Genomic DNA, 55,142 nt, shown 5'->3' with positions numbered 1-55,142 from the left:
TTGACGTCGCCATTCCAATTACGGATAATAAGTTAGTTTTGGTGGGGTACAACGGTATTGGCAAGAGTACAATACTTAATCTTTTTTATTACTTAATTAGTCGGCAATGGCGCAAGATTGTAGAGCAGGATTTCTATAGCATATGTATTGCCATCGAAGATCTGGAGGAAATTGAAGTCCTTAGAACGGACATTCAGGCATATATTGAGATCCAAATGGACAGGCGCAGAATTAGTGGTCGAAGGAGGTACTCCGGTAAAGCCTTTGACCAAATTCTAACGTATATTTCTCAAAACTTTTCAGAAGATTCAAATCGGTGGAAGCACGACCGCACTCATTCAAAAACACGAATTGAAAGATATCGGGTAATCGAAGACATCGCGTCAGAGTTTTCAATGTCCTTGAGTGCTGCTGATGAAGTGTATAGTTACTATGTATCGCGTGCGCAGAAAAACCTTCCACTTTTTGACGAAGCGACTTCCGTAGTTCAAGAACTTGAGGCTGTCATAGACAGCAACTTGGGTGGACGAATTCTTTATCTTCCGACATATCGCAGGATTGAAAGGGATGTTAAGGACGTCTTCCCGGAGTTTGAGGAAGAAATTAGAAGAAAGCTGCAAACGAGAAGGGGGAAGCCAAGCGCTGGCGCACATATCGAACTCGTTGAGTTCGGTATGGATGATGTGGCGGATAAGATAAGACAAAGGCTTGAAAATATTCGTGGTTATGCACTTTCACAGGTAAATAGCCTTACTGGCCGCTACCTACGGGACGTGATTAGAAATGAGGCATCAGAGTTTTCTAGTGAAATAACACAAGTGGATCAATCGACCTTAGATGCGGTTCTGGAGAAAATTGATGATGAGACGCTGACTGAAGAGGATAAAAGATCACTTTATGGAGTAGTTGACAAAATCAATGCAGGCGTAAAGCTTGAGGAGAATGAAAAGTACATTGCTCACTACGTAACGTACCTAGCTGAAGTTGGAAGAAATATCTCCAAATTGGAGCGATCAGTTCAACATTTTGCCAGTGTCTGCAATTCGTATCTTTATGGAAAGAAATTTCTTCTCGATAACAAAGGGTATAAGCTTGTAATAAAAAGAGAATCAGGCAGAGATGTTGATCTTGAGCAGCTTTCTTCTGGCGAGAAACAAATTGTCAGCTTGTTCTCCCATTTGTTATTAGACGATGTATCCACAAACTACATAATTATTGACGAACCGGAGTTGTCACTTTCCGTTGATTGGCAGCAGCGTTTTCTTGAAGATATCGCGAATACGCAGAGTTGCGAATTGATTTTTGCGGTCACGCATTCCCCATTTATTTACGAAAATGCTTTGGATGATTATGCAGTCGATCTTTTTGAGTGTGAGGTTGGGCGCGAATGAGTTATTTGGAGAGAATGAGGGAGCGCCGAAAAACACCTCATGCATCTTGGCACAAGATCAGAACAACAATCGAAACAGACAGGTTCGACTTCTTTGCCGCATTTGAAGGTGAGGAAGATGAGGAGTTCTATTCGAGCTATATATATCGACGGGATAGAAATTTGAGGATTTGCCCTTTGATTTGTGACGGAAAGGGAGGCCTTCTTGCTCTACACGATATAGTACGTGAGAAATACAAGGGGCTGCGTAATGTATTCTTTTTTGTCGACTCGGATCACGATGAATTAATCGGTCAAAGCCTTCCCAGCGAGAACTGTTTTTCGACGGATGGCTATTCTTTTGAAAGCTATGGCCTCTCCGAAGAAGTGGTGGTGAATCTTGTTGAGCGTAATTTCAGCCTGCATCCAACAGACCCAATATTAAAGGATGTTGGTGAGATCGTTTGCGATGCAATGAGGAAATTTTGCCGCCGCGCACGGACAATAATGACATATGTGATTCACTTGAGGCGGATGGACATAGCTGTAAAAGTTGAAAACTTGCATTTCTACAAGTTTTTTGATTTCGGCGACGATAGGATAAAACTAAGGAAATCTTCTCTAAGGTTCATTTCCGAAAATGCAGATGTTAAAGAGGTTGTCTCAATTGGTGACCTTTTAGCGACTGCTCGTGAAGTTCGAGATCTTGAAGACAAATGCATTATTAGAGGGAAGATGGTCGCTCAATTTCTGATAAAGTTTCTCAAGTGTTTTGCTAGAACGCTTCCGAATAAAGAAAAAATTAACGGAAAGAAATGCGCAGTACGTGTCGAGTTGAGCGGGGCAAACTATGCCCAACAGATCTCAAGTGTTGTGCCGGAATCTAAGGGGCTCTCGCAGTTTCTTGACCAAATTATCACTGAAGCCACAGGCGCTCCGCCTGCGTACCTTGTTTGACCATAACTTGGGCTGTCAATTTGAACTTTTGGCCGGTGGTGAAGGACTACATATAGATACCCTTCCGTTAGCGTCAACCAGCTGATTTGCTGCTTAGTATGCCGATCCGTGCAGCGGCTCCCATACGCTAGCCAAGTTCCTTTGACTACCTAGCTGCTTGAAGCACCGTTGAAAGTATTCTGCGAACACTTGTATTCAGTGATCCTAGTCGGTGGATTGGCCGCTTTCAGTGTGACGGATGCAAGATTTCACGTCGGCAGAATCATTTACGCCCGGCTGTGTCTATGACCGCTTCGGGCTGCGACCTGCTGATTGCATACGCAGCATCCAGATGGCTCGGCAATGGCGGGTATGGGCTCAAAGCAGCTATTAGCTGTGCAGCGGCACGCAACGGTCGATCCAGACGTCTACTTTGAAATAAACACTGGAGCAAACTGAGCTTTTTGTGACCTAGCATCTTGAAGTAGTTTCTCCGCTTTTACCTTCCCATAAGCAGCAACAAACGCCTTAGCCGCGTTGTAGTAGGTGGATGCGTTGGTCCCGAAGTCCTTGGGCGAGTTCCAGCCCCGGTAATGAACCGTCGCCCGGTCAGGGACGCCCCAATCCGCCAGCAGCAGGCCAATCGCTTCGCGCAGGTGTTGGCTCCGAAGCGTGACCGGCTGTTCTTGGTTTAGGGTGACTTGCGCGACGCCCGCGCCTTTCGAGACCACCGAGACGTGGACCGGATCACCGGGGATAACTCGAACCTTCTGCGTTGTTCCGTACATATCAGCCGCTCCTTATGTCCAAGTCCGGTCCAAGAAGGCGACGTGGCCGCTGTCCAGCATCCCCCATGAGATGCCATCGAAGACCGTCCGAATTGCAACCGCGTTGGTCTGGAAGAGGCTGCGAACTTCAGCAGGACCGCCCGTAACCGTCACAGCGTCGCTGACGTTGACAGAGCCGGGTGGATCGACGTGATGATCACCAGCAACCGAATGGGTCATCTTCGGGTCTGCCCCTTCGGCGTTGACCATAACCAGCGTTGCAGTCGAAGACTGATCGACCATTGGGACAGGCAGGGCCACGTTCATCGCGTCAGCGTTCACTATGATAATCCGGTTCGTGGCGACGTGGCCGGATGCGATGTAGGGAATGCCAAGAAGAGTGCCATTCCGCATTTCGTCCCGGTACAGGTAAACGCCAGTGTCCCGAACCATCATCAGGGCCAGTTCGGTTTCAAAGCTCATCAACAAGACCGGAGTGCGGGCGCGAGCCTTCACCATCTCGGCAAAGAGCAGCTTAATATCCGCATCCGGGTCTGCACCCGCCGTCAGGGGCGTTACTCCCCTCAGAAGGCCAGCAGGAGACGTCGCTGCATGTGCCGCGTCGGTAGACAGCAGCTTTTCGTCAATCGCCATCATCGTATCGTCAAAGATCAGGCTGCGAATGAGGTTTTCGATATTCTCGACCGACGTTTGCGCCAGTTCCTCAGAATAGCTGCTGATCGCCGCCAGCTTATAGCGCATGAACGACGTCGCTGAGAGTGTGGTGGTAATGTGCGGAATGGTCGAATTCTCGGTGATCCACGCAGCGCGCATTTCACCCCGGTTCGCTTCCCGGCGCACCGGCACGGTCAGCGCGTTATTCGGGCCAAATTCCATCGGCGTCGCGTATCCGCGAGAGATCAGAGCGCCAAGAACGCTGATATGCGCCTGTTCGCCCCAGAAGCCCAGAAGATCGGTATTCACCAGTTCAGCGGCCCAGCCAATATCGGTTGTGGTGCCAACGGCGGTGCCGCTCTTTGCCATGCCGTTTGCGATCTTGCGCACAAGGACATTCTCATCGCCCGGACGTAGCTGGTTGATCACTGTACCAACGCGGGCTTTCTTCGTCCGGCGCAGGTACTCAGCGGTCGCCGCAACGACAAGGCAGTCCGATAGCTGCGGACGCTTGACGATGGCCTTGGGTTGAGCCGGTTTTTTCTCCACCAGTTCGGCGCGGAGAACCGGCTGCTTGGCTTCAAGACGTTCCAGCTTCGCTACGATGGCAGGAAGCGCTTTGCGGGCTTTCTCACCTTCGATCAGATCGGCCTGCATTACGTCCCACGCGGACGCCAGAAACGCGGCTTCCGCCTTCTGGTCAAACCGCCTCTTGGTGCCGTCGCTAACCGTATCAGGCAGGTACATATCACTGGGTCGCTTGTTCATTCTCTTTCTCCAATTCGATCATGTTTGCGCCTGCGAGATCAGACAGGATCAGGGCCAGAACCTCGTCCACGCGGGCATGAATGGCCGAGTTATCGACGGGCTTGCCGTCTCTGCCGTTCAAAACGCCTTCAAGGAGCGCCTGAGAGGCTATGCCGTGTAAGGCTTGGTGAAGGGTTTCGACGTCCATCAGCGGGCCTCCGGTGTCAGGAAGCCGTCGATGGCTTGGCCTAGATCGGCCTCAGCACGGTCCTGCTCGGCGCTCAACGCCTCTTCCAGCGTCTTCACGCGGGCGATGACCTCGTAAACCTTATCTATGATGGTCTTGTTGGCTTGGCTCATATCCCAGATCGTCGCCGGAGTTTTTTTCATATAGGCGATGGCTTCGGCGTTGGGCTTGCCGTCCTTGGCCGATTGAATCGCCTCGGCAGACAGCTTTTTAGGATTAGAAGCGGGCTGCGCCGGGGCCGGATCGGCACGAAACGGGTTACTGAGTTCAATCATCGCTTGTTCCTCTGTTTGGCCGCATTCGCTCGGGCCTGATATTCGCGCCGGATCGGCTTGACTGACGGGTGGTCCTTTTCCCAACCGGCTTTAGGAAGGGCGTCGAGAAAGCGCCCCAGAAGCGCGGTTGCCTTGAGATCGTCCTCCGCTCCGTCGAGACGGTCTTGCGCCTGCTCAGCGGCGCTATTTGCGCGGCCTGCGGCGTCCTTTAGACGAGCGGCTAGGCGCAGACGTCGGCCCATAGGAACGCCGAGACGAATGCACCTAGCCGTGAGCCGGTCCAAGAGGCGGTTTGACAGCGACCCCGTGTTCCCGACGTGCAGGGCGGTAGAGGCGCGAGCAAATTCCCCTCCAACCGTCTGCGTGTGATCTGCCGCCGCTTTGGCCGCGTCCAGACGGCGCTCAAAGTCGTCAGACAGCAGAATTCGTTCAGAACGCGCGTCTTCGTCGCCGTTCTGCTCGTGTTTCGATAATTCAGAGAGGGTTTGCCGCGTGTATCCCGTGCGCTTGGTAACTTTGCGGGCCAGCGTCGGCGCTGTGTTCGGATGTATTCTCATGTGCGGTCCTCTTCGTAGGTGGACCGATGATAGCTGAATACGGGTTTAAAGGCGAATAAGTCTTATTGCCTAACTAATTGAGTTTAATAGCTAAATAACGGTTTTAATTCCCATTATTCGTATTTTTTAGATAGTTAGATCAGATTATTCGGGTATATTTGCTAAAATATTTTTTTTGGTTTAAAGGCTTATTCCGAGAAAACCGGAGGGCGGGGGTTACGGCAGGAGACCCGAAGTTTGCAATCCGCCCCCGTCATTAGAACCTAGGCGGATTGGCGATATGCACTCGGAGTTTCACCGGTCCACCTTTTGAATGCAGTCGAGAAAGCGGCAGAGTCCGCGTAGTCCAGAATGAATGAAATTTCGGAAACGTTGATGCCATCTTTCAAATACGTTTTGGCGAGATCACACCTTAGCTCGTCAACGATTTCCCGGTAACCTATGCCTTCCTCATTCAGCTTTCTCGCAAATGTCCTTTTGCTCATACCAAGACAGGAGGCAATTTCTTCTGCTGGCAGAATTCTTCCCGGTAACCCGTTGGAAAGCAGCGCTTCAATTCTTGATCGGAGACCGGGTTTCTCGTTAGGGACTTGGCTCAACAACTGCTCGCCGAACTTCATCAGGTGCTTTCTTAGGCGGGGTTCGTAGGTTGGAATAGGCAGATCCAGAACAGAGAGGGGCAAAATAACCTCTATGTTCTCGGCGCCAAAGGACAGCGGAAACCCAACAATTCTTTCGAGCTCACGCGGCGAGTGTCTTTCGTGCTTAAATCGAGCCTCCACTGGGTAGAAATCGACCCCAGTGAGCGATCGCATCCGAGAGATTGCTCCAAATACAGCGAACTCGGTGTGCCGGTGAAACTTCGCGAAGGTCGCGTCCTTATAGGACACCACGAAGGAACAATAGTTGCTAGAAATGTTCAGAGTATATGAGAAAGCGGGATCAATTAGAGTTGAAAACCTCGATGTGTTCCGGATCGCTGCCTCAAGGCTCTTTGAGTATTTTGCAATATAGCCCGTTAAAGAGGCAGACTCCTTAAAGGTGAGACCTGCCTTGGCTCCGAAAGTGTTGTCCCGGAGCTCATCGCAGGCTGCTCTTACGAACTCTGCTTCCTTTAAAGCAAGCACCTCTTCGACGTTCGGCGCGATATCATCAATTGACAGCCCGGCTGTATGAAGAACTCGCTCCAAAGATGATTTGCCGTCCGAAATAGAATTGAAGACATCTATCAGATGGCTCAAACGAGAACTGTCAACCTTAGTCATCGCGCGATCATTCCCTTAGAACTGACCAAAACACTCGTCGTCATCGTGGCGGCGAGACTTTGTGTGTTGTGGTTTAATAACAATTTTCGGCATTGTTAACGTTTCAGAGAAAAGCACAGTAAAACAAACGTCTATTGATGCTTTTTCAGCAACAAATAAATCTAATTTGGCAAAAAGTATAAATTCAACGGCAACCTTTAAAAATCAGTGAACTGCTCGCTTGCCTAGGTTGATTGCTAAGAAAAGCATGAACAAGGAAAGGATCGGAAAAATGAAAAAAGTTGTTGTCGCTACGGCCCTGTTGGGCGGCACATTGGTATCGGCTTGCGCGCAATCGCCGTCTGCCATCGCACCAGTAAGCATGGCTGGCGCATACAGTAATGCGTCGTGTTCACAGGCAGCAAATATCTTGCACCAAGAGCAGACACGCCTAGCAGCGCTGTCGAGCAAGCAGGAAGGCGCAGTTGTAGGCGACGCCGTAGGCGTCTTTCTAATCGGTGTCCCGGTATCTAGCCTGTCCGGAGCGGACGTCTCAGGAGACATCGCGGCCACCAAAGGCAAGGTCTTAGCGCTGCAAGCCAAGCTGACTAATTGCTGATGCCATAGTTTCAGATTCAGTCGAAATCGCGCGGCACTTAAGTGCGGGCGTCGCGCTATGCAACAAGTAAGGATCTAATCAATGACATTCGCAGTCATCATCTGGCTCGCCTGTGGCATAGGAACAGCAGTGCTAGCAGCATCGAAAAACCGTGACCCCTTTGGCTGGTTTCTGATCGGTGCAGCGGGTGGCTTCATCGCTCTGATCGTCGCAGCCGGGATCACGGCGCGCTCAGAGACTCGTATGGTGGACTCAAGCCGAGGGTGCGGCGCCCCCATCCGCCACACAAAAACCGGATGCTGCCACTCATGCGGTGACGAACTAAACAAGTACGCAGTGAACGGCGAATGCCGCACCTGCCGGAGCCGCCGCGAATTCAACAAGCGTCACCTGAAATAAAAAGATCTGAAACGTTTTTTGCACAGCTTAAGGGGATCGAACCAATGAAATGCAAAGAATGCGGCACGAAAGTCAGCTTCCTCAAGCAAGTGAGCGGGTACTGCGTTGAGTGCCACCTCGACCAAATCGCAATCCAAAGCAGCGGAGCGCCAAGAGAAGTCCGCCAAATCGAGATCGCAGAGCGCGAAGAACAAAAGCGCGCGGTCCAAAGCAAAGCGGTGCGAATGATCGTTACCACTGAGACGGCGCACAACCTGACGGTCGCAGAACGCCTCGGCATCGTTGCCGGCGAGACCGTCTTGGGCCTCAACGCATTCAAAGACCTCTTCGCAGACACGCGGGGATTGGTCGGGGGCAAGTCGAAGACAATGCAGACCGCGATGAAGGACGCGCGCGAGCAGGCGATGGAAGACCTCAAGGCAGAAGCCGTGGCGCTAGGCGCAGACGCGGTGGTCGGCATCAGCATCGAATACAACGACATCGGCGGTAGCGGAAAAATGATGATGGTCGCGGCGACCGGCACGGCAGTAAAACTGGCCGGAAAAATGGCGGAGGCAGCGTAATGAGGCTGATCGCCACCACCATCGCAGCCGCATTGATCGGCGCCAGCGCAATCGCAGACGTCTCCGAGAAAGACGTGCGCATCTGGAAAGACTACATCAGATGGTCACAGCAAGCCTGCGAGAAGGGCGACAAGGACCAAGCCGCAGACTACCTCAAGAAAGTCTCCAAGGAAGCGAACACGCCAGAGGCGGTCAGCCTGATCGAAGACGAACTGGTCGAGTTGAACGAATGCCACCAAGGAGCAGGGGCCATCCTCCGGGTCGCAGAGATCAAGAAAGACAACCGCACCTTCAAAACTGAACTGGCATTGCGGATCAAAGACGCCTGCTATGACGTGGTAAAGTCAGACCCGCTGCGCGCATACACGGACCAGACCTGCGTCGAAATCTTCAAGGTCCACGGATTGCCGTAGAAACGCACTCTTTCCGGGGACGCATACGGGACGCAAGCCGCCTTTCAACGGGCGGCTTTTTGCGTAACCTATTGGAAAGATTGGCTCCGGCGGTAGGGATCGAACCTACGACCAATTGATTAACAGTCAACTGCTCTACCGCTGAGCTACGCCGGAACTGAGGGGCGTATAACAATCCCATATTTTGCCGTCCAGAGGGGAACTGCATCAAACGGAAAGAAAGTTTCGTTTGGTCACGTCTGCCTTGAAAATTTTGCATCCACCGATAACGTTCCGGGTGTGTAAACTTGAGATTTTCTATAAAGATCAACAAGATGGGCGAGCACGTTGCGCTCGGCCGCTGGCAAAAGCGCGGCTGGCGTGTCGGTGTAGATGCGCTCGGCAAGTTGGCGGGCGGTTCTGGGCTGCTCCTCCAGCGCCGCCAGTATCTGCGCTTCGCGGGACAGCCGGTGAGTGATCAGCCAATCCAACCGTTCAGAAGGGTTGGTGATTTCCGCACCGTGACCCGCGTGAAACACGGCCCAATCCCGCGCACGCAACCTGTGGCACGCCTGCATAAAGTCTGTCAGGTCCCCATCCGGTGGAGAAACCAGCGAGCTGGCCCATCCCATGACATGATCGGCAGTAAAGCAAACATCACCCCAACCCAGCGCGATATGATTGCCCAAGTGACCAGGCGTATGGATGACCTCAAGCTGCCAGTCATCGCCCGCAATAATCTCACCATCTGCCACCTCGATATCCGGGCGGAACGCGGTGTCGATTCCTTCGCCACCTCCGGCCAGACCCTGCCGCGCCAGTTGCGCCATCACTTCGCTGCGTCCGGCCTGCGGTCCGCCAAAGGCCAGAATCGGCGCGCCGGTGCGTGCTGCCAATGGTGCCGCAAGCGGCGAGTGGTCCAGATGGCTGTGCGTGACGATAATATGGCTGATCCGTTGCTCCGGCTGCACCGCATCCAGAATCGCTTCAAGATGAGCATCGCTCAAAGGACCGGGATCAATGACCGCCAAATCACGTTCTCCCAAAAGGTACGTGTTCGTACCGCGATAGGTCATCGGGGACGGATTCGGGGCCAGTATCCGCCGCAGCCCGGGTTGTAAGTCGATCGCCAGACCGGGGGGCGGGTTGAAATCGTCAGGCGCCTGCATTCTGAGCTCTTTCTCTTGGCGGATCAGCCCGTTAGGTTTAGCGCATGTTCAGTCGATGGCTCAAACAATATATGCCGCGCAGCCTGTATGCCCGGGCAGCACTAATTCTGGTTCTTCCGGTTGTCGTGCTGTTGTTGGTGGTTGGAATTGCTTTTTTGCAAAAGCATCTCGAGGACGTCACCGCGCAGATGACCGAAACCGCCACGCGCGAAGTGACCTTGGTCCTTGAAACCATGCAAGAGGCCGAGACCCAGCAGCAGGCGCTGGCAGCGATACGCCCGGATTTGTCGGTGCTTGATATGAAAGCCCGTTTTGTTGATGCCAATCAAGACCCTGAGACGGACAGGCGTCGGTGGTACGATTTTATCGCACCACAGGTCGAATACCATTTGCGAGCGGGGCTGCCCGATCTGGTCGCGGTGGCTTTGCCTTCGGGTGATGAAGCTCGGTTGTATCTTGAAACCGATCTGGGGCTGCTTCAACTGACCATAGATCGCCGCCGCCTGTCGCCCACGGCGCCGCATCAGTTGATTGTGACCATGATGTTCTTTGCCGTTGTGATGACGACGATCTCATTCCTCTATATGCGCAATCAGCTGCGGCCTATTACTCGCCTTTCTGACGCTGCGCAGGCCTTTGGTCGGGGCAGGGTGGTGCCATATACGCCGGGGGGCGCAATAGAAGTGCGCACCGCTGGCAGTGCCTTTCTGGAAATGCGGGCTAGAATCGAGCGACAGATGGAGCAGCGCACGATGATGCTCTCGGGTGTAAGCCACGACCTGAGAACACCGCTGACGCGTCTGAAACTGGGACTTTCCATGTTGCCCGAGGATGAGGCGGCACCGCTGAAACAGGACGTGGACGAAATGCAATTGCTGCTGGATGCGTTCCTTGATTTCTCACGTGGTGTCGCCGAGGGGCCAGCCGAGGCGATCGAACCCGCAGTGTTGTTGCGTCAGATCGTCGAAGACGCGCGCCGGGCAGGTCATCAGGCCGAATTAGTCTCAGTTGAAGGTGACGGCACGGCGATGCTACGCCCCATGGCCATTCGCCGCGCGGTCGAAAATTTGATTGGCAATGCGGTGCGATATGGCAACCGAGCCGAGGTCAGCCTGTCCCTGACGCCCAAAACCATGCGAATTCGGGTCGAGGATGACGGGCCAGGCATTCCGGTAGAGCAGCGCACTGAGGCTGTAAAACCGTTCTCGCGTCTTGATCCCGCACGCAACCAGAATCAGGGCAGTGGCGTTGGTCTTGGGTTGGCGATTGTTGCGGATATTGCCCGCGCACATGGCGGTGTTCTGCGGCTTGGTAAAAGTGACAGGCTGGGCGGTCTTTGCGCAGATATCATTGTTGGGCGATGATTTTGGTAGGACCGGAATTCATGATTTATGTCGCAGCCACAAGCGGCGCGCATAATTTTTCTTTGGTCTAAAGCACCGATCACCCCGTACAACCTTTAGAATGGGAGGAAGTCATGACCAATAGTTTCGACGTGAAATCATCGTGGGTATCGGTAATGGATGAAACAAAAAACCCACTAAAAAAATACTCTCTATCCACAGCGCACATGCTGATGCAGATGTTGGCATGGATGTGGAGCGCAATCTTCTCGCTGATGGTTGGTAGCTATTTTGTTTTCGGTGTAACCGCATTGGGCCATTTGCTGCTGATCGGCGGGTTGTTTGTCACCTTGGCAGTTTTCCAAAAGGCTGAAGCGACAGATCCTGAAGCGTAAAGTTACCTCCTCATATTAGACCGAACGGCTTTACCCGGGGTTTTTTGGTCCAATTCTTGACCCGCTCCGTATCGCCTTCACTACCCCAACTGCCTCCCGCGTTGTTTGTAACGGTTTCCCTCCAAACAACGCGGGTTTTTTGGAGCGGGAATGAGTGGCTACCCTGGTGTTTAACGGGGTGTAACTCCCCCATTAGACTTGAGGCGCATTTCTATCGTAACGTTACAGAACGTCTTTTGCGGCATAGGTTTAGGTATGGACAACACTGTATTGTATTTCTTGGTTGGTATATTTGTCGTTGGGCTCCTGACGCTTGGATATTACTCAAAAAGCAGTGGTGCATTAATCTCGATTGTCATCATAGTCGGCGTTTTGGGTGCGATGGTTGGATACTTTGGTGGATACTTCGGAGAACCTCCAAAGTAGGTAGGGACTTAAATTGGAGGTTTGCCGGTGCTCTTTGTCTTTGAAAGCTCTTTACAATCAAAAAACGGCACAAAAAAAACCAGCTTCGCGGTCCGAGTGAGCGGAGGGGTCGCGAAGCCGGTCAATTTCCTCCTACTGGGTGCGGGTCGGAGGCTGGGATGCACATGTATGGGACGTGCAAGATCATAAAAACATGAATTTACAAGTTTTGCTAAATGGAAATGGGATAGCCAAAAACCCATTCGAATAGGTGATATATCCAAAAGTATAGAATGCGAATTTGTCAATTCTCTTGAATATACCAAGTGGCACTTCCGCTTGAGCGGGGATTCCGTACTCTAGGGGCATGAATAAGGTTAAGAGTTACTGGGCAATCCTGCAGATTTAGAAGAATGCATCTATGTTTGGGCAGGACAGTAGAAACACCATGCATCGCTGGTCTGGCAAGCATCTGAAACTGATAACAATGTACAATTAGACGGTGGTAGGCCCGGCAGGACTTGAACCCGCAACCAAAGCGTTATGAGCGCTCTGCTCTAACCAATTGAGCTACAGGCCCGCCTGAGCGCTTTGAGTACCATGGTGAACAGCCGCGTCAAGCCTGACCGTTGCAACAAGTCGCACAATCGAATAACCCGCGCGGGAACCATTCATAAGGGGCTGGCCATGACCACGGGCAAGAACGGAATCACCTATGCCGATGCAGGCGTTGATATTGATGCGGGGAATGCCCTTGTCGACCGGATCAAGCCGGCCGCAAAACGCACCAACCGCTCAGGTGTGATGAGCGGGCTGGGCGGATTCGGCGCTCTGTTCGATCTGAAGGCCGCTGGTTACCAGGACCCGATTCTGGTTGGAGCTACTGACGGAGTGGGCACCAAGTTGCGCATCGCCATTGATACCGGCGTGGTCGACGGCGTGGGCATCGACCTTGTGGCCATGTGCGTCAACGACCTGATCTGTCAGGGTGCTGAGCCGCTGTTTTTCCTGGATTATTTTGCAACCGGCAAGCTGGATACCGACACGGCCGCGCGGATCATCGAAGGCATTGCTGAAGGCTGTGTCCAATCCGGTTGCGCTTTGATCGGTGGTGAAACTGCGGAAATGCCCGGCATGTACCCGGATGGTGATTTCGATCTGGCCGGGTTCTCGGTCGGTGCGATGGAGCGTGGTGCGCATCTGCCGGCCGGCGTTCAGGAAGGCGACGTGCTTTTGGGGCTGGCGTCGAACGGTGTGCATTCCAACGGCTACTCGCTGGTTCGGAAACTTGTCGAAATTTCGGGCCTTGACTGGGATGCAGCATCCCCGTTCAGCGACGGTTCTCTGGGTGAGGCGCTGCTGACCCCAACGCGTCTGTATGTGAAACCTGCGTTGCAAGCAATCCGGGCAGGGGGCGTTCATGCACTGGCTCATATCACTGGCGGTGGCCTGACCGAAAACCTGCCGCGCGTGTTGCCCGAGGGGCTGGGCGCCGAGATTGACCTGAATGCATGGGACTTGCCGCCTGTATTTCGCTGGATGGCGGAAACCGGTGGAATCGTCGAGGCCGAGATGCTGAAAACCTTCAACTGCGGCATTGGCATGATCGTCGCGTGTGACGCGGATCGCGCGGATGATCTGGCGGCGTTACTGGCCGACGCGGGCGAAACGGTTGCGCGGATCGGCACTGTGACCGGGACAGCGGGCATGGCCTATTCGGGCACCCTGTTGTGATCCACAAGCGCGTCGCAATTCTGTTCTCGGGTGGGGGTTCGAACATGGTGTCGCTGGTCGACAGCATGACCGGCGATCACCCTGCGCGGCCTTGTCTGGTTTTGTCCAATGATGCGAATGCGGGTGGCCTGACAAAGGCGGCAGAGCGCGGCATTCCGACCGCATCGGTGGATCACAAACCGTTCAAGGGCGACCGCGCCGCGTTTGAGGCCGAGTTGCTGAAACCGCTGGAAGAGGCGCAACCCGATATCGTTTGCCTTGCAGGGTTCATGCGCGTTCTGACCGGTGATTTCGTTTCGCGCTTTCAGGGGCGGATGCTGAATATCCACCCTTCGCTTCTGCCGAAATACAAGGGTCTCAATACCCACGCGCGCGCTATTGAAGCCGGAGACGCAGAACATGGATGTTCGGTCCACGAAGTCACCGCAGCTTTGGATGACGGACCGATCCTTGGGCAGGCGCGGGTGAATATTGAACCGCGTGATACGCCCGAGGGATTGGCCGCCCGGGTGCTGGTATGGGAACACAAACTCTACCCTACAGTGTTGCGTCGTTACGCCAGTGGGGATCGGACTCCGGTGTTGCTGCCCTGAACGTCTCAGGATGATTTACACCCGCGTCAAATTCATCCTATGGTCCGCAATACGGCTGGGTACGGAATGAAACTGATAATCGGCCGCACAGAACAAGAGCAAGAACAGCACCGCGCATGAAAACCCTGACGACGACGCAAGAGCTGGCCGAATTCTGCAAGGCCGCGGCGGAATATGACTATGTCACCGTAGATACCGAGTTTCTGCGCGAACGGACTTACTATTCAAAACTCTGTTTGGTGCAGCTTGCGGTTCCATCTGATGATGAAGGCAGTGCCGTTCTGGTGGACCCATTGGCTGATGGCCTGTCTCTGGACCCGCTTTATGACCTGTTTCGCGATGAAAGCGTGGTCAAAGTGTTTCACGCCGCGCGGCAGGATCTTGAGATTTTCTGGGTCGAGGCGTCCGTGTTCCCGCAACCTCTGTTCGACACCCAGGTCGCCGCGATGGTCTGCGGCTTTGGCGAGCAGGTGGGCTACGAGACCTTGGTGCGCAAAATCTGCAAGGAAGGCGTCGACAAAACCTCGCGCTTTACCGATTGGTCACGTCGGCCACTGACAGATGCGCAAAAGACTTATGCCTTGGCAGATGTCACGCATTTGCGGCAGATCTACGAATATCTTGCGGCCCAGTTGAACAAGTCGCAGCGCAGCCATTGGGTATCCGAAGAGTTGCGCGCCCTGACGCAGCCCGGAACCTACGATATCCGTCCCGAAGATGCATGGAAACGGGTAAAAACCCGGACGAATTCGGCCAAGTTCCTGGCCGTCGTGCGCGAGTTGGCGCAGTTTCGCGAAGCCTATGCGCAAGAGAACAACGTTCCGCGCAGCCGTGTGTTCAAGGATGACGCCCTGATCGAGCTTGCCTCAACCAAGCCGAAAACGCCATCGGATCTCGGCGGTTCGCGTTTGCTGCTGCGCGAGGCACGCAAAGGCGAGATTGCCGATGGTATTCTGGCGGCGGTGAAAAGCGGGGTAAATTGCCCTGCCGATCAAATGCCGCGCGTCGATAACAGCCGTGACAAGCTAAAGATCAACCCGGCGCTTGCCGATCTGCTGCGCGTGTTGCTCAAGTCCAAAACCGAAAGCTCAGGCGTGGCGGCGAAGCTGATCGCAACAAGTTCCGAACTGGACCAATTGGCTGCGGGCGAGCGCAAGCTGCCTTCAATGTCAGGCTGGCGATTTGAGGTGTTTGGCGAAGATGCCCTGAAACTGTGTGACGGCAAGATCGCTCTGGCCGCCAAGGGGCAATCCGTACAAGTCGTGTCGCTTTAGCGACCGTTAGCGCCGCCGGGATTCCAATGTGTTCTGTTCGCCGCGAACGCGAACCAGACGGATGCTTCGCAGCTCGGCCCGGCCAACCGTAGTGGCGTCATTGACCTCACGCGATCTTTCGGAGCCCAGATTGGTTGCGTAGCTTGGGTAGCTGACTTCGAACGTGTATTCCAGAATGCCGTTTTTTTCGTTCTCTTCGCTTTCCACGCGGACAAGGCGCGCATTGTAAGCCCCCTGTCTTGAGGCCGTACCTTTGACATAGATGATTGCCCCAGTTGGTGTGGGGTCGATGCGTAGCTCATCTACCTTGGTTATGGCAAAGCCGATCACTTCCTTTTCAGGTCGCGAAAACAGGCCCGGGCCGTCACGCCCTTCGGGCACCAGAGCATCGGCTTCGTTTACGGATACTTCGGTAGGGGCGGGTGTACTGGACCCGAACCAATTGGTCGGGTTCACGCGCGACTCGCTCCAGCCGCTGCAGGCGGCCAGTGCCAGAGTGCTGACCAATAGAAGAGGTGTTGATTTTTTCATGGTCCCAAAGCCCAGAGAAGTATTTTCAGCAATGGGTTATCGTAAATTCCAAAGATTGAAAACCCACACCGGGGCTGGACAGGTGCCCAACAGAGGCATAGGTCACAAATGTGATCGCAACAAAAAGGACCGCTGCGAAATGGCAACGCCCGCCTTTGAGGAAATCGTCGAGGATTTTGAGTTTCTGGATGACTGGGAAGACCGGTATCGCCACGTCATCGATCAGGGCAAGGCGATGGAGCCGCTGGATGACGCGCTCAAAGTGCCGGCCACCAAGGTGCATGGTTGTGCCAGTCAGGTGTGGCTGCACCCCATGATCGACGGCGGTGTTTTCCGGTTCGACGGCGATAGCGACGCGTTGATCGTGCGCGGGCTGATTGCGGTGCTTCGGTCTTTGTACAATGACCTGCCCGTGGGCGAAGTCCCAAAGGTCGACGCGGGCGGTGAGTTGGCGCGCCTTGGGCTGAATGATCACCTTTCCGCACAACGCTCTAACGGTTTGCGGTCAATGATTGAGCGTATCCGCGAGGTCGCGCAAGAGAACGCCTGACGTTCAGGCCGTCGGCTTGCGGGTGGCCCACTCGGTCAGAGTTGTTTCAAGATCGCCATAGCCGGTGAAGCGTCGTTCAAACGTCAAACCCATGCGTTCGGCGCATTCCTGTGCGCGGGCCGTCAGGTCCGGGTCGTCTGTTTGGGCTTGATAGACAAGCTTGGTATAGTTCCCGAAATACATGTCCCGCAGCTGGGGGTGACGATCTAGGCCCAGCGGTTTCCACACAAAGGCGTCAAACTGTCGGGCCAGAAAATCTGTCAGATAAAAGGCCGTCGTTTCATCATCGCCATGGTCTTCAAAGGCTTGATTTCCTTCGAAAAAGGAATAGCAGTGCGGGCCTTTGATCATCTCAATGCCCATCTCCTTGCAGGCTTTCTGTAATAGGCCGCCGGTGCCACAGTCGGCATAGACGACGAAGATCTGGTCAAAGTTACCGCGGTGCTTGGCAACAGCTTCTTCGACGGCCTGCGTGATCCGTTCAGGGTGGACGTGCAGTATGGCGGGCAGGCAAGTCAGGGTCATATGATCCCAGCCGTTGCGTTTTTTCAGATGCAGGATTTCGCGCGCCAACGCACCGCATGCCAACAGCAGTATACCGCCTTGCCGAGTGTCTTCGGTATAGCCTTTTGTCGTCAGGCTTGCGTCATCTGGTGTGGTGTTCTGCTGCATCGTCAATTCCCTGAAGGATTGCAGCATCAAAGAATGAATGCCGGATCAAGGCAAGCCCGCTTCCGACATCCCGTGTCAGGCCACCGACGCACGCGTTTCAAAAGACTGAAGCGATGGGCGGGCAGGGGGGCCATAGGCGGTGATCCCGTGGCTGGCCAGTTCCGGAAACAGCGACAGGATCTCTTGCCGTGTTTCATGCTCAAAACTGTTCCACGCCTGGATTCCGGGGTGAAAGCTTTCGCTCAGGCACCCTTCGCCCCAGATCAGTTCGTGCTGATCGAACATTAGGTGATAATAGGTCACAAGACCGCCGGGCTTCATCACGATATCGCGGCCATTCACCAAATGCTTGGCAGGCGCAAGCGCCTCAGCGTGGCCCGTATGCAGCTCGACCCGCCAGTCGCTGATCAGCATCCTGTGCTGTTGCGAGACCAAGAGATCGCGATCATTGCCAAGCGCACCCGCCTTGATCAGCACAGGCGTGAACACGCCTGCGGCACGCGCGGTCTGAGAGCCAATCCAACGCAGTGTTTGCAACCCATGATCCAGCGTCGGAATTTTGTCACCCACGCGCAAATTCTCGACCTTGACCAGCCCACGATCAGTCTTGATTAGAGTGCCTGTCGTTAAACATCTGGCAATGTCCCATTCTTGCCGGTTCGAGTTTAATCCCGACGCGTCATCGGTTCTGACGCTGTTCAAAGTAAGAGATCTAATGCATTGGCGCTTCTAGCGCGGCCTGGTCCGTATTGTTTGAAAATTCAGGCACCAGAAAGGTGTTGCCGAATGCATCTTGGGCAATGACAGCGGCTATGTTGGCTGTTGTTCCGTCGACAAATGTGATCGTGGTATTAATTTCGATGGCCGCGTCAAATTCAGTTTGTTGACCGTCGATTGTGAAATCATCGAGGTCGACGGTCCCATTATTTTGGTAGGTTTGACCCGATTTCCGACAGAACTCCATACAACCGCGATGTTTAGAAGGGGGTCGCCGGGTCCGCCAAAAGTTTGTCCGACAAGGGCGTCTGCGTTTTCTGCTATGTTGTTGCCCTCAGTGGGGTCAATAATACAAAGTTGGCCAAGAAAAATAGCATTAAACGTCGTAGGCATAACACACCCAATAAGTACTCGTTAACATCACGTGCGTCACAACAGATTTGCACAATCACAATTGACAGCTATTGAAGCTTGAACTGCTAAACAAGCAGTTAACGACAAAAAAAACCGCCCCAGAAAGGGCGGCCATGATCATTTCCATGTTACCTGGCTCAGCCGGCAAGCTGGTTGTGCTTGCGCGAAACAAAGTCTTTGGCCGTTTCCACCGCCACAGCGGCGTCACGGCAATAGGCGTCTGCGCCGATGGCCTTGCCGAATTCCTCGTTCAGAGGGGCACCGCCAACCAGTACGATGTAATCTTCACGCCGTCCCTGTTCGATCAGCGTGTCGATGACCACTTTCATGTAGGGCATCGTTGTGGTCAGCAGGGCCGACATGCCCAGAATGTCCGGCTGTTCGGAATCCAAAGCTTCCAGATAGTTTTCGACCGGGTTGTTGATGCCAATATCCACGACCTCAAAACCGGCCCCTTCCATCATCATCGACACCAGGTTTTTGCCGATATCATGGATGTCGCCTTTGACGGTCCCGATCACCATCTTGCCGACACGCGGCGCGCCGGTTTCGGCCAGCAGCGGCTTGAGGATCGTCATCCCACCTTTCATCGCGTTGGCCGCCAGCAAAACCTCGGGCACGAACAGGATGCCGTCGCGGAAATCGTGGCCCACGATGGTCATGCCACCGACCAATGCTTTGGTCAGGATGTCATATGGTGTCCATCCGCGTTCAAGCAGGATGTTCACACCTTCTTCGATCTCTTCTTTCAGGCCGTCATAAAGATCGTCGAACATCTGCTCGACAAGTTCGTCGTCGTTGAGTTCGGACAGGACGATGTCTTCTTCATCGGACATGGGGCATTTCCCTGTGCTGGGCGGGCCATCGGCCCGTGGTGGCATTTTTTCCGTTTTGGCCATTTCGTCGCAGTTAGACTGTTACGATTGCGACCTTGGCAGTTCCGGGACCGACCTATACGTCAAATTGTTTGCGATCACGATGGAATTATCTGCAACAACATCCTGCAATCTGTTCACAACCGGGGAAAAACCGGGCGTCCAGGATCGGGGGCGAATAGGGCGGTTCGCGCAGTTTTCCTTGTCGCATGGCGATTCAGGGTCTATTGATTCCTGAGCGAGAACATAACGGGAACAAATATGCCTGCACTCAACATAAAGGCCCGCGGCGTGGCCAGCAATGAATCAGGCAGATTCGAACGCTTTGCGACCGAGGCCTGTGACGATGGCTGGGAGATGGAAGAGGAGCTTCCGACGCTCAGAACCGATGTCCGAGAAGAGGTAGCGCGCAGTGTGGTCACCTACAACCGATCGCCCGATCTGCCGTTCGACCGGTCGATCAACCCGTATCGCGGGTGCGAACACGGGTGCGTGTACTGCTTTGCCCGTCCGACACATGCCTATCTGGGATTATCGCCGGGATTGGATTTTGAAACCCGGTTGATCGCCCGGCCAAACGCGGCCGAGGTTCTGAGGAAAGAACTGTCCTCGGCCCGGTACAAAGTAGCAACCATTGCGATGGGAACGAATACCGACCCGTATCAACCGATCGAGAAACAGCACAAGATCACACGAGCTTGCCTGCAGGTCTTGCAAAAGTTCCAGCACCCAGTCGCAATCGTGACCAAAGGCGCGATGATCGAGCGGGATTTGGATATTCTTGCCTCCATGGCGAAACTTGGGCTGGTTCGGGTCGGTGTTTCGTTGACGACTTTGGACCCTGGCCTATCTCGGCGGATGGAACCGCGCGCGCCATCCCCCGAGCGACGGTTGGCAACGATCCGACGGCTGACCGACGCAGGTGTGCCAGTGCGCGTCATGACATCGCCTTTGATACCGGGTCTGACGGATCACGAATTGGAATCCATGCTGGAAGCCGGGCGAGACGCGGGCGCTGATTCCGCAACCTGGATCATGCTGCGCCTTCCGCGCGAAGTTTCTGCGCTCTGGCAATCCTGGTTGCAGCAGCATGAGCCGGCGCGGGCGGAAAAGGTCATGTCCAAGCTACGCGAGATGCATGGTGGTCGTGACTATGATCCGCGCTGGGGGCACCGCATGCGGGGTGAGGGAGAGTACGCCGGGCTGGTGGCCAAGCGCTTCAAGCTCGCGGTCAAACGTTTAGGGTTGGCCACAAAAACACCGCCGCTACGATGTGATCTGTTTTCCAGGCCCGCGCAGGCCGGGGATCAACTGACATTATTCTAAAACAAAAAAAAACGCCCCGGACGTGGGTCCGAGGCGTTTCGAATTTGTAACCGGCAATCAGCGGTTTTCGATATCCACGTAATCGCGGGTCGTTTCGCCGAGATACAGCTGACGCGGACGACCGATTTTGTTCTGTGGATCTGCGATCATCTCTTTCCATTGGCTGACCCAGCCAACGGTGCGCGACAGTGCGAAGATCGGTGTGAACATTGAGGTCGGGAAACCCATCGCCTCGAGGATGATGCCCGAGTAAAAGTCCACATTCGGGAACAGTTTCTTCTCGGCGAAATACGGATCTTCCAGTGCTTGCTTTTCCAGTGCCTTGGCAACCTGCAGCTTCGGATTGTTGTCGACGCCAAGCAGTTCCAGCACTTCGTCGGCTGATTGCTTCATAACCGTCGCGCGCGGGTCGAAGTTCTTGTAGACACGGTGGCCAAAGCCCATCAGGCGGAACGGATCGTTCTTGTCCTTGGCGCGGTCGATGTACTCCGGAATGCGATCGACGGAACCGATCTCTTCCAGCATTTCCAAACATGCTTGGTTCGCACCGCCATGAGCAGGGCCCCAAAGGCAAGCAACACCAGCCGCGATACACGCGAACGGGTTTGCGCCCGAGGATGACGCCAGACGCACGGTCGAGGTCGAAGCATTCTGTTCGTGGTCCGCGTGCAATGTCAGAATCCGGTCCATCGCGCGGCTGAGGATCGGATTGACCTCATATTCTTCTGCCGGCACGGCAAAGCACATACGCAGGAAGTTCGACGCGTAGTCCAGATCGTTGCGCGGGTAAACGAAAGGCTGGCCGATGTGGTACTTATAGGCCCAGGCCGCGATGGTCGGCATCTTGGCGATCAGGCGGTGAGAGGCGACCTCACGCTGATGCGGGTCGGATACGTCGGTCGAGTCGTGATAGAACGCCGACATTGCGCCAACGACACCCACCATGATCGCCATTGGGTGCGCATCCCGACGGAAGCCGCGATAGAAATACTGCATCTGCTCGTGCAGCATGGTGTGGCGCGTGATGGTGGTTTCGAACTGCTCAAGGTCTTTGGCTTGGGGCAGCTCTCCGTACAGCAGCAGATAGCATACCTCTAGGAAATGCGATTTTCCGGCCAGCTGGTCGATCGGATAGCCACGGTGCAACAGCTCACCTTTTTCGCCGTCAATATAGGTAATGGTGCTGTCACAGCTTGCGGTCGACGTAAAACCAGGGTCGTAGGTGAACACTCCGGCATCGCTGTACAGCTTACGGATGTCGATGACGTCAGGTCCAGCGGTCGGAGAATGAACCGGCAACTCGTACGTTTCACCATGGACTGTCAGAGTGGCTGTTTTATTGCTGTCGGTCATAGTGTCCCTTCCTCATTCTTACGCATGTCGAATCGCTGTCCGACCTTGCGGGCAACGGCTGCGCGCGGGCGCGCAGTCCGGGTGTTAGCGGAGCAGCGTTACCCAAATATGAAGCTTGGGTTTACGTCGCTGCGTCAGAAAGCCGGGCCAGGGTTTCTTCCTTCCCCAGCACAAGCATCATGTCAAAAACTGAAGGCGTCACTGCCCGACCTGCCAACACGGCCCGCAAGGGGCCCGCCAGTTTGCCGAACTTAACCTCTTTCGCTTCTGCAAACGAATTTAGGGTTTGCTCCAGTTCGTTTCGCGTCCAGCTAGCATTTTGCACGTGCGGCGTCAATTCACTCAGTATACCATCGGATACTGAGGTCAGCGCTTTTGCAGCCTTTTCATCGGGGTTAATTGGCCGAGATGTCAACACAAAGTGAGCTTTTTCAAGAAGTTCCGGGAACATCCGCGCGCGATCCTTGAGGCAATACATCGCACGTTCCAGATCACCGGATTGTGTTTCCGTGAGGTTAGGTAAATTTGCCGCTGCCAGATAGGCTTCGATCTCTTGCCGCAATGCAGCATCATCCGCGATGGCGATATGCTGCCCGCACAGATTTTCCAGTTTTTTCAGGTCGAAACGGGCAGGGCTTTTGCCGATTCCGTCAAGATCGAACCACTCTTTGGCCTGCGCGTCCGTAAAGAATTCATCATCGCCGTGGCTCCAACCCAGACGCGCCAAATAGTTGCGCATTCCAGCCGCGGGGTAACCCATGGCCTGATATTCCTGCGCGCCCAAAGCGCCATGGCGTTTGGACAGCTTTTTACCATCCGGCCCGTGGATCAGAGGGATATGTGCCCAGACCGGGACGTTCCAACCCATCGCCTCGTAGATCATCATCTGTCGTGCAGCGTTGTTCAGGTGGTCGTCGCCTCGGATCACATGGGTTACACCCATGTCGTGGTCGTCAACTACAACCGCGAGCATGTAGACCGGAGTTCCGTCCGAACGCAGCAGGATCATGTCATCCAGTTGATCGTTGCGAATGGTCACATCACCCTGAACCTGATCGCGGATTACCGTCGTGCCGTCCTGAGGCGCCTTGATGCGGATTGCATAAGGGGCGTCCGGATGGGTGGAAGCATCTGCATCGCGCCAAGGGCTGCGGAACAGGGTCGATTTCCCCTCGGCCCGCGCTTGTTCGCGGAAGGCCGAGATCTCTTCCTGCGTTGAAAAGCACTTGTACGCCTTGCCCTCAGCCAGCAACTGATGCGCCACCTCGGCGTGACGTTCGGCACCCTCAAATTGACTGATTACATCGCCGTCGTGATCAAGGCCCAGCCACTCCATCCCTTGCAGGATCGCAGCCGTTGCTTCTGGGGTAGAACGCTCGCGGTCGGTGTCTTCGATCCGCAACAGGAACTTGCCACCACGTCCACGTGCATAAAGCCAGTTGAACAGTGCGGTACGTGCCCCGCCGATATGCAGAAAGCCGGTTGGGGACGGGGCGAAACGAGTGACGACCTGATCGGACATTGTGTGGATTAACCTTTTGGTAACCGTGTCGGGCATAGATTGGCGCCTGTCTAACGAGCCGGAAGGACGGGGGCAACCATGCGTGTTCTGGCACGGGTCGAGGCCGCATTGCTGAATCAGACAGGGTATTTGTTTCAGTGGTCTCCGGTGTGTGTGGCAGTCGGTATAGGTCTGTATTTCAGTCTTCGATTCGAACCGGACTGGAAGGCTTATGTTGGCCTTGTTGCCGCGATTGCCGTTTGCCTGGGGATGGCGTGCAGGCTGCCGTCCGGATGGGCTGCGTTGACAACAGGGGGGGCGCTGATCGCTGCCGGGTTCATCCTGGCGGGTGCGCGCGCCCATGCGGTGGCAGAGCCGGTCCTGTCATGGCGTTATTACGGCCCGGTCGAGGGGCGGGTCGTTGCCATGGATCGCTCTGCGTCGGACGCGTTGCGGATTACGCTGGATCGGGTGCGTATAGGGGATGTGCCCGGTGACCGGCGGCCGCAGCGCGTCCGGCTTTCCTTGCACGGCGACGCACGCTCACTAGTGCCCGGCCAAAGGATCATGACCACTGCCCATTTGTCGCCCCCTCAAGGTCCGGTGGAACCGGGTGGGTTCGACTTTCGGCGACACGCGTGGTTTCAACGGCTGGGGGCCGTGGGATACACCCGTGTCCCGGTGCTGATCGCCGCGCCCCCGCAGCCCGAAGGTATCCGCATTACAGCATGGCGAATGGCGATTTCCCACCATGTCCGCACGATCCTGCCGGGCGAGATTGGCGGGTTTGCGGCCGCCGTCACAACGGGTGATCGCAGCGGTATGGGGCAAGAAACGCTAAAGTCACTGCGCGCATCCAAGCTAGCGCATCTGTTGGCGATTTCGGGCCTCCACATGGGCCTGCTGACCGGGTTCGTCTACTTGATGTGCAGGCTTTTTTTCTCAACCATTCCTGCGCTGGCTCTCAGATTGCCTGTGCGCAAACTGGCGGCTGTCTGTGCGATGGTCTCGGCCACGATCTACTTGCTGCTGTCTGGGGGAAACGTCGCCACGGAACGCGCCTTTGTCATGGCGAGTGTCATGTTGATGGCCATACTGATCGACAGACGCGCGATTTCCCTACGGGCCGTTGCAGTCGCCGCCCTTATTGTGCTCATTCTGCGCCCCGAAAGCTTGCTTAGCCCAGGGTTTCAAATGTCTTTTGCCGCAACGACAGCGCTTGTGGCGGTGTTCGGAGCGTTGCGTAAATTGGGACCGATGCCGGGGCCAAAGTGGCTGAAACCTGTTGCGGGCCTGCTGATGTCCTCGGCTATCGCGGGATTTGCAACCGCGCCAATTGGTGCGGCGCATTTCAACACATTGTCTCACTATGGCCTTCTGGCCAACATGCTTTCGGTGCCGGTCATGGGCATAGTTGTCGTCCCCTCGGCCGTGGTGGCAGCACTGCTGTCGCCATTCGGCCTTGAGATGGTGCCGCTGGCAGTGATGGGGCTGGGTTTAGAGTGGATTCTTGCGGTTTCTCAATGGGTATCGGGATTTGACGGCGCGCAAGGATATGTTGTCAGCCCGCCGCACCTTGTCCTGCCGCTAATTGCGCTTGGCGGCCTGTGGTTTGCGCTGTGGCAAGGACGGGCAAAATGGGTTGGGGGGGCACCAATGGCCGTGGCGTTGATGTTATGGGGGCAGGGAAATCGCCCTGAAATACTGGTTGCGGATAGTGGCGGTCTTGTTGGCGTAATGACTGAACAAGGACGCGCCTTGAGTAAGAAAAAGGGAAGCGGGTTTGTCGCAACCGTCTGGCTGGAAAATGATGGGGACGGGGCAGATCAGTTGCAGGCGGCCAGCCGTTGGCCGCATGATTCCGGCACCATTCAACGGTATGACTGGCAGGGCAAAGAGGTGTTGCACGTTACAGGCAAACGCGCGGCGCGCGGGTTCAGTGCCTGCAATGCCGATCAGATCGTGATTTCTGCCGTGGCGCTGCAACTGTCCGGCGGCTGTGAAGTCTTCGATCCGAAACGGCTGCTGGCAACGGGAAGCCTGTCCCTGTCGGGCGGCAAGATCACAACGTCTAGAGAAGCGATGGGCGACAGGCTCTGGTCCCCGAACACATCCGGGAACCGGGATACCAAGCAGTTTTAGTAGCTGCGGATCAGTCCAACCAGACGACCCTGCACCTTGACCTTATCTTCTGGCAGAACGCGGGTTTCATAGGCGGGGTTCGCGGCCTCAAGCGCAATCGCCTGCCCGCGGCGGAAGAACCGCTTCAAGGTGGCTTCCTGATCTTCGACAAGGGCAACAACGATATCGCCGTTGTCGGCAACCGAGGTTTCCCGGATCACTACAACGTCACCATCGTTGATTCCGGCGTCGATCATCGAGTCGCCACGCACTTCCAGCGCGTAGTGCTCTCCTTTTCCGGAAACCATTGTTCCGGGTACCGCGACGCGGTGCGAGACGTGGCTGATCGCTTCGATTGGAACACCGGCGGCGATGCGGCCCATCACTGGCAATTCCATCGCATCGACGGTCACCGGCTCAAAATTCGCGGGGCGGGGGCCGGGCGGCTTGTCGCCTTCGATCACACGCGGCTTGAAGGCCACTGTGGGTTCTCCACCCAGGCTTTCCGGCAGTTTGACGATTTCGATAGCCCGCGCGCGGTGCGCCAGACGCCGAATGAACCCACGTTCCTCTAGAGCCGTAATCAATCTGTGGATGCCAGATTTGGACCTGAGGTCCAGCGCGGCCTTCATTTCATCGAAACTGGGCGGAACACCGTCCGCCTGAACGCGTTTGTGAATGAATTCCAACAAATCCAACTGCTTCTTGGTCAACATTGCTCACACCTCATCGGTCATGCGTTTTCTTTTGTTCTACGCATGTTCACGTTTTGTGTCAACGGATTTGAGCGACACTTAGATCGGAAGGTACTGAACCTCATCTCCGGCAAGCCGGGCAGGATCATCCGGTGGACGAACCAAAAGAGCGTTTGCCTGCGCCAAAACGCTGAGCAGCGAACTGTCCTGATCGGAACATGCGCGGATGCCAGTCTCGTCCAGCATAGCCCGCATATAGTGTTCACGCGGACCGTTTTCGCCCAATGGTTCAGCAAGAAATGCGGTTCTCAACGGGGGCAGAACCTGTTCGACACCCAACATCCGACGCACCATTGGCAACAGGAAGAGATAGCCGCAAACCATTGCACTGACAGGATTTCCGGGCAAGCCGACCATTGCCGTTTGTCCCAATCGACCCGCCATCAGGGGTTTGCCGGGGCGCATGCGGATCTTGTAGAAAGATTGCTCCATTCCCAGCCCGGTTGAGACATCTGACACCAGATCGTAGTCTCCAACCGATGCGCCGCCGATGGTCACAACCAGATCCGCTCCTTCGGCCAGTCCGAAGGCAGTTTCAAGCGATGAGACCGTATCGCGCGCGACCGGAAGAATGCGGACGTGCGCGCCAGCGCCCTCCAGCAGTGCTTTCAATCCAAACGTATTGGATGCGATGATCTGATCGGGGCCCGGGGTTTCGCCCGGCATCACCAGTTCATCACCGGTGGAGATCAGAGCGACGACAGGCTTTCGAGTCACTGGTACGGTCGCAACATTCATCGCCGCCATCAGCGCGATGTCCTCGGCGCGCAACTGGCGTGGGGCCGGGATCTTTGTGCCTGCCTTGAAATCGACGCCCGCAGGTCTGATATTCGTTTTTGGCCCGGGCAGGTCCGAGATTGTGATCAGGTCGCCGCTACGTTCGGTATCTTCTTGTATGACAACGAAATCAGCACCTTCGGGGACCGGGGCGCCGGTGAAGATACGCACTGCCTGTCCAGGCCCGACGCGACCGGTGTAGCGGTTGCCAGCGGCCGACTCGCCGATGACCTTGAACATGGCGTGCAGCTCGACCTCGGTCGCTTTCAGCGCGTAGCCGTCCATCGAGGATGCCTCAAACGGCGGCTGGTCGCGGGTGGACTCGATATCCTGAGCCAGAACACGATCTGCGGCGTCGGACAGAGCAACGGTCTCGGCTGGCAGGGGCGAGACCAGTTCAAACAACAGCGCGCGGGCCTCTTCGACGGTGATCATTTTGCTTCGTAACGTCCTGATTTACCGCCATCTTTTAACAATACGCGGATACCGCCAATTTCCATCGCCTTATCCACGGCCTTAGTCATGTCATAGACCGTTAGCGCAGCCGTGGACACGGCGGTCAGAGCCTCCATCTCGACACCGGTCTGGCCCGATGTTTTGACTGTGGCTTCGACCAGCACGCCGGGCAAGTCGGGATCCAGCGTCAGTTCGACTGCAACTTTGGTGACTGGAAGCGGGTGACACAAAGGGATCAGATCAGGCGTTTTCTTTGCGCCCATGATGCCCGCAAGACGTGCCACGCCCAGAACATCACCTTTCTTAGCGCGGCCTTCGGAAATTAGATCAAAGGTGGCCTGTGCCATTTTGATGTGGCCAGCCGCCACGGCGACGCGGTCGGTGACTTCCTTGTCCGAGACATCGACCATATGGGCCTGTCCCTGAGCATCAAAATGGGTCAAGGGCATCACATGACTCCGGGGATCAGAGGGCTTGCGAGAAGGTGGCGGGTGGCTGCTGCCACGTCTTCCTGACGCATCAGGCTTTCACCGATCAGGAAGCTGCGTGCGCCGTAGCGTGCGATATCGGCCAGATCTTCAGGCGTGCTCAGACCACTTTCGCACACGATCGTCCGGCCCGCAGGTACAAGCTTGGACAGATGCCGTGTGGTATCAAGAGATGTCTCGAAGGTCTTGAGATTACGGTTGTTTATCCCAATCAGTGAGCTTTTCAGCTCTGCTGCACGTTCCAGTTCTTCCTGGTCGTGAACTTCGATCAGGACATCCATACCCCAGTCGAATGCAGTTTGTTCCAGTTCGGCGGCTTGGGCGTCATCTACCGATGCCATGATAATCAGGACGCAATCCGCACCCAAAGCACGTGCCTCGACCACTTGATAGGGGTCGTACATAAAATCCTTGCGCAGCGCCGGAAGCTCGGTAGCAGCCCGGGCTTCGGTCAGGTACTCTTTTGCACCCTGAAAACTCGGCGTGTCGGTCAGCACCGATAAACACGCAGCGCCGCCTTCCTCGTAGGATTTGGCCAGAGCGGGTGGATCGAAATCCGGGCGGATCAGACCCTTGGACGGGCTGGCTTTCTTTACCTCGGCAATCAGGCCGTACCCCCGACGCGCCGCTGTTCGAAGCGCATCGGCAAAACCGCGAATTTCGGGCGCGTTACGAGCCTCGTTTTCCAGTGTTTCCAGCGATTTTTGTGCTTTGTCTGCCGCAACTTCTTCAAGTTTATAGGCTTTGATCTTGTCCAGAACCGTCTCGGTCATGCGGCCTCCTGTGTAATTCGGGCCAGGGCCGCGATTTTGTCTTTAGCTTTTCCGCTGTCGATGCTTTCCCGCGCCTTGGCAGCGCCGTCTTTCAGGTCATCAGCAGAGCCAGCAACCACAAGGGCCGCGGCGGAATTCAACAACACCGCGTCGCGGTAGGCCGAAGGCGCGCCGTCCAACAAGGCGCGGAAAGCCACGGCGTTTTCCTCGGGCGTTCCGCCGATGATATCCTCGAAAGGATGGACCGGCAGCCCGGCGTCTTCGGGGTGCAGCTCGACCTCTTTCACAACGCCCTCTTCCAGCGCGGCGACCCAGCTTACGCCGGTGATCGTCAACTCATCCGTGCCATCTGATCCGTGCACCAACCAGGCGTGTTCAGCGCCCAGCAGTCCCAACGTTTCCGCCATTGGGCGGATTAGGTCGCGACTGAACGCACCGGTCAGTTGACGCCGAACACCAGCGGGGTTGGTCAACGGGCCAAGAATGTTGAAAATCGTACGCGTCCCAAGCTCTTGCCGGCTGGGCATGACATGCGCAATCGCAGGATGGTGCATGGGTGCCATCATAAAGCCGATGCCGACTTCTTGCAGAGCCTTTTCAACTGTTTGCGGGCCAACCATAACGTTGATGCCCAGCTGTCCCAAGGCGTCCGCGGCACCTGATTTGGAACTCAGGTTTCGGTTGCCGTGTTTGGCGACAGTGACGCCAGCCCCGGCGACAACAAACGCTGTGGCGGTGGAAATGTTCAGTGTGCCTTTGCCGTCGCCGCCAGTGCCAACGATATCCATCGCACCAGCCGGAGCTTTAACCGCATTGCATTTAGCGCGCATCACAGCAGCGGCAGCGGCGTATTCGTCTACCGTTTCACCGCGTGTGCGCATCGCCATCAGCAGGCCGCCAATCTGGCTGGGCGTGGCTTCGCCATCAAACAGGATGCTAAACGCTTGTTCAGCCTCGGCACGCGTTAAGGGTCGATCGGCAGCGGCTCCGATCAGTGGCTTCAGAGCGTCGCTCATGCAGGAACTTTCATCTCGGACAGGAAATTCTTGAGCAGAGCGTGGCCATGCTCGGAGGCGATTGATTCCGGGTGGAACTGGACGCCGTGAATGGGCAATTCTTTGTGTTGCAGGCCCATGATGGTGCCGTCTTCCAGTTCTGCTGTGATCTCAAGGCTATCTGGCAACGTGTCCCGATCCACGATAAGCGAATGATAGCGGGTCGCCTCAAACGGGGTGGGCAAGCCAGCGAACACGCCTTTACCGGTGTGGTGCATCATACCCATCTTGCCGTGGACAATCTCGTGGCAGCGGACAACGTTGCCGCCAAACACCTGCCCAATCGTCTGATGACCAAGACAGACCCCCAGAAGCGGTGTCCTTGTTTCGGCTGCTGCTTCTGTCAGCGCAAGGCAAATACCGGCTTGATCAGGATCGCACGGGCCAGGGCTGAGGAGGATTCCTGCCGGGTTCATCGCCATGGCTTCTTGTACATCCAGGGCGTCATTCCGCCGAATGACCATTTCGGCGCCAAGTTCGCCTAAATAGTGTACCAGATTGTAGGTAAACGAGTCGTAGTTGTCGATCAGCAGCAGCATTTGGGCACTTGTCTCGGCTTGGGCATTTCGGACTGGCGATACAGCCCTTGGCCACGGTATAATATCGGGACATACATGCTCAGGCTTGCGGGGCAGCGTCAAGAGGACATCCTGTTCAGGGCGCAATCGCAGGCCAAAGGCGCGGTAAACGGCGTTGAGGCGATCGAAGCAGGATGAAGGCGAGAGGCAGTTAAGATGGGCGGATTTTTAGGCGGGATGATCGCAGGGGCGGTCGTTGTTGGTCTGCTTGGTGTGGTACTATCCCTGAATACCCCTTTGACCCGGAAACCGGTTGTAAACGCCGAGGCCCCCGAGCCTGCGCCGGCAGTGACCCCTGAAGTCAGCGCCGAAGCGGCTGAAACGGTAGCAGATGCCGATCTGGTAACCGCGGCGCCGGTGACATCCGATGCGTCCGGGGATCAAACGGACAATCTGGCTGGGTTGGCGGACGTAGAGACTGTGCCAGACTCTGAGCCGACGATCAGTGAGGCCGTCACGCAGGTCGAAGGGGTCGAAATACCTGAAACGGTTGAGGTAACCATATCAAACGAGGCTCCGGTTGTACCGCAGTCGCCTGCGCAATTGCAGCCATTGCCCAGCACCGAAGGTGAGCCGATCATCTCGGAAATTGCACCGGAACCGCCGGTTGCACCCAAACAAGAAGAGACCATTGCCGAGGTTGAGCCGCAGCCCGCGCCCGAAGTCCTGGAAATACTGCCCGAGCCTGAAGTGGAACAGGTGCAGCCCGAGGTGACAGAGACTCAGCCTGAAATCGCAGAGCCGTTGCCGGAAGTCACCGAAACGGAAATTGAACCAGAACCTCAGCCCGAGCCCGTGGTCGCAGCGGTTCAACCGGAACCCGAGCCGCAGCCTGAACCCACGGCAATCGAACCCCTGGAGCCCGAGGTCGATCCGCTTGAGGACAACCCGATCGCTGTAGAAGGGGAAGAAGACCCGCAGCTCAAAAAGCTGCCACGGATCGCAGCGGTCCCACAGATTGGCGGTGAAGAAGCGGATACTGACGGTCTGACCGTTGGCAAACGAGTCGTCCCGTTGACCGAACGCGATGACGCGCCGGTTTCAGCGGACGAGCAACCCGCGGTACTTCTGCCCGGTAAGCCAATTGATGCCTATGCCGCCAAGTTCGAAAACCCCGAGGCCAAACCGCTTATGTCGATCATTTTGATTGATGATGAAGGGGCCTTTGGAGCCGAGGCGTTGAAGGATTTCCCATACCCACTGAGCTTTGCTGTCAGCCCGTCTGACCCCGATGCGGCCGAAAAAATGGCCCGCCATCGCGCAGCGGGTTTCGAGGTTCTGGCCCTTGCCGACTTGCCCAAGGCGGCCAGCGCGCAAGATGCTGAGGTTTCGATGGCTGTGTGGCTGGACACTCTGCCGGAAACCGTTGGTATTTTGGAAGGCGTGGGCACCGGCATTCAAGGTAACCGCAAATTGGCCGATCAGGTGGCTGCAATTGCCGGTGATACCGGGCGCGGGCTTATCACTCAAGATAATGGGCTGAATACGGTCCAGAAACTGGCCGCTCGCAATGGCATCCCTTCCGGGGTCATCTTTCGCGACATCGACGGTGCCCGTCAGGACCCCACGATCATGCGACGTTTCTTGGATCAGGCGGCGTTCCGGGCTGGTCAGCAGGGAACTGTCGTTATGTTGGGACGACTGCGCCCGGACACGATCTCGGCCCTGTTGCTATGGGGGCTGGAAGATCGCGGTGGCCGCGTAGCCATGGCCCCGATTTCAGCGGTCATGACGCAAGAAGCTCAGTAAGGCTGAAGATGAAAAACGGTTGACCATGAGGTCAGCCGCTATTCTTTAAGAATTGCCAGAGCCGGTAAACCGGGCCGCGTCTGCAGCCGCACGCCGAATGGCGTTCGATTTGTGGACGGTTTCCATAAATTCGGCCTCGGGCTCGCTGTCATAGACCACGCCTCCGCCTGCCTGAATATAAAGCTTCTGGTTTTTCACGATGGCCGTACGCAGGGCGATACACATATCCATGTCGCCGCCAGCACTGAAATACCCCACGCCACCGCCGTAAACGCCGCGCTTTTCGGGCTCGAGCTCGTCGATGATCTCCATTGCACGAACCTTTGGCGCGCCTGAAACGGTGCCTGCAGGCATTCCGGCAAAGAAGGCATCCAGTGCGTCTTTGTCTTCGGCCAACTCACCAACAACGTTGGAGACGATGTGCATCACGTGGCTGTAGCGTTCGATGATGAACTCTTCGGTAGGGCGCACAGTGCCGATCTTTGCGACACGACCGGTGTCGTTGCGGCCCAGATCCAGCAGCATCAGATGTTCTGCCAACTCTTTCTTGTCGGCCAGCAGATCAACCTCGTTGGCCTTATCCTCTTCGGGGGTCGCGCCGCGCGGGCGAGTGCCGGCGATGGGGCGGATCGTGACCTCATCTCCGAAAACGCGGACCAGAATCTCGGGGCTTGCGCCCACGACCTGAAAGCCTCCGAAGTTGAAATAGAACATGAAGGGCGACGGGTTCGTGCGCCGAAGCGAACGATAGAGCGCGAAAGGAGGTTGCGGAAAGTCCTGAGTCCAGCGCTGTGCCGGAACAACCTGAAAGATGTCGCCCGCGCGGATGTATTCCTTGGCCTTTTCGACCGCTTCCAAATAGCCGGATTTGGTGAAATTCGACACCGGCGCAGCCACCTCGGAAGCATCCCCAAGATCGCGAGTTTCGGCGGGCATGGCACGTTCCAGATCGCGTACCGCGTCCATAACACGTTCTGCGGCCTGTGCATAAGCAGCCTTGGCCGATTGCCCTTCGCTGACCCATGCGGGCGACACAACCGTGACCTCGCCTTTGACGCCGTCCAGCACAGCAATGACCGAGGGTCTGAGCATGATGGCATCAGGCAGGCCAAGCGGATCGGGGTTCACATCAGGCAGGTATTCCACCAGCCGCACCATGTCATAGCCGAGATAGCCAAACAGCCCGGCTGCGGCTTGGGGTAGGTCGTCCGGCAGGTCGATCTTACTTTCCGCCAGCAGCGCCCGCAGGTTATCCATCGGGTTGCCGGTTTGGGGCGAGAACGCATCAGGGTCGAACCGCGCCGAGCGGTTCAGCGCGGACGTCTCGCCTTGGCACCGCCAGATCAGGTCCGGCTTCATCCCGATAATCGAATAGCGGCCACGAACCTCACCACCGGTAACCGATTCCAACATGAACGCGTCCTTCTGCGCGCCTGTCAGCTTGAGCATCAAGGAAACCGGCGTGTCCAAATCAGCGGCTAAGCGGGTGTAGACAACCTGATTCTCGCCTGCCTCATAGGCGCGGGCGAAGCTGTCAAAGTCGGGGGTCAGCGCCATATTCAGTCTCTTTTAATAGCTCGCCTGAACAGCATTCAGGGCCTGCTGATCTACGACGGGACGGGCACGGACCTGTGCATCGCGGACAAAGGCATCAAAGATGTTCTGGGCCAAAGCCTGATCCAGCTGCGCGGTAAGGGCCGCTTGCACTTGACGCAGCTCATCTGTTTCGGCAGGCGGCAGCAGCTCGTCCAGACGCACGATAAATGCGGTTCCGGCACCGGGAATGACGCGCAGATTTCCTTGTTCCATTTCAAAGACCTGCGTCATGAAATCTGCGGGCACATCTTCCAGAAAGGCCGTGCGCGTCAGGGCGTTTTCTACCCGGAACGGCAATTCGGTTGCGGCAAAGTCACCGTCGGTCTGCACCTGCTCCAGAACAGCATTTGCCTGTTCTTCCAACGCCTTGTTGGTTTCGGCCTGGGTCCAGGCGGCAACAACGCGGTCACGTGCGGTCTCAATCGGCTCCGGCCGGGGTTCAAGAACCTCATTCAGACGCAGGGCAAAGATCGAGCCATCTTCAAGAAACGCGACCTCGGGAAAGTCGCCATCCTGCACGGCTTCGGCTGCGCTGCGGAACCCGTCATAGGCGGCGACGCCTTCACCGGTTTGCGCGGTCCAGTCGATTTGGCCCAACTCCATTTCGGTCTCGGAGGTCAGTTCTTCCAAAGTCGCGCCACCGGCCAGCAGGTCATTGATATCCTCGGCCTGCGCCTCAATTTGGCGGCGGGCGCGATCGGCTGCCAATTCCTCGCGCAGGGCAGGGGCGGCATCTTCAAACGACGTGTTGTTTTCGGCAAGCGAGCCATTGATGCGGAACAGCGCCGGTCCGAAGGTGGAAGGCAGCGGGCCGACAACGGCGTCCAGATCGGCAGCAAAGACACCATCGGCGGCTTCGCCCAGATCCTCGCGGGTGACGTCGCCAAGATCGATATCGCTGAGCTCGAGTTGGCGATCCCGAACCAGTTGCTCGAAGGTCTTACCGCCAACCTCTAGCTGGGCCATGGCGTTTTGGGCTGCGTCCTGATCCGGGAAGGTCAGGCGCTCGACCAGGCGGCGTTCGGGCTGCTGGAATTCAGCCGCGCGCTGTTCATACAAACGCTTTGCCGAGTCTTCGTCGACTTCCACGTCGTCGAGCAGCATTTCGGGTGACAGGATCGCATACGTCAGCTTTTTGGTGCGCGGCAGGGTGAACAGCTCGGTGTTCTCATCATAAAACGTTTGGACCTGCTCGTCGGTCGGGGCGGCAACAGGTGCGGGCAGGGCGTCAGGCGCCAAAGTTGCGACGGTAAAGCTGCGGCGGGCACCAACGTAGTCGGTCAACACCTGCGTGAGGGTTTCGGGCATCTTCACACCGCTAACCACGGCACTCTGCACGATTGTGCGGGATGTTTCCTTGCGCAGGTCCGATTCGAACTCGGTATCGGACATGCCGACCTGTTCCAGTTGGAACTGATACGCGTCGCGGTCAAATGTGCCGTTGACGCCCTGAAAAGCTGGAATCGCAACTATTTCTTCCTGCAGGTTCTCATCACCGATCGAGATACCCAACAAACCGACCTCATTGTCCAGCGCTGCTAAAGCCGTCAGGCGCGACAAGGCAAGACGATCCAGACCAAACTCAATGGCCTGCGACATTTGCAAAGGCTGGCCTGTCTGTTGTTCAACCGCGCGGATCTCGCGCTGCAGCTCGCGGACATAGTCATCAACCGAGATATCCTCATTCCCGACTTGGGCCACCGAACGCACGGTGCCAGAGAGGCTGGTTGCGCCAAACCCTGCAAGTCCGAGCATCAAAAGGCCCATGAGAATCCAGACAAAGGTCTTTGATAACTTTTTTACGCCTGCGGCCATTGTGCCCTCTTCGTGCTTTTGTCGGCAGGTAACTGCCCCGTCGGTTGCGGCCCTGAATACGACGCGCACCGTCGGGGAGCAAGCTCAGAAGGACAGAGCAGCCAGCCGTTCGAACAATTGCCCCAATCCGGCGCGGTCCAGATTGGCAAATGCGATACGAACCTGACGTTTTCCGGCTGCATCATCTTTAGGCATGAACATGGTGCCGGGCAGCAGCAGGATGCCTGCCTCGGGGACCAGTCGTTGGGCCAGTTCGTCCGATGGGATATCGAACGGGTGTTCGAAATAGGCAAAATAAGCGCCCAGACCCAGCAGCCGCCAACCCTTGTCCGTCAGGCCTGGTAACAGCTCGGCAATTGCGGCGCGGCGGTCGAGGATCTCATCCCGTTCACCTGCCAGCCATTGCGACAGGTTCTGCATTCCCCAAAGGGCCGCGTGCTGGCCGATCTGGCTTGGGCAGATGGCGACTGTGTCCAAAAACTTTTCAATCTCGGATAGCAGGTCAGTGCCGGTCGCAATCGCGCCGACACGGTGGCCGGTCAGCCTGTATGCTTTTGAAAAGGAGTAGAGGTGGATCAGGGTTTGATCCCAGTCAGGCTGGGCGAACAGATCATGCGGTGGGCCGCTGCGGCTGTCGAAATCCCGATAGGTTTCGTCCACGATCAACCGGATGCCGACCTCCTGCGCAAGATCAAAAAAAGCGCGCACCAGCGGGGCAGGGTATTCCACTCCGCCGGGATTGTTCGGGGTCACCAGGACGATGGCGCGGGTTTTGTCGGTGATCAGAGCACGGGCTGCGTCCGGATCGGGCAGCAGTGCGTCATCGGTTGGCAGATCCACGGTTCGGACACCCGCCATGTCCAGCCACATCTTGTGATTAAAGTACCAGGGCGTTGGAACAATCACCTCGTCATCCTGATCGGTGATCGCTGTGACCGCAGCCGCAAATGCCTGATTGCAGCCCGAGGTGATTGCCACCTGATCGCTGGACACCAGCGCGTCATAATGCGACCCGATCTGAAGGGCGAGTTCAGATCGCAGGGCAGGATTGCCCAGAACCGGCCCGTAAAGATGGGCGCTGTCTTCGGTCACGGCAAAGCTGGCAATCGCTTCGCGCAACGCCAGGGGCGGTGGATCGACCGGGGCCGCCTGGCTGACGTTGATCAGGGGACGGTCATCAGGAAACTCCACCCCCTCCAACCAGCGCCGCGCCTCCATGACCGGAGGGGCAAATGTCGCGGTGGTACGGGACTGGGTCATGACGGGCCTGTCCTTTGTAAGGCTTTGCCTCACTCTTTGTGGGTTGAGAGGGTTCTTTTAGTCGGTCCCGCGGTAGGGCTCGACATATTGCAGGGCCATATCCCAAGGGAAAAAGATCCAGGTGTCCTGGCTGACCTCGGTGATGAACGTGTCCACCATCGGACGACCCTTGGGCTTGGCGTAAACTGTCGCGAAATGCGCCTTGGGGTACATTGCGCGCACCAGCTCCAGCGTTTTGCCGCTGTCGACCAGATCGTCGATGATCAGAATACCTTCGCCGTCGCGCATCAGCTGGGCATCGGGGGCTTTCAACACCTCGGCTTCGCCTTGGTCCTGATGGTGGTACGAGCGCACGCTGACTGTGTCGACGGTGCGAATGTCCAGCTCGCGGCTGACGATCATCGCAGGCGCCATACCGCCACGGGTGATGGCCACAACAGCGCGCCATGCGCCGTCATCCGGGCCTTGCCCGTCCAGACGCCAGGCCAAGGCGCGGGAATCACGGTGGATCTGATCCCAGCTGATGTGAAACCCTTTTTCGTGGGGCAGGCGATCCTTGGCGCTCATGTCATTAACCCTTTTCGACGTCAGGTGCGTCGACGGCTTTCATGCCGACAATGTGATAACCCGAATCCACGTGGAGGTTTTCTCCTGTTACACCGCTGCTGAGGTCCGACAGCAGATACAGTGCCGATTTACCAACATCATCGATAGTCACGTTGCGGCGCAGGGGCGAGTTATACTCGTTCCATTTCATAATGTAGCGGAAGTCGCCAATCCCGCTGGCGGCCAATGTCTTGATCGGACCGGCCGAGATCGAGTTCACGCGGATACCGTCCTTGCCCAAATCCTCGGCCAGATATTTGACCGATGCCTCAAGTGCAGCTTTGGCGACACCCATCACGTTATAATGCGGCATCACCTGCTCAGCACCATAATAGGTCAGAGTAATTGCGCTGCCGCCCTCGGACATCATCTTCTCGGCCCGTTGCATCACGGCGGTGAAGGAATAGACCGACACGTCCATGGTTAGTTTGAAGTTCGCACGCGACGTGTCGACGTAGCGGCCCCGAAGCTCGTTCTTGTCCGAAAACCCGATGGCGTGAACAACAAAGTCCAGCTTGCCCCATTTCTCTTCCAGAGATGTGAACAGCGTATCAATCGATTCTTCGTCACTGACGTCGCAGGGCAGAACAATTTCGCTGCCAAGCTGTGCCGCCAGTGGATCAACGCGTTTCTTAAGTGCGTCGCCTTGATATGAAAAAGCCAGCTCTGCTCCGGATTCGGACAAGGCACGGGCTATTCCCCATGCGATTGATTTATCATTGGCCAGTCCCATGATGAGGCCGCGTTTGCCGGCCATCAACTGATTTGACATGTTTGGTTCTCCGCCTGTCTTCGCGTTATGTTGGGATGGTTTATGCCATTGGGTGCGCTGCATCAAGGCCGCGCGCTCTTGCCCGTGGCGGGTTCTCGCCCTAGGGTGGGCTTTATTAGTTTCCAGGGGATGGGAATGAGCGAACGTAGCGGCATATTTGCCGGCACCGATCCGTTTGAAATAGCGGGGCGGTGGCTGGTTGAGGCCAAAGAGAACGAACCGAACGATCCGGACGCTATTGCTTTGGCGACCGTCGATTCGGACGGTATGCCGAATGTGCGAATGGTTCTTCTGAAAGAGATCGAACCGGCAGCTTTTGTGTTCTACACCAACTACGAAAGTGCCAAGGCGGCCGAGTTGGACGGCGCCGGAAAAGCTGCTTTTGTGATGCATTGGAAATCTCTGCGGCGGCAAATCCGAGTTCGTGGTACAATAACCAGAGAAAGCGGGCCGCAGGCGGATGAGTATTATGCGTCCCGCTCACTAAAAAGCCGATTGGGGGCCTGGGCGTCCAAGCAGTCTCAGCCTCTCAGCAGTCGCTCGGTTCTGATGGCCGAGGTGGCCAAGGTGACGGCCAAGTTGGGCCCGAACCCGCCACGCCCGCCGTTCTGGGGCGGCTATCGGCTGGTGCCAACCGAAATCGAATTCTGGGCCGATGGGGCCTTTCGGTTGCACGACAGGTTCCGGTGGCAGCGGGATCAAGTGGGTTCCGACTGGCAGATACAGAGGTTAAATCCATGACGTTCGCGTATCGTGAAATGCAAGAGGCCGAAAACAAAAGGTTTTTTCAGCTTGAATTTGCGCGCCATTCCCATACACATCGGACCCTTAACGAAATGACAATTTTCGCGATGGGAACGCCGTGCCAGAAGATCTGAACAACATGTACCGCGTCCGTGGACACGTGAAATGGTTCGACCCTGCAAAGGGTTTCGGATTTGTTGTGTCTGATGAGGGCGGTCCGGATATTTTGTTGCACGTCAATGTGTTGCGCAACTTCGGCCAAAGTTCGGTCGCGGATGGTGCGGGCATAGAAATCATGACCCATCGCACGGACCGTGGTGTTCAGGCGGTCGAGGTCATCAGTGTCGATCCGCCCGCGCGGACGGACACGATGATGCTGGCTGATTTTGCCGAGCTTGATCCGGTTGAGATCGCCGCTGCCCCGCTAGAGGCCGCGCGAGTCAAATGGTTCGACAAAGGCAAAGGCTTTGGGTTCGCCAATGTTTTTGGCCGTGGTGAAGATGTGTTCCTGCATATCGAAGTTCTTCGCCGCTCTGGTCTGTCGGATCTGCAGCCGGGCGAGGCCCTAGCGATGCGTGTCATCAGTGGCAAGCGTGGACGTATGGCGGCTCAGGTACTGGCCTGGGAAGCTGCTTTGGACGACTGAGTGTTTCATGCCTAAGTTTTCTCCGGGTCTTTTAGCGGTTTTGTTGCTTTGGTCCGGGATGACTTGGGCTGCGTGTAAGCCTGATCAGATCGACATCAAGAACGACTCGGCCCAGATCCGATTCAATATCGAATTGGCGATTAGCCCGCAGGATCGGTCGCGTGGATTGATGTTCCGCGAGTCGCTACCAAACCGTTCGGGCATGCTGTTCGTTTTTGACCCGCCGCAGCCCGTGGTGTTTTGGATGAAGAACACGCTGATTCCCCTGGACATCATTTTCCTCGATCGGGCCGGTACGGTAACGCATGTCCACCAAGGTGCGATTCCCGGTGATCTGACGCCAATCGAGGGTGGCGATTCCGTCTTTGCGGTTCTCGAAATCAACGCCGGACTGGCCGCGCGCTACTCGATTAAGCCCGGAACCGTCATGCGGCACGAAATTTTTTCGCAAGGTCCTGCAATTTGGTCCTGTTAGGGCTTTTCAAATCAGATTGGCATGGTTAGGAAGGCGCACGGTTCGGGGCGTGGCGCAGTCTGGTAGCGCACCTGTTTTGGGTACAGGGGGTCGTAGGTTCGAATCCTGCCGCCCCGACCACTTCTTCCACTTATGTTGGCGATCCACCCAACGCTTGGTAAAGCGCGCCAAGCGCCTTATCCAGCGTTTCGCTTTCCACTGGTACTTTGACCGACGGGCCGCTTTTGCGTGGGACGTTGAAATACAGCTCGGCATCGACACGGTAGCCCGAGTTGTTCTTGGTCGTTGTCAGCCGCATCACGCTTTTGGGCAGATCCTGAGGGTAACCGTCATAGTTGAGAATCAGAAAAGCGGTCATGTCCGGAGGTAGAAGCTCGGTGCATTCGAAAACCCGATTCCCGGTACTTTCAAAGCGTTCACCCGGGCCGTCGCAGCTTATCTCGAACGTGTCGAACAGCCTTTTGGGGAAATCATCGAACTGGGCGCTGCGTGCCGGAGGGCGCACATCTTGTGGTGTGCAGGCCACGATCAGGGCCAGAATCGGAAGTAAACGTAACAACGACATCTGTCCGCTCCCCTTTGTGTGATCGCGCCTGGCTGTTTACCCAGCGCCGCGGATCAAAATGAACGCTTCGTGATTCTCATTCAACGTAGACACCTTAGCGTTAGATTATCAAATTCCGATAACTGTGCCGGGAAACACAGTTAATTTACCCGCAGGTTTTGGGAATCGATGTGCGCATGTGGTGGATGAACCTGTGGAGGAATCAGAACAGGGTGTCCCGAAGCAAGTTGTCAGAAATGGGTCAACACAAAAGATATCAAAAATGACCTAAAAATGGCGTTGACGATCTATGGGTGGATACGCCAAGTTGTATGGGCCGGAAGGGTTGCCACAAAATCTGGTATCAAAACCAGAATAGGGCACAGGGCGAGGGTCGGAAAGCACATCATAGTAACGTGCAACCGTTTGATCGGTTTTGCGCTGCGGAATGCAGCGGCTGGTCTATTGCGCCCAATTTTATACGGCATGGCGATCGGTCCGCGTCTGAGGACCTGACGCTGAAAGACAAGTTGATTGAATCTAGGGCGTGCGGACATGAAGATTGACAGGAAATTTACGAAACCGGGGCAGGACGCTTATGCGGAACTGGACTTTGTCTCAGCAACGTCTGAGATCCGAAACCCGGATGGCACCATCGTTTTTCGCCTGGACAACATCGAAGTGCCCACGCGCTGGAGCCAGGTTGCCAGCGACGTCATTGCGCAAAAGTATTTCCGCAAAGCAGGCGTCCCGTCCAAGCTGAAGAAAGTTAAGGAAAAAGACGTCCCCGAATTCCTGTGGCGTTCGGTCCCCGCCGATGGCGCAGAAATTGATGGCGAGACGTCTTCGAAGCAGGTTTTTGACCGCCTGGCGGGCGCCTGGGCTTATTGGGGCTGGAAAGGTGGCTATTTCTCGACCGAGGAAGATGCGCGCGCTTACTTTGACGAGATGCGTTATATGCTGGCGACACAGCGCGCCGCGCCGAACAGCCCGCAGTGGTTCAACACCGGTCTGCACTGGGCTTATGGAATCGACGGTCCTGCGCAAGGTCACCACTACGTCGACTACAAAACCGGCAAGCTGACCAAGTCGAAATCCGCTTACGAACATCCGCAGCCGCACGCATGCTTCATCCAGTCCGTTGATGATGATCTGGTGAACGAAGGCGGCATCATGGATCTGTGGGTGCGCGAGGCGCGCCTGTTCAAATACGGCTCGGGGACCGGGACCAATTTCAGCCACTTGCGCGCTGAAGGCGAAGCACTGTCAGGTGGCGGCAAGTCTTCTGGCCTTATGGGCTTTCTCAAGATCGGCGACCGCGCCGCTGGCGCGATCAAATCAGGCGGGACAACCCGTCGAGCAGCAAAGATGGTAATCGTCGATGCCGATCACCCTGACATCGAGAAATTCATCGAATGGAAGGTGATCGAAGAGCAGAAGGTGGCCTCGATCGTTGCCGGATCGAAGATGCACGAGAAGATGCTGAACGGCATTTTCGAGGCCATCCGCTCATGGGATGGTGCGCAGGACGATGCGTATGATCCCAACAAGAATGACAGCTTGAAGAAAGCGGTTCGCGAGGCCAAAAAGGTTGCGATCCCCGAGACTTATATCAAGCGCGTGCTTGATTATGCAAAGCAGGGCCACGATAGCATCGAGTTCCCGACCTACGATACGGATTGGGATTCGGAAGCGTACAGCTCGGTCTCGGGCCAGAACTCGAACAACTCGATCCGTGTGACCAACGCATTCCTGACCGCAGTTGAAAAAGATGCGGATTGGGAACTGATCAACCGGACGGATGGCAAGGTTTCCAAGACCGTCAAGGCGCGCGATCTGTGGGAGAAAGTCGGCCATGCCGCATGGGCCTGTGCTGATCCGGGCATCCAGTTTCATGACACCGTCAACGAATGGCACACATGCCCCGAAGGCGGCGCCATCCGCGGCTCGAACCCTTGCTCGGAATACATGTTTCTCGATGACACAGCTTGTAACCTGGCGTCAATGAACCTGCTGACCTTCCTTAAGGATGGTGAGTTTCAGGCGGCGGACTACATGCACGCTTCGCGTTTGTGGACACTGACGCTGGAAATCTCGGTGACCATGGCGCAATTCCCATCCAAGGAAATCGCGCAACTGTCCTATGACTTCCGCACCTTGGGTCTGGGTTACGCCAATATTGGCGGTCTTCTGATGAACATGGGCTACAGCTATGACTCGGACGAGGGGCGTTCGATCTGTGGCGCACTGACCGCGATCATGACCGGCGTGGCTTATGCGACCTCGGCCGAAATTGCGGGCGAGCTGGGACCGTTCAAGGGCTACGAGCGCAACGCCGACCACATGCTGCGCGTCATCCGCAACCACCGCCGTGCCTCGCAAGGTGTCACCGATGGGTATGAGAAACTGGCCGTGAAGCCGGTGCCTCTGGACCATGGCAACTGCCCGGACAAGCGTCTGATCGATCTGGCGATGTCGGCTTGGGACGAGGCGCTGAGCCTAGGCGAAAAGAACGGATACCGTAACGCGCAAGCCACGGTGATCGCGCCCACTGGGACTATTGGTCTGGTGATGGATTGCGACACGACCGGGATCGAGCCGGACTTTGCACTGGTGAAGTTTAAGAAGCTCGCGGGCGGCGGTTACTTCAAAATCATCAACCGCTCGGTGCCGTCGGCGCTGGAAAAGCAGGGCTATTCCTCGTCTCAAATTGAAGAGATCGTGGGTTACGCGGTTGGTCACGGCACCATCGGCAATGCTCCGGGAATCAACCACACCTCGCTGACGGGTCACGGGTTTAGCCCGAATGAGCTGGCCAAGGTGGATGCCGCGCTGGAAAGCGCCTTTGATATCCGGTTCGTCTTCAACCAGTGGACGCTGGGCGAGGATTTCTGCACCGGCGTTCTGGGCATCCCGGCGACCAAACTGAATGATCCGACCTTCGATCTGCTGCGCCATCTGGGCTTTACCAAAGCGGATATCGACGCGGCCAACGACCACGTTTGCGGAACAATGACGCTGGAAGGCGCGCCGCACCTGAAGGAAGAGCACTATTCGATCTTCGACTGCGCCAACCCGTGCGGCAAGAAAGGTAAGCGTTTCCTTGGGGTTGATAGCCACATCACCATGATGGCAGCGGCGCAAAGCTTCATCTCGGGTGCGATCAGTAAAACGATCAACATGCCGAATGACGCGACCATCGAGGATTGCCAGAAGGCTTATGAGCTCAGCTGGTCGCTCGGTGTGAAGGCCAATGCGCTATACCGTGACGGTTCGAAACTGTCGCAGCCGCTGGCAGCCGCACTGGTCGAGGACGATGACGAGGCGGCAGAGGTTCTGGAAAGCGGCACGGCCCATGAAAAAGCCGTCGTTCTCGCCGAAAAGGTCATCGAGAAGGTTGTCGTCAAGGAAATCATCCGCAGCCATCGTGAGAAACTGCCGCATCGCCGCAAGGGGTATACCCAGAAAGCGATCGTGGGCGGCCACAAGGTCTATCTGCGGACGGGTGAGTTCGAAGACGGCAAGCTGGGCGAAATCTTCATCGACATGCACAAGGAAGGCGCTGGCTTCCGGGCGATGATGAACAACTTTGCCATCGCAGTGTCGGTTGGCCTGCAATACGGTGTGCCGCTGGAAGAGTTCGTCGACGCCTTTACCTTCACCAAGTTTGAACCGGCGGGAATGGTGCAGGGCAACGACTCGATCAAAAACGCGACGTCGATCTTGGATTACATTTTCCGCGAACTGGCCGTGTCCTATCTGGACCGCACCGATCTGGCCCATGTGAAACCCGAAGGTGCAACCTTTGACGATTTGGGCCGCGGCGAGGAAGATGGTCTGTCCAACGTATCAGAGATCAGCGACAGCGCCGCGTCCAAGTCCTTGGAAGTGTTGAAACAAATCAGCTCGACCGGTTATCTGCGCAAACGTCTGCCGCAGGATCTGGTGGTGTTCAACGGCGGCCAACCCGAAGTGAACGGCATGGCAGAACCGGCTGCGCAATTCGAAGCTCCGGTTGCGGAAACTGCCGTTGCCACGGGCATGGACGCACGGACCAAGGCCAAGATGCAGGGGTACGAAGGCGATCCTTGCGGCGAATGCGGAAATTACACGCTGGTGCGTAATGGTACCTGCATGAAGTGCAACACCTGCGGGGCGACCAGCGGGTGTAGCTAAGGAAAACGCCCCGTCAGGCGGGGTGTAGGGATCAGGGTTTCCCCTCGGATGTCCGATCCCGACGAACACGGAGCAAGGCGTTGAGACTTACCAAATACGCCTTGGTCCACTCGGTCGACATGCCCGTGTCGACCGGGAACAGGGTGGGGCGGAATATTTGCTCTTTCCCACTCTCTCACGGGACGGGTGCGCTCGTCCCATGCGACGTCCAGGCCGCAGGCAAACAAAACACCGGGCGGTCAACGAATGGAGCCTGGATGGCGAAACTGACAGGGGGCTTCGGCCCCCTTTCTTTTTGCCCCTCCGAGTCGGTGAATTAGGCAGCGCCTTGCCGGAACGGCACAGGCGCATCGGGCAAGAACCGCCGAAACATGGATTGTACGTTTCGCCCAGCGGTTGATTGCAGACGCGACTCGGACAAACACGCGGAGAATGGCGCGAAACAAGGCGTGTTGCTGGGTTGGGGTGACGGCGTTCATCGGTTTGGTGTCTGTGGTGCCTGTCCGGACGAAAACACACACAAATACCACTTAGGAGGCATCACAATGAAACCGCAAAACCTGGCAATCATTTCCGCATTCGTATTGGGCCTGCCGGCGATGGCTGCTGCGCAGTCCTCGGCGGACACCAACGGCGACGGAGTTCTGACCATAGAAGAGGTTCAGGCCGTTCTGCCCGAGGTTGACGCCGATGGTTTCTCGGCGATGGACGCCAACGGCGACGGGTCGCTGGACGCAGATGAAATTGCCGTCGCGCAGGAAGCAGGGTTGCTGCCGCCCAGCAACGGCTAAAATCGCGACGACATCGGCGGCCCGTTCCCCCACGGGCCGCCGTATTTCAATGGGTTACGCCGGCAAGTAAATGTTGAATTTGCTGCGTAACTCGGCATCCAAAAGCGGATCGAATCTGGCCGGAGACGGCGTCGCAAGGATCTCTTCCTTCCGTTTCACGGCCTTTTCGATCAAATCGGGTTTGCCAATTTCCACCCATTCTTTCGGGGACGACCGGTCGCCAAAAGTCGGGTAGACATAGTCCGCCTGCATGCGGCTCAGCGTTGCATCGGTTCCCAGATAGTGACCCGGTCCGCCGATACAGACTTCGGCCATCTGATCCAGTGCCAGCGTTTCGTCCGTCACTTCGATGCCACGTACACAGCGTTGCGCTTGCCCGATTAGATCATCGCTGAGGATCAGGCTTTCATGGCAGAATCCCAGCAGCGAGGCATGCATGCCTGCGGACTCATACACCATGTTCAAACCCGAAAGCCCGGCCATGACGTTCGAGCACATCTGCTCCCACCCGGCTTGCATGTCGGGCAGTTTCGCATCCGATGCACCGGCGGCTGCGCCGCCCGGCAGGTCGTAGAAGTGGTGCATTTGGGCGCAGCCCGCTGTCAGGAGCGCTTGTTCGCCAGACCCGATGGACATCGCACCTGTACGCAGATCAAGGCCAAAAGGCCAAGTGCCAAAAATCGCGGGAGCGCCTGGACTTACGGCGTTTACATAAACCAACCCGGCCAGGCATTCGGCGGTGGCCTGCGCAATAGCACCAGCGATTGTCGAAGGCGCGGTGGCGCCGGCCATTCCGGCCGATAGCAGCAGAACGGGCATGCCCGCTTTGATGCATTCCTCCATGACTTCGCAGCTTTCGGTTGCGAATTTCATCGGCGGAACAACAAAGCAGTTCGAGTTCGACATAAAGGGCCGTTCACGCCACTTATCCTCGCCACCAGCGATCATGTGCAGCATCTCGATCGCGGGGGCAACATGGCTGGGTTCGGTGAAGGACGTGCCGATATGTTTGAACGTTCCTGACGTGGTGGCGTAGACCGTGTTCAAATCCATCTCGAGGTTGTCGGCGATGTCGCGGCACACCATCGGGCGCTGAACAAAGTGAATGTTTTCAAGTTGTTCACAGATTCGGGACGCGTCGTGCAGGTCTTGAAGTGTCGAATCCCGGTATTCCTGCCCGTGAACATCAACCATGCTGACAGCCGCGCCGGCAGTACCAAAGTGGACGCGGTTGCCCGACAGTTCCAGATCGGAGTTGCCATCTCTTGAATGCAATGTGACCGAGCGATTGGCCTTGGCGATTGTGTCTTCGACCAAGGCGCGGGGGAAGCGGATACGCCCGTCGTCACCCAAGATACAGCCAGCGCCGACAAGATAGTCGATCCCGCTCTGTGGGGCGTCCGCCAGACCAATGGTTTCCAGCGCGGTCAGCGCGGCTTGGTGGATACGCTCGATCTGCGCCGGGGTTAGCACCTTCAGCATGCCGCCCTCCATGCCGGGGCGGATCGGGCGCAGATGTTCGGGCAGCGCTGTGGCACGGGCCGCACGGCGCGCGGCACGACCGCCGCTGCGCGATGAATTTCGGGTTTGTTCGTTCATAATTTAAGGTCCGGTCGAAAAAGTACGTTCAGGGTGAGTGTACTCAGACCACAACCGGCCGCCCACGCGCGGCACGCCCGCGATCCGCACCAATGGTACGGCTGATCAGGCGAATCTTCCAAACGTCACTTTGCATGCGGGTCCTCAATTGGTGATGCGAACTCTCTCAATACGAGGGCGCACAATCTGTCCTGTTTGCGACCTGAGGGGCCAAAAACGAAGCGTTGTGCCTTGTCGGCATCACGTTCTTGCCGTGGGGTAAAGTTTTTTCCCGAATGTGGGAAAATCTGTTAAGGTTCTATCACTTATTTAAGAGTGGTCCGTGATCTCAATGGATTTTTAACGATTGCAGACCAAGTTTTATGTGATGAAGCCCATCGTTTGGTGGGCGCGCTGCAAGGAATTTTGGAGAGGTTGATGAAAGCCCTGATGGCCCTCATGACCACTTGCCTGACAATCGGCACTGCACCGGTGTATGCAGAGGATTGGACGGGGGCGTATGCGGGCTTCAGCTTTGGTTATGCGGATGTTGATGGCCCAAATAATTCTGGCGGAAACGACACGACTTTTGGCCCGCTTGTCGGTTATGACCATGACTTCGGTAATTTCGTTCTTGGCGGTGAGCTGGAATACAATCGACTTTCTCTGGATCTGGGGCAGGGTGAAGGCAGCGTGGACAGTCTGACCCGCCTTAAGTTGCGCGGGGGTTATGATTTCGGACCGGCCTTGGGTTATGTCGTCGTGGGCGCGGCCCGATTGGATGCGTCACCGGAAAATGACACCGCCGCAGTGTACGGCATCGGAATTGCCTATCCCATCGGCGACAGTTTCGTCATAAGCGGTGAGGCCTTGCGTCAGGATTTTAACGACGTCACACGAAGTCAGGGCGATATTGACGCCAACGTGTTCAACCTGCGTACAACCTTCCGATTTTGAGGCCGTCTATTCTGCCGCGTGACTTTCCGCCAGAACGGCGGCGAAATTGCAAATCGTTCTCAGTGCTGCAGCAAAGCGGTCGTCATCAATTGTCATCGCAACGCGCACGTGTCCTGCCGCCGCAGTGCCAAAACTTTCACCGGGCATGACGGCAATTGCGTGTGTATCCAGCAATGCGTTGGCAAATGCCTCACCGCTTAGCCCCGCTGCGCGGATGTCCAGCATCAGGTACATCGCACCCTGTGCCGGCACGAGGCCAATGGTGTTCTGGGTGGCAAGAATCTCGACCGCCAACGCGCGACGACGCCGGAACGGAGCTGCGATTTCCTCTTCAAGATCATGACCCGCGCTCAAAGCAAAACTGGCGGCATCCTGAATGAACCCGGGCACGCCGTAAGTTGTGTGCGTTGCCAGATTGATGAGATGGGCGATCACCTCCTCGGGGCCGACCACCCAACCGCATCGGGACCCGGTCATTGCGTGTGACTTGGACATCGAACCAACGACCAAAGTACGCTCGGCCATTCCGGGCAGCGTACGTGGTGAGATATGCTCACCTTCCCAGACCTGCGTGTCATAAACCTCATCCGAGATCAGCCACAGGTCGCGGTCACCGCAAACACCTGCGATACCGTTCAGCGTCTCGCGCGAGTACACGACGCCAGTGGGGTTGTTCGGGCTGTTGATCAACAGCGAAACCGCACCATCTGCCGCCACATCGATCTGTTGCGCGCGCGGCTGGAATGCATCCGCGGCGGTTGTCTGGATCGCTCGGGCTGTCGCACCGGCGCCCCGGATCGTGCCGGGGTAAGTCGCGTAATAGGGATCGAGATACAGACCGACATCACCGGGATTGCACACCGCCACGTGGGCAGCGAAAAGGGCAGATTGGCCGCCCGGGGTGATCAGCACGTTGTTTCGGCTTGTCTTCTGACCAGTGCGGGCCTGAATGCGCGCCGCAACGGTATCGCGCAGCAAATCCGACCCGGGCACCACAGCGTAGCCGGTGTTTCCCTGACGTGCCGATAGATCCATGGCATCCAGAATGGTCGGATGCGTGCGAATGTCATGCTCACCAATGGTGAGTTCAGTAATGACGTGCCCTTCGCTGATCATCCGGCGCGCACGGTAAAATACATCCCACCCATCACTGCCACCTCCGGTCAGATGAGTGATACGCTGCGACAGTTTCATGGCACGCTCCGATCTTGTCTTCAGCGCAGAATGGGCCAGAGGCATTGGAAAATGTCAATCAGCTTCGTGGGGGCAAAGTGGACTGCACTTTTTTCGTCAGGGAAGACCGCACCAGATCGTAGGATGTGGCCAGCCGATGACGCATCTCATCCTCGTCACAGTCAAACGGCAGGCGGATCCAGCTGCGATGAAAATAGGGGGCTTTGGTACCGACGCCTGCTTCGATCAGCATCTGAGCTGTCTCGATATCAGGCGTTTTGACGGACACGCCATCGTTGGCGGTGCCGATGCAGGCAAACATCTTGCCGCCAACCTTCCAGGCATCATGGCCTCCGCCCCAAGGGTCGGAAAGGTCAGCGCCTGGAAACGTGCGGCAGATGGAATTGACAAATTCTCGGCTCATGGTCGAAAGGGTGCGTCACCTTGAGATTGAACTCAAGTCTTGGCTGAACGCGTTGTCCATGCTAGGGGAAGGACATGAACCGTATGACCTGCATCATTATCTGCTGCATTACCTGCTGATTTATCAAGCGGGCCGGTTTCTTTCGTTTTCATCCCTGAGACAAGTTGCTAAGCCCGCGCCAACGCGACACGCTTTGCCGTTCTTAGGAGCCGACCGATGACGACGATCAAACTGCACAACACACGGACACGGACGAAAGAGGATTTCGTTCCGATCGATCCTGAAAACGTGCGGATGTATGTCTGCGGACCCACGGTTTATGACCGCGCCCATCTGGGCAATGCGCGGCCCGTAGTGGTTTTCGACGTGCTCTATCGGTTGCTGCGCCATGTCTACGGCGCGGATCACGTGACCTATGTGCGCAATTTCACCGACGTGGATGACAAGATCAACGCGACCGCGCTGGCGCGTCAGAAAGCGGGCGCTGAGGGCACGCTGGAGCAGTTGGTGCAGGAAAGGTCGGATGAAACCATCGGCTGGTATCTTCATGACATGGGCGGGTTGGGCGCGATTGAGCCTGACGAGATGCCGCGGGCGACTCAGTACATCGCGCAAATGGTTGCGATGATTGAGGATTTGATCGCGAAGGGTCACGCCTACGCAGCCGAAGGGCACGTTTTGTTCGCGGTTGACAGCTGGAAGGAACACTACGGCGCTTTGTCTGGTCGGTCGGTGGATGACGTGATCGCCGGTGCCCGGGTTGAGGTTGCGCCATACAAGCGGAACCCGATGGATTTCGTGCTGTGGAAGCCCTCGACCGATGAGTTGCCGGGGTGGGACTCGCCTTGGGGTCGCGGTCGTCCGGGGTGGCACATCGAATGCTCGGCCATGAGCTATGAGCTGCTGGGCGAGAGCTTTGATATTCACGGTGGCGGAAACGACCTGATGTTCCCGCACCATGAAAACGAGATCGCCCAGAGCAAATGCGCCCATCCGCACGGTGAGTTCGCGCAATACTGGTTGCACAATGAGATGTTGCAGGTTGAAGGCAAGAAGATGTCCAAATCACTGGGCAACTTTTTCACGGTGCATGATCTTCTTGAGCAGGGCGTGCCGGGTGAGGTGATCCGGTTTGTCTTCTTGCAGACGCATTATCGCAAACCGATGGACTGGACTGAGAAAAAGGCCCGTGAGGCTGAGGCGACGCTGCGCAAGTGGCGGGCGCTGACAGCGGGCATCGAGCCCGCCGCCAGCGCTGCACCCGCAGTCGTTGCTGCGCTAAGCGATGACTTGAACACGGCAGGTGCTTTGACGGAGTTGCACCGTTTGGCGGCGGATGGTGATGCGGCCTCGTTGCTGGCGGGTGCTCAGCTACTTGGTTTGTTGTCGCAAGAAATGGGTGCTTGGGCTGATACGGCTTCGGTGGATCTTTCATCTCATGCAGACAGATTGTCTGATGCGCGGGCGAGTGCAATGCAGAGCAAAGACTTCTCGGAAGTCGATCGCCTAAAGGCAGCTTACCTGGCCGCTGGTCTGGAAGTACGAATGAGCAAGGATGGGGTCGAACTGGTTCCGGGCACAGGGTTCGATGCGGCCAAGCTGGAGGGCGTATGATGACCAAAGAACGCCTCTACCTCTACGACACTACTCTGCGCGATGGGCAGCAGACACAGGGTGTGCAGTTCTCGACCGCTGAGAAGGTGCAGATCGCGCAGGCTCTGGACGAGTTAGGCGTAGACTATATCGAGGGCGGCTGGCCGGGGGCGAACCCGACGGATAGTGCGTTTTTCGATGCAGCTCCCAAAACGTCGGCCTGTTTGACCGCCTTTGGGATGACCAAACGGTCGGGCCGGTCGGCAGAGAATGACGATGTTCTGGCGGCGGTGATGAACGCGGGTACGCGGGCTGTGTGTCTGGTTGGTAAGTCGCACGATTACCACGTGACCCATGCGCTTGGCATCTCGCTTGAGGAGAATGTCGAGAACGTCCGTGCCTCGGTTGCGCATATCGTGGTGCAGGGGCGCGAGGCGCTGTTTGATGCCGAGCATTTCTTTGATGGCTACAAGGACAATCCAACCTATGCGCTTGAGGTTTGTCGGGCCGCGATGGATGCCGGTGCGCGCTGGGTTGTTCTGTGCGACACCAATGGCGGCGCTTTGCCCGCAGAAGTGTCTCGGATTGTGTCCGAGATGGTCGCGGCGGGCCTGCCGGGGGACCGGCTGGGTATCCATACCCACAACGATACGGAAAACGCGGTGGCCTGTTCTTTGGCGGCTGTCGATGCGGGCGCGCGGCAGGTTCAGGGAACCTTGAACGGATTGGGAGAGCGTTGCGGAAATGCGAACCTGACCTCATTGATCCCGACGCTGCTTCTGAAAGAACCTTATGCATCGAACTTTGACATCGGCGTCAGTGTCGAGGCCCTGGCGGGTCTGACCCGCGTCAGCCGCATGCTGGACGAGATCCTGAACCGGGTGCCCAGCAAACAATCGGCCTATGTCGGGGCGTCCGCATTTGCGCACAAGGCTGGGCTGCATGCCAGCGCGATCCTTAAGGACCCAACGACCTATGAACATGTGGATCCGGCGTCGGTTGGGAACACACGGATCATTCCGATGTCGAACCAGGCGGGGCAGTCGAACCTGCGCCAGCGCTTGATCGAGGCCGGTTTGTCGGTCGAACCCGGTGACCCGTCCCTGGGCCGTATCCTCGAACGGATCAAGTTGCGTGAGGCGGAAGGTTATTCCTACGACACCGCGCAGGCCAGCTTTGAGTTGCTGGCGCGGGACGAACTGGGTCAACTGCCTCAATTCTTTGAGGTAAAGCGGTACAAGGTCACCGTTGAACGGCGCAAGAACAAGTACAACAAGATGGTCAGTTTGTCTGAGGCCGTTGTTGTGGTGAAGGTCGATGGTGAAAAGAAACTGTCGGTCAGCGAGTCTCTGGATGGGTCCGGCGGTGACCGGGGTCCGGTGAACGCGCTGGCCAAGGCGCTGGCCAAGGATCTGGGGCAGTATTCGCGGATATTGGATGATATGCACTTGGTCGACTTCAAGGTACGTATCACGCAGGGCGGCACCGAGGCCGTGACCCGCGTCATCATCGATAGTGAAGACGGGCAGGGGCGCCGGTGGTCCACCGTCGGCGTCAGCGCGAACATAGTCGATGCCTCGTTCGAGGCGTTGCTGGATGCGATCCAATGGAAACTCGTGCGCGATTGCGGCCCACAGTCGGCAGTCGCCGAGTGAGTGCTCCATTTGACGATGACGTCAAGGCCTGTGCCGCGCTGTTACACAAGGCCGATCCCGACCGGTTCATGGCGGCCATGGCGGCCCCGGTTTCCGCACGGGCGGTGTTGTTTCCGATCTATGCGCTGAACATCGAAGTTGCCCGGGCACCCTGGGTGACGCAAGAACCGATGATTGCCGAGATGCGCCTGCAATGGTGGCGCGATGCTTTGCAAGAGATTGCCGAAGGTCCAACCGTGCGTCGGCATGAGGTCGTCACACCGCTGTCGCGTGTCCTGTCCCCTCATCTTGCGTCGATGATGGATGAATATGTGGCCGTAAGGCGTTGGGATATTTATCGCGACCCATTCGAGGACGAAGATCATTTCGACGCGTACATAAACCACAGCGCGGGCACGCTCACGGTGGTAGCGGCACAGGCGCTTGGGTCGGCGGATGAGGATGTCTTGCGGGACTTTGCCTATGCCGTTGGGGTCGCCAATTGGTTGCGCGCCATCCCGGACCTTGAAGCGCGCGGGCGAATCCCGCTGCTGGATGGCACGCCTGCGGGTGTTCAGCGTCTGGCCGAAAAAGCGTACGGGCGGTTGAAACGGGCACGCACTCAGCGACACTCGGTTTCGGCAAAAGCTGCTGCCGCGTTGCATGCCGGTTGGCAAACTGAATTGGTTCTAAAGCAGGTCATTGCGCGGCCGGACAGGGTCGCCTCTGGAACCCTTGGGCCGGGTGAAATCCGCCGCCGCCTGTCACTGATGGTGCAGGCGGCAACGGGGCGCTGGTAGTTACTCCCAGCCGCCGGCGCGCATTTCGGCCGAGATTTTCAGCTGCACCAAGTCTGACGTTCCCGGGGCAAACATCCCGACGCCATACTCGCTGCGCAAAAGCTGGCCAGCGGCTTCGACGCCAACCCAGTCACCTTTGTAATAATCAAAAAATCCGGCAAGTGGATGTTCGCCCATGAAGGTCAGGTCGATCTCAAGCGTTGCGGGCTTGGTCTGATCCTTGATTGTTAAATCTCCGATCATTTGCAGGGTGCTTGCACCGGTTTGCACCGCCGAGGTCGAGACGAATTTGATGTTTGGGTACGCCTCGACGTCGAAGAAATCACCGCTTTTGAGGTGATCGTTGAGCGGCCCCCAACCGGTTTCGACACTTGAGGCGTCGATTGTGATATCCGCGCTGGTTGCGGTGACATTTTCAGGGTCAAACTCGACCGTGCCGGATACGGCGGTCCATTCGCCGGATTGTTCGGTCAGTCCCGCGTGGTTGTAGTAGAACCGGATTTCGGTGTGACTTTGATCAAAGTGATAGGTTTCGGCAAGGACTGGTGTGGCCAGTGCCAAGACGAGGGCAGATGCGGTAAACAGCTTCATGACATTTCTCTGATTTGCAGGGTTGATAATTAACATGTAAATGCATCTAAATTGATGAGCAAAGGAAAACCACAATCCTCGCGGAGGCGTGATGAGCGGATTTGAAGAACGAGAGGCGGCCTGGATCGCTCTGAACCAGACACGCACCCGGATCTTTTCCCGGGCTGAGCGCGCGCTGGTGGCAGCGGGATATCCACGGCTGCACTGGTATGACGTGTTGTGGGAGTTGGAACGAGCACCAGACGGCCTGCGACCTAAACAGCTGGAGCAACAGCTGCTGTTTGATCAGTCCAGCTTTTCCCGTCAGGTCGCACGGATGGCGGAGGACGGATTGTTGACGCGCCATGCTGCAGCGGGGGACGGACGGGGAAAAATCCTGCGCATTACCGAAAAAGGCCGTACCCTGAGACGGCAGATGTGGGATATCTACCGCATGCACATTGATGAGGGGATCGCCGAGGCACAGAGATTAGGTGCCTTTGCACCGATACTGAACATTAACGATTAGGCCGTTCGGGGCCGCATCGTCAGCCACAAAAGCGCGCCGCCCGCCAAAGTCAGAAGGGGGATCAT

At 56.6% G+C, this 55,142-nt stretch carries 55 protein-coding genes and 3 tRNA genes (2 of these 58 cut by a window edge); 26 read left to right on the top strand and 32 right to left on the bottom strand.

Translation table 11 applies throughout. The annotated features are described in order from the left end of the window. Together AC2FIB_RS04195 and AC2FIB_RS04190 are read left to right on the top strand one after the other, a co-directional pair. Positions 1-1,391 carry the 3' portion of an AAA family ATPase gene (locus tag AC2FIB_RS04195; protein WP_496841764.1) on the top strand. It extends 43 nt beyond the left edge of the window, so the window shows 1,391 of its 1,434 coding nt (coding positions 44-1,434); its start codon lies beyond the left edge, outside the window; its stop codon occupies positions 1,389-1,391. After that, positions 1,388-2,326, top strand: a complete 939-nt coding sequence (locus AC2FIB_RS04190) for a DUF4435 domain-containing protein (RefSeq protein ID WP_496841763.1) — start codon at positions 1,388-1,390, stop codon at positions 2,324-2,326. Before AC2FIB_RS04195 ends, AC2FIB_RS04190 begins: the two co-directional genes overlap by 4 nt. 407 nt (positions 2,327-2,733) lie before the next feature. Here the strand turns inward: AC2FIB_RS04190 and AC2FIB_RS04185 are convergent, their stop codons facing one another. The 6 genes from AC2FIB_RS04185 to AC2FIB_RS04160 all read right to left on the bottom strand — a co-directional run bounded on the left by AC2FIB_RS04185 (position 2,734) and on the right by AC2FIB_RS04160 (position 6,838). Beyond that, on the bottom strand, positions 2,734-3,093 hold the full coding sequence (locus AC2FIB_RS04185) for a hypothetical protein (RefSeq protein ID WP_496841762.1): 360 nt from the start codon (positions 3,091-3,093) through the stop codon (positions 2,734-2,736). A gap of 12 nt (positions 3,094-3,105) precedes the next feature. Next, entirely contained in the window at positions 3,106-4,515 is a 1,410-nt protein-coding gene (locus AC2FIB_RS04180) for a phage major capsid protein (protein WP_496841761.1), read from the bottom strand. Then, the gene (locus AC2FIB_RS04175) at positions 4,496-4,702 is read right to left on the bottom strand and encodes a hypothetical protein (protein ID WP_496841760.1); all 207 of its coding nucleotides are present in this window, start codon (positions 4,700-4,702) and stop codon (positions 4,496-4,498) included. The genes AC2FIB_RS04180 and AC2FIB_RS04175 overlap by 20 nt, the downstream gene beginning before the upstream one ends. Then, the gene (locus AC2FIB_RS04170; RefSeq protein ID WP_496841759.1) at positions 4,702-5,016 is read right to left on the bottom strand and encodes a hypothetical protein; all 315 of its coding nucleotides are present in this window, start codon (positions 5,014-5,016) and stop codon (positions 4,702-4,704) included. The genes AC2FIB_RS04175 and AC2FIB_RS04170 overlap by 1 nt, the downstream gene beginning before the upstream one ends. Beyond that, positions 5,013-5,573 carry a hypothetical protein gene (locus AC2FIB_RS04165; protein ID WP_496841758.1) on the bottom strand — a complete coding sequence of 187 codons (561 nt, stop codon included), beginning with the start codon at positions 5,571-5,573 and terminating at the stop codon, positions 5,013-5,015. Before AC2FIB_RS04165 ends, AC2FIB_RS04170 begins: the two co-directional genes overlap by 4 nt. Before the next feature lie 263 nt (positions 5,574-5,836). Then, positions 5,837-6,838 (bottom strand): AraC family transcriptional regulator, encoded by a 1,002-nt coding sequence (locus AC2FIB_RS04160; protein ID WP_496841757.1) that lies wholly within the window; start codon positions 6,836-6,838, stop codon positions 5,837-5,839. A 271-nt stretch (positions 6,839-7,109) separates the two neighbouring features. Between AC2FIB_RS04160 and AC2FIB_RS04155 the strand changes: the two genes are divergently transcribed. The 4 genes from AC2FIB_RS04155 (at position 7,110) to AC2FIB_RS04140 (ending at position 8,811) form a co-directional block, all read left to right on the top strand. Next, positions 7,110-7,436 (top strand): hypothetical protein, encoded by a 327-nt coding sequence (locus tag AC2FIB_RS04155; RefSeq protein ID WP_496841756.1) that lies wholly within the window; start codon positions 7,110-7,112, stop codon positions 7,434-7,436. Between the two features lie 81 nt (positions 7,437-7,517). Further along, positions 7,518-7,835 (top strand): hypothetical protein, encoded by a 318-nt coding sequence (locus AC2FIB_RS04150; RefSeq protein ID WP_496841755.1) that lies wholly within the window; start codon positions 7,518-7,520, stop codon positions 7,833-7,835. Positions 7,836-7,879: 44 nt separating this feature from the next. Continuing rightward, on the top strand, positions 7,880-8,398 hold the full coding sequence (locus tag AC2FIB_RS04145) for a YbjQ family protein (RefSeq protein WP_496841754.1): 519 nt from the start codon (positions 7,880-7,882) through the stop codon (positions 8,396-8,398). Beyond that, positions 8,398-8,811 carry a hypothetical protein gene (locus AC2FIB_RS04140; RefSeq protein WP_496841753.1) on the top strand — a complete coding sequence of 138 codons (414 nt, stop codon included), beginning with the start codon at positions 8,398-8,400 and terminating at the stop codon, positions 8,809-8,811. Before AC2FIB_RS04145 ends, AC2FIB_RS04140 begins: the two co-directional genes overlap by 1 nt. A gap of 81 nt (positions 8,812-8,892) precedes the next feature. Here AC2FIB_RS04140 and AC2FIB_RS04135 read toward each other — a convergent pair. Beyond that, positions 8,893-8,967 (bottom strand) — tRNA-Asn (locus AC2FIB_RS04135). Between the two features lie 77 nt (positions 8,968-9,044). After that, the gene (locus AC2FIB_RS04130) at positions 9,045-9,959 is read right to left on the bottom strand and encodes an MBL fold metallo-hydrolase (protein WP_496733392.1); all 915 of its coding nucleotides are present in this window, start codon (positions 9,957-9,959) and stop codon (positions 9,045-9,047) included. A gap of 44 nt (positions 9,960-10,003) precedes the next feature. Here AC2FIB_RS04130 and AC2FIB_RS04125 point away from each other — a divergent pair, with 44 nt between their 5' ends. Further along, the gene (locus tag AC2FIB_RS04125; protein WP_496733390.1) at positions 10,004-11,323 is read left to right on the top strand and encodes an ATP-binding protein; all 1,320 of its coding nucleotides are present in this window, start codon (positions 10,004-10,006) and stop codon (positions 11,321-11,323) included. A 113-nt stretch (positions 11,324-11,436) separates the two neighbouring features. Then, on the top strand, positions 11,437-11,697 hold the full coding sequence (locus AC2FIB_RS04120; RefSeq protein WP_058271760.1) for a hypothetical protein: 261 nt from the start codon (positions 11,437-11,439) through the stop codon (positions 11,695-11,697). Positions 11,698-12,605: 908 nt separating this feature from the next. Here AC2FIB_RS04120 and AC2FIB_RS04115 read toward each other — a convergent pair. Beyond that, positions 12,606-12,682 (bottom strand) — tRNA-Ile (locus AC2FIB_RS04115). 107 nt (positions 12,683-12,789) lie between these two features. Between AC2FIB_RS04115 and purM the strand changes: the two genes are divergently transcribed. The 3 genes from purM (at position 12,790) to rnd (ending at position 15,703) form a co-directional block, all read left to right on the top strand. Then, positions 12,790-13,836: a phosphoribosylformylglycinamidine cyclo-ligase gene (purM, locus tag AC2FIB_RS04110; protein ID WP_496733388.1), complete on the top strand. Its 1,047-nt coding sequence runs from the start codon at positions 12,790-12,792 to the stop codon at positions 13,834-13,836. Next, positions 13,833-14,429 carry a phosphoribosylglycinamide formyltransferase gene (gene purN / locus AC2FIB_RS04105; protein WP_496841752.1) on the top strand — a complete coding sequence of 199 codons (597 nt, stop codon included), beginning with the start codon at positions 13,833-13,835 and terminating at the stop codon, positions 14,427-14,429. The genes purM and purN overlap by 4 nt, the downstream gene beginning before the upstream one ends. Before the next feature lie 116 nt (positions 14,430-14,545). Beyond that, positions 14,546-15,703, top strand: a complete 1,158-nt coding sequence (gene rnd / locus AC2FIB_RS04100; RefSeq protein ID WP_496733385.1) for a ribonuclease D — start codon at positions 14,546-14,548, stop codon at positions 15,701-15,703. 6 nt (positions 15,704-15,709) lie between these two features. On the opposite strand, the gene AC2FIB_RS04095 is transcribed toward rnd, so the two are convergent. Further along, entirely contained in the window at positions 15,710-16,234 is a 525-nt protein-coding gene (locus AC2FIB_RS04095) for a hypothetical protein (RefSeq protein WP_496733384.1), read from the bottom strand. Positions 16,235-16,373: 139 nt separating this feature from the next. Between AC2FIB_RS04095 and AC2FIB_RS04090 the strand changes: the two genes are divergently transcribed. Then, positions 16,374-16,784: a SufE family protein gene (locus AC2FIB_RS04090; protein WP_496733383.1), complete on the top strand. Its 411-nt coding sequence runs from the start codon at positions 16,374-16,376 to the stop codon at positions 16,782-16,784. 3 nt (positions 16,785-16,787) lie between these two features. On the opposite strand, the gene AC2FIB_RS04085 is transcribed toward AC2FIB_RS04090, so the two are convergent. The 3 genes from AC2FIB_RS04085 to AC2FIB_RS04075 all read right to left on the bottom strand — a co-directional run bounded on the left by AC2FIB_RS04085 (position 16,788) and on the right by AC2FIB_RS04075 (position 19,423). Then, a complete protein-coding gene (locus tag AC2FIB_RS04085; RefSeq protein ID WP_058271927.1) occupies positions 16,788-17,456 on the bottom strand; it encodes a DUF1638 domain-containing protein in 669 nt (222 codons plus the stop codon). A gap of 75 nt (positions 17,457-17,531) precedes the next feature. Then, complete coding sequence (locus AC2FIB_RS04080; protein ID WP_496733381.1) at positions 17,532-18,158, bottom strand: Hint domain-containing protein; 627 nt, start codon at positions 18,156-18,158, stop codon at positions 17,532-17,534. Between the two features lie 566 nt (positions 18,159-18,724). Then, complete coding sequence (locus AC2FIB_RS04075) at positions 18,725-19,423, bottom strand: corrinoid protein (protein ID WP_058271755.1); 699 nt, start codon at positions 19,421-19,423, stop codon at positions 18,725-18,727. Between the two features lie 300 nt (positions 19,424-19,723). On the opposite strand from AC2FIB_RS04075, the gene AC2FIB_RS04070 reads away from it, so the two are divergent. Continuing rightward, positions 19,724-20,788 (top strand): PA0069 family radical SAM protein, encoded by a 1,065-nt coding sequence (locus tag AC2FIB_RS04070; protein ID WP_496733379.1) that lies wholly within the window; start codon positions 19,724-19,726, stop codon positions 20,786-20,788. Between the two features lie 57 nt (positions 20,789-20,845). Here the strand turns inward: AC2FIB_RS04070 and gltA are convergent, their stop codons facing one another. Continuing rightward, entirely contained in the window at positions 20,846-22,141 is a 1,296-nt protein-coding gene (gene gltA / locus AC2FIB_RS04065; RefSeq protein WP_108858508.1) for a citrate synthase, read from the bottom strand. A 121-nt stretch (positions 22,142-22,262) separates the two neighbouring features. After that, a complete protein-coding gene (gltX, locus tag AC2FIB_RS04060; protein WP_496841775.1) occupies positions 22,263-23,663 on the bottom strand; it encodes a glutamate--tRNA ligase in 1,401 nt (466 codons plus the stop codon). Positions 23,664-23,741: 78 nt separating this feature from the next. Between gltX and AC2FIB_RS04055 the strand changes: the two genes are divergently transcribed. Then, on the top strand, positions 23,742-25,784 hold the full coding sequence (locus tag AC2FIB_RS04055) for a ComEC/Rec2 family competence protein (RefSeq protein WP_496841751.1): 2,043 nt from the start codon (positions 23,742-23,744) through the stop codon (positions 25,782-25,784). Here the strand turns inward: AC2FIB_RS04055 and lexA are convergent. The 6 genes from lexA to AC2FIB_RS04025 form a co-directional block, all read right to left on the bottom strand. Continuing rightward, complete coding sequence (lexA, locus tag AC2FIB_RS04050) at positions 25,781-26,479, bottom strand: transcriptional repressor LexA (protein WP_496733376.1); 699 nt, start codon at positions 26,477-26,479, stop codon at positions 25,781-25,783. The two genes, AC2FIB_RS04055 and lexA, sit on opposite strands and share 4 nt — an antisense overlap. 78 nt (positions 26,480-26,557) lie before the next feature. Then, positions 26,558-27,730 (bottom strand): molybdopterin molybdotransferase MoeA, encoded by a 1,173-nt coding sequence (locus AC2FIB_RS04045; RefSeq protein ID WP_496733374.1) that lies wholly within the window; start codon positions 27,728-27,730, stop codon positions 26,558-26,560. Then, complete coding sequence (moaC, locus tag AC2FIB_RS04040; RefSeq protein ID WP_496733373.1) at positions 27,727-28,200, bottom strand: cyclic pyranopterin monophosphate synthase MoaC; 474 nt, start codon at positions 28,198-28,200, stop codon at positions 27,727-27,729. The genes AC2FIB_RS04045 and moaC overlap by 4 nt, the downstream gene beginning before the upstream one ends. Continuing rightward, positions 28,200-29,012 (bottom strand): indole-3-glycerol phosphate synthase TrpC, encoded by an 813-nt coding sequence (gene trpC / locus AC2FIB_RS04035; RefSeq protein ID WP_496733371.1) that lies wholly within the window; start codon positions 29,010-29,012, stop codon positions 28,200-28,202. The genes moaC and trpC overlap by 1 nt, the downstream gene beginning before the upstream one ends. Next, positions 29,009-30,028 carry an anthranilate phosphoribosyltransferase gene (gene trpD / locus AC2FIB_RS04030; protein WP_496733369.1) on the bottom strand — a complete coding sequence of 340 codons (1,020 nt, stop codon included), beginning with the start codon at positions 30,026-30,028 and terminating at the stop codon, positions 29,009-29,011. Before trpD ends, trpC begins: the two co-directional genes overlap by 4 nt. After that, positions 30,025-30,606 carry an anthranilate synthase component II gene (locus tag AC2FIB_RS04025; protein WP_496733368.1) on the bottom strand — a complete coding sequence of 194 codons (582 nt, stop codon included), beginning with the start codon at positions 30,604-30,606 and terminating at the stop codon, positions 30,025-30,027. The genes trpD and AC2FIB_RS04025 overlap by 4 nt, the downstream gene beginning before the upstream one ends. A gap of 195 nt (positions 30,607-30,801) precedes the next feature. Here AC2FIB_RS04025 and AC2FIB_RS04020 point away from each other — a divergent pair, with 195 nt between their 5' ends. After that, a complete protein-coding gene (locus AC2FIB_RS04020; protein WP_496733367.1) occupies positions 30,802-32,394 on the top strand; it encodes a divergent polysaccharide deacetylase family protein in 1,593 nt (530 codons plus the stop codon). Between the two features lie 45 nt (positions 32,395-32,439). Here AC2FIB_RS04020 and trpE read toward each other — a convergent pair whose 3' ends face one another. The 5 genes from trpE to fabI form a co-directional block, all read right to left on the bottom strand. Next, a complete protein-coding gene (gene trpE, locus AC2FIB_RS04015; protein ID WP_496733365.1) occupies positions 32,440-33,951 on the bottom strand; it encodes an anthranilate synthase component I in 1,512 nt (503 codons plus the stop codon). Positions 33,952-33,963: 12 nt separating this feature from the next. After that, positions 33,964-35,805 carry a peptidylprolyl isomerase gene (locus AC2FIB_RS04010; protein ID WP_496733363.1) on the bottom strand — a complete coding sequence of 614 codons (1,842 nt, stop codon included), beginning with the start codon at positions 35,803-35,805 and terminating at the stop codon, positions 33,964-33,966. An 84-nt stretch (positions 35,806-35,889) separates the two neighbouring features. After that, positions 35,890-37,065, bottom strand: coding sequence for an aminotransferase (locus AC2FIB_RS04005; RefSeq protein ID WP_496733362.1), 1,176 nt, complete (start codon positions 37,063-37,065; stop codon positions 35,890-35,892). Between the two features lie 57 nt (positions 37,066-37,122). Beyond that, positions 37,123-37,632: a xanthine phosphoribosyltransferase gene (gene gpt / locus AC2FIB_RS04000; protein WP_058271741.1), complete on the bottom strand. Its 510-nt coding sequence runs from the start codon at positions 37,630-37,632 to the stop codon at positions 37,123-37,125. A 4-nt stretch (positions 37,633-37,636) separates the two neighbouring features. Beyond that, positions 37,637-38,443, bottom strand: coding sequence for an enoyl-ACP reductase FabI (gene fabI, locus AC2FIB_RS03995; protein WP_282168236.1), 807 nt, complete (start codon positions 38,441-38,443; stop codon positions 37,637-37,639). A gap of 135 nt (positions 38,444-38,578) precedes the next feature. On the opposite strand from fabI, the gene pdxH reads away from it, so the two are divergent. From pdxH to AC2FIB_RS03975, 4 genes are all read left to right on the top strand, one after another. Continuing rightward, positions 38,579-39,184 (top strand): pyridoxamine 5'-phosphate oxidase, encoded by a 606-nt coding sequence (pdxH, locus tag AC2FIB_RS03990; protein ID WP_496733361.1) that lies wholly within the window; start codon positions 38,579-38,581, stop codon positions 39,182-39,184. A gap of 142 nt (positions 39,185-39,326) precedes the next feature. Beyond that, positions 39,327-39,833, top strand: coding sequence for a cold-shock protein (locus AC2FIB_RS03985; protein WP_369934646.1), 507 nt, complete (start codon positions 39,327-39,329; stop codon positions 39,831-39,833). A gap of 7 nt (positions 39,834-39,840) precedes the next feature. Beyond that, positions 39,841-40,308 (top strand): DUF192 domain-containing protein, encoded by a 468-nt coding sequence (locus AC2FIB_RS03980; protein ID WP_496733359.1) that lies wholly within the window; start codon positions 39,841-39,843, stop codon positions 40,306-40,308. 43 nt (positions 40,309-40,351) lie between these two features. Next, positions 40,352-40,428, top strand: a tRNA-Pro gene (locus AC2FIB_RS03975). Between the two features lie 10 nt (positions 40,429-40,438). Here AC2FIB_RS03975 and AC2FIB_RS03970 read toward each other — a convergent pair. Continuing rightward, a complete protein-coding gene (locus AC2FIB_RS03970) occupies positions 40,439-40,873 on the bottom strand; it encodes a hypothetical protein (RefSeq protein WP_109311824.1) in 435 nt (144 codons plus the stop codon). A gap of 534 nt (positions 40,874-41,407) precedes the next feature. Between AC2FIB_RS03970 and AC2FIB_RS03965 the strand changes: the two genes are divergently transcribed. Together AC2FIB_RS03965 and AC2FIB_RS03960 are read left to right on the top strand one after the other, a co-directional pair. Further along, entirely contained in the window at positions 41,408-45,028 is a 3,621-nt protein-coding gene (locus AC2FIB_RS03965; RefSeq protein ID WP_496841750.1) for a vitamin B12-dependent ribonucleotide reductase, read from the top strand. Between the two features lie 545 nt (positions 45,029-45,573). Next, positions 45,574-45,819: an EF-hand domain-containing protein gene (locus AC2FIB_RS03960; protein WP_496727154.1), complete on the top strand. Its 246-nt coding sequence runs from the start codon at positions 45,574-45,576 to the stop codon at positions 45,817-45,819. Between the two features lie 54 nt (positions 45,820-45,873). On the opposite strand, the gene AC2FIB_RS03955 is transcribed toward AC2FIB_RS03960, so the two are convergent. Then, positions 45,874-47,418, bottom strand: coding sequence for a trimethylamine methyltransferase family protein (locus AC2FIB_RS03955; protein ID WP_496733357.1), 1,545 nt, complete (start codon positions 47,416-47,418; stop codon positions 45,874-45,876). A gap of 417 nt (positions 47,419-47,835) precedes the next feature. Here AC2FIB_RS03955 and AC2FIB_RS03950 point away from each other — a divergent pair, with 417 nt between their 5' ends. Continuing rightward, positions 47,836-48,354 (top strand): outer membrane protein, encoded by a 519-nt coding sequence (locus AC2FIB_RS03950; RefSeq protein ID WP_282118362.1) that lies wholly within the window; start codon positions 47,836-47,838, stop codon positions 48,352-48,354. 6 nt (positions 48,355-48,360) lie between these two features. Here AC2FIB_RS03950 and AC2FIB_RS03945 read toward each other — a convergent pair whose 3' ends face one another. Beyond that, positions 48,361-49,548 carry a pyridoxal phosphate-dependent aminotransferase gene (locus AC2FIB_RS03945; RefSeq protein ID WP_496841749.1) on the bottom strand — a complete coding sequence of 396 codons (1,188 nt, stop codon included), beginning with the start codon at positions 49,546-49,548 and terminating at the stop codon, positions 48,361-48,363. Between the two features lie 58 nt (positions 49,549-49,606). Then, a complete protein-coding gene (locus AC2FIB_RS03940; RefSeq protein ID WP_472723838.1) occupies positions 49,607-49,951 on the bottom strand; it encodes an MmcQ/YjbR family DNA-binding protein in 345 nt (114 codons plus the stop codon). A 216-nt stretch (positions 49,952-50,167) separates the two neighbouring features. On the opposite strand from AC2FIB_RS03940, the gene cysS reads away from it, so the two are divergent. Genes cysS through AC2FIB_RS03925 form a run of 3 tightly spaced genes read left to right on the top strand, consistent with a single transcriptional unit; the run spans position 50,168 to position 53,978 of the window. Continuing rightward, complete coding sequence (gene cysS / locus AC2FIB_RS03935) at positions 50,168-51,565, top strand: cysteine--tRNA ligase (protein ID WP_496841748.1); 1,398 nt, start codon at positions 50,168-50,170, stop codon at positions 51,563-51,565. After that, positions 51,565-53,199 carry a citramalate synthase gene (gene cimA, locus AC2FIB_RS03930; RefSeq protein WP_496733352.1) on the top strand — a complete coding sequence of 545 codons (1,635 nt, stop codon included), beginning with the start codon at positions 51,565-51,567 and terminating at the stop codon, positions 53,197-53,199. The genes cysS and cimA overlap by 1 nt, the downstream gene beginning before the upstream one ends. Next, positions 53,196-53,978, top strand: coding sequence for a squalene/phytoene synthase family protein (locus AC2FIB_RS03925; RefSeq protein ID WP_496733350.1), 783 nt, complete (start codon positions 53,196-53,198; stop codon positions 53,976-53,978). Before cimA ends, AC2FIB_RS03925 begins: the two co-directional genes overlap by 4 nt. Here the strand turns inward: AC2FIB_RS03925 and AC2FIB_RS03920 are convergent, their stop codons facing one another. Continuing rightward, the gene (locus AC2FIB_RS03920; RefSeq protein WP_496727145.1) at positions 53,979-54,569 is read right to left on the bottom strand and encodes a YceI family protein; all 591 of its coding nucleotides are present in this window, start codon (positions 54,567-54,569) and stop codon (positions 53,979-53,981) included. It abuts the gene before it with no gap. A 91-nt stretch (positions 54,570-54,660) separates the two neighbouring features. Here AC2FIB_RS03920 and AC2FIB_RS03915 point away from each other — a divergent pair, with 91 nt between their 5' ends. Continuing rightward, positions 54,661-55,077, top strand: coding sequence for a MarR family winged helix-turn-helix transcriptional regulator (locus tag AC2FIB_RS03915; RefSeq protein ID WP_496733349.1), 417 nt, complete (start codon positions 54,661-54,663; stop codon positions 55,075-55,077). On the opposite strand, the gene AC2FIB_RS03910 is transcribed toward AC2FIB_RS03915, so the two are convergent. Next, positions 55,074-55,142: the end of an MFS transporter gene (locus tag AC2FIB_RS03910; RefSeq protein WP_496727185.1), read on the bottom strand. Its footprint extends 1,149 nt past the window's final position; only the last 69 of its 1,218 coding nucleotides appear in the window; its start codon lies beyond the right edge, outside the window; it ends in the stop codon at positions 55,074-55,076. The genes AC2FIB_RS03915 and AC2FIB_RS03910 overlap by 4 nt on opposite strands.

The sequence above is a fragment of the Ruegeria sp. YTSA072 genome, assembly GCF_059610285.1.
This window is presented reverse-complemented; position numbering and strand designations above follow the sequence as displayed.

What these genes read in the sequence shown, in the direction of transcription:
- AC2FIB_RS04190 (WP_496841763.1), top strand. Translation starts at nt 1,388, where the DNA reads ATGAGTTATTTGGAGAGAATGAGGGAGCGCCGAAAAACACCTCATGCA.
- AC2FIB_RS04185 (WP_496841762.1), bottom strand. Translation starts at nt 3,093, where the DNA reads ATGTACGGAACAACGCAGAAGGTTCGAGTTATCCCCGGTGATCCGGTC.
- AC2FIB_RS04180 (WP_496841761.1), bottom strand. Translation starts at nt 4,515, where the DNA reads ATGAACAAGCGACCCAGTGATATGTACCTGCCTGATACGGTTAGCGAC.
- AC2FIB_RS04175 (WP_496841760.1), bottom strand. Translation starts at nt 4,702, where the DNA reads ATGGACGTCGAAACCCTTCACCAAGCCTTACACGGCATAGCCTCTCAG.
- AC2FIB_RS04170 (WP_496841759.1), bottom strand. Translation starts at nt 5,016, where the DNA reads ATGATTGAACTCAGTAACCCGTTTCGTGCCGATCCGGCCCCGGCGCAG.
- AC2FIB_RS04165 (WP_496841758.1), bottom strand. Translation starts at nt 5,573, where the DNA reads ATGAGAATACATCCGAACACAGCGCCGACGCTGGCCCGCAAAGTTACC.
- AC2FIB_RS04160 (WP_496841757.1), bottom strand. Translation starts at nt 6,838, where the DNA reads ATGACTAAGGTTGACAGTTCTCGTTTGAGCCATCTGATAGATGTCTTC.
- AC2FIB_RS04155 (WP_496841756.1), top strand. Translation starts at nt 7,110, where the DNA reads ATGAAAAAAGTTGTTGTCGCTACGGCCCTGTTGGGCGGCACATTGGTA.
- AC2FIB_RS04150 (WP_496841755.1), top strand. Translation starts at nt 7,518, where the DNA reads ATGACATTCGCAGTCATCATCTGGCTCGCCTGTGGCATAGGAACAGCA.
- AC2FIB_RS04145 (WP_496841754.1), top strand. Translation starts at nt 7,880, where the DNA reads ATGAAATGCAAAGAATGCGGCACGAAAGTCAGCTTCCTCAAGCAAGTG.
- AC2FIB_RS04140 (WP_496841753.1), top strand. Translation starts at nt 8,398, where the DNA reads ATGAGGCTGATCGCCACCACCATCGCAGCCGCATTGATCGGCGCCAGC.
- AC2FIB_RS04130 (WP_496733392.1), bottom strand. Translation starts at nt 9,959, where the DNA reads ATGCAGGCGCCTGACGATTTCAACCCGCCCCCCGGTCTGGCGATCGAC.
- AC2FIB_RS04125 (WP_496733390.1), top strand. Translation starts at nt 10,004, where the DNA reads ATGTTCAGTCGATGGCTCAAACAATATATGCCGCGCAGCCTGTATGCC.
- AC2FIB_RS04120 (WP_058271760.1), top strand. Translation starts at nt 11,437, where the DNA reads ATGACCAATAGTTTCGACGTGAAATCATCGTGGGTATCGGTAATGGAT.
- purM (WP_496733388.1), top strand. Translation starts at nt 12,790, where the DNA reads ATGACCACGGGCAAGAACGGAATCACCTATGCCGATGCAGGCGTTGAT.
- rnd (WP_496733385.1), top strand. Translation starts at nt 14,546, where the DNA reads ATGAAAACCCTGACGACGACGCAAGAGCTGGCCGAATTCTGCAAGGCC.
- AC2FIB_RS04095 (WP_496733384.1), bottom strand. Translation starts at nt 16,234, where the DNA reads ATGAAAAAATCAACACCTCTTCTATTGGTCAGCACTCTGGCACTGGCC.
- AC2FIB_RS04090 (WP_496733383.1), top strand. Translation starts at nt 16,374, where the DNA reads ATGGCAACGCCCGCCTTTGAGGAAATCGTCGAGGATTTTGAGTTTCTG.
- AC2FIB_RS04085 (WP_058271927.1), bottom strand. Translation starts at nt 17,456, where the DNA reads ATGCAGCAGAACACCACACCAGATGACGCAAGCCTGACGACAAAAGGC.
- AC2FIB_RS04075 (WP_058271755.1), bottom strand. Translation starts at nt 19,423, where the DNA reads ATGTCCGATGAAGAAGACATCGTCCTGTCCGAACTCAACGACGACGAA.
- AC2FIB_RS04070 (WP_496733379.1), top strand. Translation starts at nt 19,724, where the DNA reads ATGCCTGCACTCAACATAAAGGCCCGCGGCGTGGCCAGCAATGAATCA.
- gltA (WP_108858508.1), bottom strand. Translation starts at nt 22,141, where the DNA reads ATGACCGACAGCAATAAAACAGCCACTCTGACAGTCCATGGTGAAACG.
- gltX (WP_496841775.1), bottom strand. Translation starts at nt 23,663, where the DNA reads ATGTCCGATCAGGTCGTCACTCGTTTCGCCCCGTCCCCAACCGGCTTT.
- AC2FIB_RS04055 (WP_496841751.1), top strand. Translation starts at nt 23,742, where the DNA reads ATGCGTGTTCTGGCACGGGTCGAGGCCGCATTGCTGAATCAGACAGGG.
- lexA (WP_496733376.1), bottom strand. Translation starts at nt 26,479, where the DNA reads ATGTTGACCAAGAAGCAGTTGGATTTGTTGGAATTCATTCACAAACGC.
- AC2FIB_RS04045 (WP_496733374.1), bottom strand. Translation starts at nt 27,730, where the DNA reads ATGATCACCGTCGAAGAGGCCCGCGCGCTGTTGTTTGAACTGGTCTCG.
- moaC (WP_496733373.1), bottom strand. Translation starts at nt 28,200, where the DNA reads ATGCCCTTGACCCATTTTGATGCTCAGGGACAGGCCCATATGGTCGAT.
- trpC (WP_496733371.1), bottom strand. Translation starts at nt 29,012, where the DNA reads ATGACCGAGACGGTTCTGGACAAGATCAAAGCCTATAAACTTGAAGAA.
- trpD (WP_496733369.1), bottom strand. Translation starts at nt 30,028, where the DNA reads ATGAGCGACGCTCTGAAGCCACTGATCGGAGCCGCTGCCGATCGACCC.
- AC2FIB_RS04025 (WP_496733368.1), bottom strand. Translation starts at nt 30,606, where the DNA reads ATGCTGCTGCTGATCGACAACTACGACTCGTTTACCTACAATCTGGTA.
- AC2FIB_RS04020 (WP_496733367.1), top strand. Translation starts at nt 30,802, where the DNA reads ATGGGCGGATTTTTAGGCGGGATGATCGCAGGGGCGGTCGTTGTTGGT.
- trpE (WP_496733365.1), bottom strand. Translation starts at nt 33,951, where the DNA reads ATGGCGCTGACCCCCGACTTTGACAGCTTCGCCCGCGCCTATGAGGCA.
- AC2FIB_RS04010 (WP_496733363.1), bottom strand. Translation starts at nt 35,805, where the DNA reads ATGGCCGCAGGCGTAAAAAAGTTATCAAAGACCTTTGTCTGGATTCTC.
- AC2FIB_RS04005 (WP_496733362.1), bottom strand. Translation starts at nt 37,065, where the DNA reads ATGACCCAGTCCCGTACCACCGCGACATTTGCCCCTCCGGTCATGGAG.
- gpt (WP_058271741.1), bottom strand. Translation starts at nt 37,632, where the DNA reads ATGAGCGCCAAGGATCGCCTGCCCCACGAAAAAGGGTTTCACATCAGC.
- fabI (WP_282168236.1), bottom strand. Translation starts at nt 38,443, where the DNA reads ATGTCAAATCAGTTGATGGCCGGCAAACGCGGCCTCATCATGGGACTG.
- pdxH (WP_496733361.1), top strand. Translation starts at nt 38,579, where the DNA reads ATGAGCGAACGTAGCGGCATATTTGCCGGCACCGATCCGTTTGAAATA.
- AC2FIB_RS03985 (WP_369934646.1), top strand. Translation starts at nt 39,327, where the DNA reads ATGTACCGCGTCCGTGGACACGTGAAATGGTTCGACCCTGCAAAGGGT.
- AC2FIB_RS03980 (WP_496733359.1), top strand. Translation starts at nt 39,841, where the DNA reads ATGCCTAAGTTTTCTCCGGGTCTTTTAGCGGTTTTGTTGCTTTGGTCC.
- AC2FIB_RS03970 (WP_109311824.1), bottom strand. Translation starts at nt 40,873, where the DNA reads ATGTCGTTGTTACGTTTACTTCCGATTCTGGCCCTGATCGTGGCCTGC.
- AC2FIB_RS03965 (WP_496841750.1), top strand. Translation starts at nt 41,408, where the DNA reads ATGAAGATTGACAGGAAATTTACGAAACCGGGGCAGGACGCTTATGCG.
- AC2FIB_RS03960 (WP_496727154.1), top strand. Translation starts at nt 45,574, where the DNA reads ATGAAACCGCAAAACCTGGCAATCATTTCCGCATTCGTATTGGGCCTG.
- AC2FIB_RS03955 (WP_496733357.1), bottom strand. Translation starts at nt 47,418, where the DNA reads ATGAACGAACAAACCCGAAATTCATCGCGCAGCGGCGGTCGTGCCGCG.
- AC2FIB_RS03950 (WP_282118362.1), top strand. Translation starts at nt 47,836, where the DNA reads ATGAAAGCCCTGATGGCCCTCATGACCACTTGCCTGACAATCGGCACT.
- AC2FIB_RS03945 (WP_496841749.1), bottom strand. Translation starts at nt 49,548, where the DNA reads ATGAAACTGTCGCAGCGTATCACTCATCTGACCGGAGGTGGCAGTGAT.
- AC2FIB_RS03940 (WP_472723838.1), bottom strand. Translation starts at nt 49,951, where the DNA reads ATGAGCCGAGAATTTGTCAATTCCATCTGCCGCACGTTTCCAGGCGCT.
- cysS (WP_496841748.1), top strand. Translation starts at nt 50,168, where the DNA reads ATGACGACGATCAAACTGCACAACACACGGACACGGACGAAAGAGGAT.
- cimA (WP_496733352.1), top strand. Translation starts at nt 51,565, where the DNA reads ATGACCAAAGAACGCCTCTACCTCTACGACACTACTCTGCGCGATGGG.
- AC2FIB_RS03920 (WP_496727145.1), bottom strand. Translation starts at nt 54,569, where the DNA reads ATGAAGCTGTTTACCGCATCTGCCCTCGTCTTGGCACTGGCCACACCA.
- AC2FIB_RS03915 (WP_496733349.1), top strand. Translation starts at nt 54,661, where the DNA reads ATGAGCGGATTTGAAGAACGAGAGGCGGCCTGGATCGCTCTGAACCAG.